General features: G+C 69.2%; 46 protein-coding genes and 3 pseudogenes (2 of these 49 running past the window's edge). 23 read left to right on the forward strand and 26 right to left on the reverse strand.

All coding sequences use genetic code 11. The features are described 5' to 3' along the window. Both pcaG and pcaH read right to left on the reverse strand, forming a co-directional pair. A protein-coding gene (gene pcaG, locus WT60_RS25545; RefSeq protein WP_059579035.1) for a protocatechuate 3,4-dioxygenase subunit alpha crosses the window boundary here: on the reverse strand, positions 1-13 show its 5' portion. 581 nt of this gene lie to the left of the window's left edge; 13 of the gene's 594 nt are visible here — the first part of the coding sequence; it begins with the start codon at positions 11-13; its stop codon lies off the left edge, out of view. Positions 14-15: 2 nt separating this feature from the next. Then, positions 16-720, reverse strand: coding sequence for a protocatechuate 3,4-dioxygenase subunit beta (gene pcaH / locus WT60_RS25550; RefSeq protein WP_038749493.1), 705 nt, complete (start codon positions 718-720; stop codon positions 16-18). Positions 721-828: 108 nt separating this feature from the next. Here pcaH and pcaQ point away from each other — a divergent pair, with 108 nt between their 5' ends. Beyond that, on the forward strand, positions 829-1,833 hold the full coding sequence (pcaQ, locus tag WT60_RS25555) for a pca operon transcription factor PcaQ (protein ID WP_038749490.1): 1,005 nt from the start codon (positions 829-831) through the stop codon (positions 1,831-1,833). Between the two features lie 18 nt (positions 1,834-1,851). On the opposite strand, the gene WT60_RS25560 is transcribed toward pcaQ, so the two are convergent. Then, positions 1,852-2,523, reverse strand: coding sequence for a hypothetical protein (locus tag WT60_RS25560; RefSeq protein ID WP_060356069.1), 672 nt, complete (start codon positions 2,521-2,523; stop codon positions 1,852-1,854). Positions 2,524-3,175: 652 nt separating this feature from the next. Here WT60_RS25560 and WT60_RS25565 point away from each other — a divergent pair. From WT60_RS25565 to WT60_RS25580, 3 genes are all read left to right on the forward strand, one after another. Then, positions 3,176-4,645 (forward strand): GGDEF domain-containing protein, encoded by a 1,470-nt coding sequence (locus WT60_RS25565; RefSeq protein WP_059670865.1) that lies wholly within the window; start codon positions 3,176-3,178, stop codon positions 4,643-4,645. Positions 4,646-4,759: 114 nt separating this feature from the next. Continuing rightward, a complete protein-coding gene (locus tag WT60_RS25570; protein WP_145986873.1) occupies positions 4,760-4,969 on the forward strand; it encodes a hypothetical protein in 210 nt (69 codons plus the stop codon). 243 nt (positions 4,970-5,212) lie between these two features. Next, entirely contained in the window at positions 5,213-5,881 is a 669-nt protein-coding gene (locus tag WT60_RS25580; RefSeq protein WP_060356309.1) for an O-methyltransferase, read from the forward strand. 65 nt (positions 5,882-5,946) lie between these two features. Here the strand turns inward: WT60_RS25580 and WT60_RS25585 are convergent, their stop codons facing one another. Then, positions 5,947-7,119: a hypothetical protein gene (locus WT60_RS25585; RefSeq protein WP_145986874.1), complete on the reverse strand. Its 1,173-nt coding sequence runs from the start codon at positions 7,117-7,119 to the stop codon at positions 5,947-5,949. A 222-nt stretch (positions 7,120-7,341) separates the two neighbouring features. After that, positions 7,342-8,460: a 3-deoxy-7-phosphoheptulonate synthase gene (locus WT60_RS25590; RefSeq protein WP_060356307.1), complete on the reverse strand. Its 1,119-nt coding sequence runs from the start codon at positions 8,458-8,460 to the stop codon at positions 7,342-7,344. 280 nt (positions 8,461-8,740) lie between these two features. Between WT60_RS25590 and WT60_RS25595 the strand changes: the two genes are divergently transcribed. After that, positions 8,741-9,178 (forward strand): YciI family protein, encoded by a 438-nt coding sequence (locus WT60_RS25595; RefSeq protein WP_059580381.1) that lies wholly within the window; start codon positions 8,741-8,743, stop codon positions 9,176-9,178. Between the two features lie 330 nt (positions 9,179-9,508). Here the strand turns inward: WT60_RS25595 and WT60_RS25600 are convergent. From WT60_RS25600 to WT60_RS25630, 7 genes and pseudogenes are all read right to left on the reverse strand, one after another. Next, positions 9,509-9,721, reverse strand: a pseudogene (locus WT60_RS25600) (dihydrofolate reductase family protein); the annotation flags it as partial. Between the two features lies 1 nt (position 9,722). Continuing rightward, positions 9,723-10,190, reverse strand: a pseudogene (locus WT60_RS25605) (amino acid permease); the annotation flags it as partial. A 398-nt stretch (positions 10,191-10,588) separates the two neighbouring features. Next, positions 10,589-10,882: a hypothetical protein gene (locus tag WT60_RS25610; protein ID WP_038749463.1), complete on the reverse strand. Its 294-nt coding sequence runs from the start codon at positions 10,880-10,882 to the stop codon at positions 10,589-10,591. A gap of 416 nt (positions 10,883-11,298) precedes the next feature. Continuing rightward, positions 11,299-16,233 (reverse strand): DEAD/DEAH box helicase, encoded by a 4,935-nt coding sequence (locus WT60_RS25615; protein ID WP_060356306.1) that lies wholly within the window; start codon positions 16,231-16,233, stop codon positions 11,299-11,301. Positions 16,234-16,787: 554 nt separating this feature from the next. After that, positions 16,788-17,312: a hypothetical protein gene (locus WT60_RS25625; RefSeq protein WP_038749457.1), complete on the reverse strand. Its 525-nt coding sequence runs from the start codon at positions 17,310-17,312 to the stop codon at positions 16,788-16,790. Then, positions 17,309-17,716 (reverse strand): hypothetical protein, encoded by a 408-nt coding sequence (locus tag WT60_RS33965; RefSeq protein WP_145986875.1) that lies wholly within the window; start codon positions 17,714-17,716, stop codon positions 17,309-17,311. Before WT60_RS33965 ends, WT60_RS25625 begins: the two co-directional genes overlap by 4 nt. A gap of 112 nt (positions 17,717-17,828) precedes the next feature. Further along, the gene (locus tag WT60_RS25630) at positions 17,829-18,347 is read right to left on the reverse strand and encodes a metal-dependent hydrolase (protein WP_059580397.1); all 519 of its coding nucleotides are present in this window, start codon (positions 18,345-18,347) and stop codon (positions 17,829-17,831) included. A gap of 653 nt (positions 18,348-19,000) precedes the next feature. Between WT60_RS25630 and ggt the strand changes: the two genes are divergently transcribed. Then, positions 19,001-20,719 (forward strand): gamma-glutamyltransferase, encoded by a 1,719-nt coding sequence (ggt, locus tag WT60_RS25640; RefSeq protein ID WP_059580400.1) that lies wholly within the window; start codon positions 19,001-19,003, stop codon positions 20,717-20,719. A 423-nt stretch (positions 20,720-21,142) separates the two neighbouring features. Here the strand turns inward: ggt and WT60_RS25645 are convergent, their stop codons facing one another. Beyond that, complete coding sequence (locus WT60_RS25645; RefSeq protein ID WP_059648091.1) at positions 21,143-22,483, reverse strand: TolC family protein; 1,341 nt, start codon at positions 22,481-22,483, stop codon at positions 21,143-21,145. A gap of 369 nt (positions 22,484-22,852) precedes the next feature. Here WT60_RS25645 and WT60_RS25650 point away from each other — a divergent pair, with 369 nt between their 5' ends. The 7 genes from WT60_RS25650 (at position 22,853) to ppk2 (ending at position 30,736) form a co-directional block, all read left to right on the forward strand. Next, positions 22,853-23,026, forward strand: coding sequence for a hypothetical protein (locus WT60_RS25650; RefSeq protein ID WP_038749444.1), 174 nt, complete (start codon positions 22,853-22,855; stop codon positions 23,024-23,026). Positions 23,027-23,266: 240 nt separating this feature from the next. Continuing rightward, positions 23,267-23,452 (forward strand): hypothetical protein, encoded by a 186-nt coding sequence (locus tag WT60_RS25655; protein ID WP_038749441.1) that lies wholly within the window; start codon positions 23,267-23,269, stop codon positions 23,450-23,452. A gap of 135 nt (positions 23,453-23,587) precedes the next feature. Continuing rightward, positions 23,588-25,711, forward strand: a complete 2,124-nt coding sequence (locus WT60_RS25660; RefSeq protein WP_059648093.1) for a peptidase domain-containing ABC transporter — start codon at positions 23,588-23,590, stop codon at positions 25,709-25,711. After that, positions 25,708-26,730, forward strand: coding sequence for a hypothetical protein (locus tag WT60_RS25665; protein WP_060356305.1), 1,023 nt, complete (start codon positions 25,708-25,710; stop codon positions 26,728-26,730). Before WT60_RS25660 ends, WT60_RS25665 begins: the two co-directional genes overlap by 4 nt. A 13-nt stretch (positions 26,731-26,743) precedes the next feature. Further along, positions 26,744-28,039 (forward strand): HlyD family efflux transporter periplasmic adaptor subunit, encoded by a 1,296-nt coding sequence (locus WT60_RS25670; RefSeq protein WP_059580415.1) that lies wholly within the window; start codon positions 26,744-26,746, stop codon positions 28,037-28,039. Between the two features lie 13 nt (positions 28,040-28,052). Continuing rightward, a complete protein-coding gene (locus WT60_RS25675; protein ID WP_060356304.1) occupies positions 28,053-29,582 on the forward strand; it encodes an OmpW family outer membrane protein in 1,530 nt (509 codons plus the stop codon). Positions 29,583-29,809: 227 nt separating this feature from the next. Next, entirely contained in the window at positions 29,810-30,736 is a 927-nt protein-coding gene (gene ppk2 / locus WT60_RS25685) for a polyphosphate kinase 2 (protein ID WP_038749428.1), read from the forward strand. 60 nt (positions 30,737-30,796) lie between these two features. On the opposite strand, the gene WT60_RS25690 is transcribed toward ppk2, so the two are convergent. Continuing rightward, on the reverse strand, positions 30,797-31,054 hold the full coding sequence (locus tag WT60_RS25690) for a hypothetical protein (protein ID WP_059580422.1): 258 nt from the start codon (positions 31,052-31,054) through the stop codon (positions 30,797-30,799). A 467-nt stretch (positions 31,055-31,521) separates the two neighbouring features. On the opposite strand from WT60_RS25690, the gene ilvA reads away from it, so the two are divergent. Further along, positions 31,522-33,057, forward strand: a complete 1,536-nt coding sequence (gene ilvA / locus WT60_RS25700) for a threonine ammonia-lyase, biosynthetic (protein ID WP_100185445.1) — start codon at positions 31,522-31,524, stop codon at positions 33,055-33,057. Here the strand turns inward: ilvA and WT60_RS25705 are convergent. After that, on the reverse strand, positions 33,036-33,740 hold the full coding sequence (locus WT60_RS25705) for a TetR/AcrR family transcriptional regulator (RefSeq protein ID WP_060356231.1): 705 nt from the start codon (positions 33,738-33,740) through the stop codon (positions 33,036-33,038). The two genes, ilvA and WT60_RS25705, sit on opposite strands and share 22 nt — an antisense overlap. A 78-nt stretch (positions 33,741-33,818) precedes the next feature. On the opposite strand from WT60_RS25705, the pseudogene WT60_RS25710 reads away from it, so the two are divergent. After that, a pseudogene (locus WT60_RS25710) lies at positions 33,819-35,115 on the forward strand (NAD(P)/FAD-dependent oxidoreductase). A gap of 458 nt (positions 35,116-35,573) precedes the next feature. On the opposite strand, the gene WT60_RS35585 reads toward WT60_RS25710, so the two are convergent. After that, positions 35,574-35,708: a hypothetical protein gene (locus tag WT60_RS35585; protein ID WP_257789113.1), complete on the reverse strand. Its 135-nt coding sequence runs from the start codon at positions 35,706-35,708 to the stop codon at positions 35,574-35,576. Between the two features lie 198 nt (positions 35,709-35,906). Between WT60_RS35585 and WT60_RS25720 the strand changes: the two genes are divergently transcribed. Next, positions 35,907-37,070: a divalent metal cation transporter gene (locus WT60_RS25720; protein ID WP_197419493.1), complete on the forward strand. Its 1,164-nt coding sequence runs from the start codon at positions 35,907-35,909 to the stop codon at positions 37,068-37,070. Between the two features lie 544 nt (positions 37,071-37,614). Here the strand turns inward: WT60_RS25720 and WT60_RS25730 are convergent. Both WT60_RS25730 and WT60_RS25735 read right to left on the reverse strand, forming a co-directional pair. Then, a complete protein-coding gene (locus tag WT60_RS25730; RefSeq protein WP_060356230.1) occupies positions 37,615-38,679 on the reverse strand; it encodes a DMT family transporter in 1,065 nt (354 codons plus the stop codon). A gap of 494 nt (positions 38,680-39,173) precedes the next feature. Continuing rightward, positions 39,174-39,764, reverse strand: a complete 591-nt coding sequence (locus WT60_RS25735) for a YigZ family protein (protein ID WP_038744488.1) — start codon at positions 39,762-39,764, stop codon at positions 39,174-39,176. A gap of 255 nt (positions 39,765-40,019) precedes the next feature. On the opposite strand from WT60_RS25735, the gene WT60_RS25740 reads away from it, so the two are divergent. Beyond that, positions 40,020-40,658, forward strand: a complete 639-nt coding sequence (locus tag WT60_RS25740) for a hypothetical protein (RefSeq protein WP_060356229.1) — start codon at positions 40,020-40,022, stop codon at positions 40,656-40,658. 95 nt (positions 40,659-40,753) lie between these two features. On the opposite strand, the gene WT60_RS25745 is transcribed toward WT60_RS25740, so the two are convergent. The 7 genes from WT60_RS25745 to WT60_RS25780 form a co-directional block, all read right to left on the reverse strand. After that, the gene (locus tag WT60_RS25745; protein ID WP_082759427.1) at positions 40,754-41,593 is read right to left on the reverse strand and encodes a DUF2894 domain-containing protein; all 840 of its coding nucleotides are present in this window, start codon (positions 41,591-41,593) and stop codon (positions 40,754-40,756) included. Next, the gene (locus WT60_RS25750; RefSeq protein ID WP_038744487.1) at positions 41,586-42,233 is read right to left on the reverse strand and encodes an OmpA family protein; all 648 of its coding nucleotides are present in this window, start codon (positions 42,231-42,233) and stop codon (positions 41,586-41,588) included. The genes WT60_RS25745 and WT60_RS25750 overlap by 8 nt, the downstream gene beginning before the upstream one ends. Continuing rightward, entirely contained in the window at positions 42,230-44,806 is a 2,577-nt protein-coding gene (locus WT60_RS25755) for a DUF802 domain-containing protein (protein WP_060356227.1), read from the reverse strand. The genes WT60_RS25750 and WT60_RS25755 overlap by 4 nt, the downstream gene beginning before the upstream one ends. Before the next feature lie 10 nt (positions 44,807-44,816). After that, entirely contained in the window at positions 44,817-45,575 is a 759-nt protein-coding gene (locus tag WT60_RS25760; RefSeq protein WP_060356226.1) for a DUF3348 domain-containing protein, read from the reverse strand. A gap of 632 nt (positions 45,576-46,207) precedes the next feature. Beyond that, positions 46,208-47,194, reverse strand: a complete 987-nt coding sequence (locus WT60_RS25770; RefSeq protein ID WP_038747911.1) for an aldo/keto reductase — start codon at positions 47,192-47,194, stop codon at positions 46,208-46,210. A gap of 52 nt (positions 47,195-47,246) precedes the next feature. Beyond that, a complete protein-coding gene (locus WT60_RS25775) occupies positions 47,247-48,521 on the reverse strand; it encodes an MFS transporter (protein WP_059582203.1) in 1,275 nt (424 codons plus the stop codon). Between the two features lie 108 nt (positions 48,522-48,629). Next, positions 48,630-49,514: an MBL fold metallo-hydrolase gene (locus tag WT60_RS25780; RefSeq protein WP_059648117.1), complete on the reverse strand. Its 885-nt coding sequence runs from the start codon at positions 49,512-49,514 to the stop codon at positions 48,630-48,632. A gap of 115 nt (positions 49,515-49,629) precedes the next feature. Between WT60_RS25780 and WT60_RS25785 the strand changes: the two genes are divergently transcribed. Together WT60_RS25785 and WT60_RS25790 are read left to right on the forward strand one after the other, a co-directional pair. After that, a complete protein-coding gene (locus WT60_RS25785) occupies positions 49,630-50,568 on the forward strand; it encodes a LysR substrate-binding domain-containing protein (protein ID WP_038747906.1) in 939 nt (312 codons plus the stop codon). 184 nt (positions 50,569-50,752) lie between these two features. Continuing rightward, the gene (locus tag WT60_RS25790) at positions 50,753-51,085 is read left to right on the forward strand and encodes a DUF2322 family protein (protein ID WP_038747902.1); all 333 of its coding nucleotides are present in this window, start codon (positions 50,753-50,755) and stop codon (positions 51,083-51,085) included. Between the two features lie 61 nt (positions 51,086-51,146). Here WT60_RS25790 and WT60_RS25795 read toward each other — a convergent pair whose 3' ends face one another. After that, the gene (locus tag WT60_RS25795; protein WP_231753798.1) at positions 51,147-53,084 is read right to left on the reverse strand and encodes a M66 family metalloprotease; all 1,938 of its coding nucleotides are present in this window, start codon (positions 53,082-53,084) and stop codon (positions 51,147-51,149) included. A 385-nt stretch (positions 53,085-53,469) separates the two neighbouring features. On the opposite strand from WT60_RS25795, the gene WT60_RS33970 reads away from it, so the two are divergent. The 4 genes from WT60_RS33970 to WT60_RS34735 all read left to right on the forward strand — a co-directional run. Beyond that, the gene (locus WT60_RS33970; RefSeq protein ID WP_145986877.1) at positions 53,470-53,733 is read left to right on the forward strand and encodes a hypothetical protein; all 264 of its coding nucleotides are present in this window, start codon (positions 53,470-53,472) and stop codon (positions 53,731-53,733) included. A 1,252-nt stretch (positions 53,734-54,985) separates the two neighbouring features. Continuing rightward, positions 54,986-56,143, forward strand: a complete 1,158-nt coding sequence (locus WT60_RS25800) for an iron-containing alcohol dehydrogenase (protein ID WP_059648121.1) — start codon at positions 54,986-54,988, stop codon at positions 56,141-56,143. Positions 56,144-56,225: 82 nt separating this feature from the next. Then, positions 56,226-57,263 carry an NADP-dependent oxidoreductase gene (locus WT60_RS25805; protein WP_038747897.1) on the forward strand — a complete coding sequence of 346 codons (1,038 nt, stop codon included), beginning with the start codon at positions 56,226-56,228 and terminating at the stop codon, positions 57,261-57,263. Positions 57,264-57,436: 173 nt separating this feature from the next. Further along, positions 57,437-57,671 carry the beginning of a hypothetical protein gene (locus WT60_RS34735; RefSeq protein ID WP_186448655.1) on the forward strand. Its footprint extends 452 nt past the window's final position, so 235 of the gene's 687 nt are visible here — the first part of the coding sequence; the start codon lies at positions 57,437-57,439; the stop codon falls past the right edge of the window.

Here is a 57,671-nt window from a genome sequence, read left to right on the forward strand (position 1 = left end):
TCGGCGTCGTCATGCTCAGCGCTCCGTCGGGGTGGCGTCGCGGCCGCGCAGCACGATGTCGAATTCGTAGCCGAGCGCGAAGCCTTCTTCGGTCGTGCCGATCGAGAAGCGCGAGATCAGGCGATCGCGCGCGTCCTCGGGCGTGCCCTGGAAGATCGGGTCGAGCGCGAGGAGCGGATCGCCCGGGAAATACATCTGCGTGACGAGCCGCGAGCCGAAATAGTCGCCGAACAGCGAGAAATGGATGTGGTTCGGCCGCCACGCGTTCGGATGATTGCCCCACGGATATGCGCCCGGCTTGATCGTGAGGAAGCGGTAGCGGCCGTTCTCGTCGGTGAGGCACCGGCCCGCGCCGAGGAAGTTCGGATCGAGCGGCGCGTCGTGCTGATCGACCTTGTGCACGTAGCGGCCCGCGGCGTTCGCCTGCCAGACCTCGACGAGCGTGTTGCGCACCGGCTTGCCGCCTTCGTCGAGCACGCGGCCCGTGACGATGATCCGCTCGCCGAGCGGCTCGCCGTTCTTCGCCGCGTTCTTCGTCAGGTCGTGGTCGAGCGGGCCGAGGTCGCCCGCGCCATAGACGGGCGCGTGCTGGTTGCGCAGCTTTTCCTTCAGCGGGATCAGCGGCTGCGTCGGGCCGCGCTTCACCGACGAGCGGTACGGCGGATGAATGTACGCGGGATGCGACGGCCAGTCGCGCGGCGCGAGCGTCGAGGAATCCATCGGGATCGTCTCCGGGTTGATGGTTGTCAAGGCGGGATGGAGGGACTTTAGCTAATCCGGAAAGTTATGCAAAATGATGTTTTATCGCTAATCGTATAACCAGACGTTATGCAACACCGGATTGCCGACGGCCGGGTCAAGTTCCGGCACCTGCAGTGCTTTCTCGCCGTCGCGCAGTTCGGCAGCGTGCAGAAGGCCGCGCAAAGCCTGTCGATCACGCAGCCGGCCGTGTCGAAGACGATCGCCGAGCTCGAGTCGATCCTCGGCGTGAAGCTGTTCGAGCGCGGCCGTCAGGGCGCGCGGCCGACGCGCGAGGGGCAACTGTTCATTCCGCACGCGAGCGCGTGCGTGCTCGCGCTGCGGCAGGGCGTCGGGCTCCTCGCGCGCGAGGGCGGCGGCGCGGCCGCGACGCTCGAGATCGGGATGTTGCCGACCGTCGCCGCGTCGCTCGCACCCGCCGTCTTGCAGGCGCTCGCGAGCGAATGGCCGCGCGCGGTCGTGCGGATCGCGACCGTCGCGAACGCCGAGCTGCTCGAACGGCTGAAGGCGGGCGCGATCGAGTGCGCGATCGGGCGGCTGTCGGAGCCGGAGCGGATGGTCGGGCTGTCGTTCGAGCACCTGTACAACGAGCCGCTCGTCGCGGTCGTGCGCGCGGGCCATCCGCTCGCGGCGAGCGCCGCGCCCGCCGCGCAGCTCGCGCGCCATCCGGTCGTGCTGCCGCCGTACGGCACGATGATTCGCCAGGCGGCCGAGCAACTGCTGAGCGCGTGCGGCGCGCCGCCGCTCGAATCGTTCGTCGAGGTGCTGTCGGTGTCGGTCGCGCGCGCGCTCGCGCTCGAGAACGACGCGGTGTGGTTCGTGCCGCGTTACGCGGCCGAATACGATCTCGCGGCGGGCACGCTCGTGCGGCTCGCGCTGCCCGTCGAGGGCGCGGACGAGCCGGTCGGGCTGATCCTGCGCACCGATGCGCAGCTTTCGCCCGTCGCGCGCTCGCTGATCGAGGCCGTGCGGGCGGTCGCGCGGCGGCGGCTCGGCGCGGCGGGCGGGCGAAGTCGCCGCGACGGGCAGGGTGCGCCGAAGCGGGCGCGCGGCACGCGAAAGCGCGGGGCGTGACGCGCGACGTCCATCCGCTCATTCCATGCCGAGCTTGCCGAAATCGAATCGCTCCGCCGACAGCAGGAAGCCGCTCGATTTCTTGCCCGGCGCCGCGCCCTTGATCTGGCATTGCTTGAAGAACGACACGTACGTGTTCTGATTGAACTCGCTGTCCGGCGCCGGCTCGACGTAGCGCACCCACAGCTCGAGCGTGTCCTTGTTCGGCATCGCGATGAAGTGCCCGGCATCGCACATCTTGCTGACGTAGGCGCTCGACATCCACCACGCGTACGCGGTCCGGCTGCGCATCAGCTCGCCGCGCGTATCGACGAACAGCACGCATGCGAGCGCCGAATTGGGCGTCGCGCAGATCAGCGCGAGATCGGCCGGCTTGATCGAGAAATAGCCTTCCCAGCTCGGCCGCTCGCCTTTTTGCTTCGGCGGTGCGATCGGCGCGGCCTGGCGGCTCTTGACCTGCACGTAGATCGGCGTTTCCGGCGCGTTGCGATCGACCGGCTTCGGCGCGTCGTCGAGCCGCGACAGATGCCGGTACGCGCGCGTCACGACGAGATCGAAGCCTTTGTCGATCGGCAGCTTGAACGCCTCCATGTTGTGGCGGAAGCACTCGGACATGATGTAGTGCTCGCCCGCCGCGCCGATGTAGAGCAGTTCGGTGGGAATGGACGACGATGATTTGGCGTGGGTCATGGCGAACAGGATGGGTGGGCCGCTAGGCCGGCAACGGCGTGTTGCGATTCGAATGCGTTCGGCGTCGACGTTTCTGTTTTTGAAACGATCGACGTGCCCGGCCGCGCGCGTCGTTCGGCCCGCGCTCGCGCGTGACGCAGAATTATGACGAACGGGACCGCGCGCGCAAGCGCGTCCGCATCGACGAAGCGTGACGAAGCGCGACGCAGCGCGGCGAAGGCGCCATGCCCGGCCGCGCGGGCATGGCGGAATCGATCGCGTGATCGCGCGTGACGTGGGCGTTATCGGCGTCGATCCGGCATTCTTGAGCGCTTTCCGGCGACGTGAATCGAATCGCCGCGCGCAAAGTCAACATCGCGCCGAACGTCCGATAAAATGGCCGCTCGTCGCGTTCCGCGACGTCGATTCGAAATGTCCCCGATCGATTGGCCCGTGTCGCCGATTCGGCGCGCCGAGGCGCTTCGCGGTCGGAATATTCCGATTCTTCCGGCACGGCGGCGCGCGATCGCGCGTCGTCCCGATGCGCGCCGCGCGGCGCGCTTCGGGGCAATGGCCGGCGATCTTTTCCGTGACGAAGCGCGTCGCGCTCATCTAGACAAGCATGAAATCGATACATGCCGGCTTGCGCGGACGGCGAGGACCGTCACACCGGATGCCGCTCGGCTACATGGTGATCGCCGGCGCGGTGGCGGTCGCGATCGTCATGATGTCCATCTGCGCGGCCATCCTGCGCGACAGCCGCGACGACGCGTTCGAGCACGCGCAAGGCGCCGCGCGCAACACGCTGCAGATGATCGCGCGCGACGTCACGCGCGGCTTTCACCTGTACGACGAGACTCTCGCGCGCATCGCCGCGCAGCTCGGCGACAGCAGGATCGCCGCGCTGCCCGCCGACTTGCGCCGCTCGGTCCTGTTCGATTCCGCGGCGGCCGCGAGGGAGGCCGGCACGCTGTACGTGCTCGACGCGCACGGGCGCGTGCAGCTCGCATCGGCGAACGGGCCGCTGCCCACGGCGAGCTTCGCGTCGTACGACTTCTTCGCCGCGCTGCGCGACGCGCCGAGGCCCGGAACGTATCTGAGCGGGCCGTACCGCCTGCCGTCGCGCGACGGCGAGCCGTGCGTCGCGCTGTCGCACCGCGTCGAGCGCGCGGACGGCTCGTTCGCGGGCGTCGTCTTGCTCGCGGTGCGCCTCGCGTACTTTCAGCAGTTGCTGGCGGCGGCCGATGCGGGCCCGCACGGCGCGATCTTGCTGATTCACGCGGACGGGCGCATCGTGATGCGGATTCCGTTCGACGAGAAATTCATCGGCCTCGACCTGAGCGGGACGAGCATCTACACGCGCGCGCAATTCGGCCGCTCGGGCGAGTTCTTCGACGCCGGGCCGATCGATCGCGTGAAGCGCTTCTACCTGTATCGGCGGCTCGACGAAATTCCGCTGATCGTGCAGGTGGCGATCGCCGAAGACGACATCTACGAGACGTGGCGCGCTCGTGCGTGGCGCTTCGGCGTGCTGACGGGCGTGTTCGCGCTGATCTTCGTCCTGATGAGCGCGTATCTCGCGCATTCGCTGTGGCGCAAGTCGACGGCCGAAGCGGCGCTCGCACGGCTCGCGGGCACCGACAGCCTCACGGGGCTGCACAACCGGCGCGCGCTCGACGAGACGCTCGAGCGCGAATGGCGGCGCGCGGTGTACGGCGAGCGTCCGCTCGCGATCCTGTTCGTCGACATCGATCGCTTCAAGCGCTACAACGACACGTACGGGCACCGCGTCGGCGATGAGGTGCTCGCGACCGTGTCGCGCTGCATCGCGCAGCAGGCGGCGCGGCTCGGCGACGTCGTCGCGCGATACGGGGGCGAGGAGTTCGTCGTCGTGCTGCCGGACACGCCGCGCGGCGGCGCGCTCGTCGTCGCCGAGCGTGTGCGGCTCGGCGTGCGGATGCTCGGGATCGAGCACGAAGGGTCGGAAGTCGGGTTCGTGACGGTCAGCGTCGGCGTCGCGGTGTGGCAGCCGGACGGCGCGCCCGCGCCGCGCGTCGCGGCGATCGTCGAGGCGGCCGATCGCGCGCTCTATCAGGCGAAGGCGAGCGGGCGCAATCGCGTCGTCGACGTCGGGCTCGGATGAGGCGGCCGGCAATGGGCGGCTTCGGGGCGCTCGGCGCGTGCGCCGGCGGTTTCGGGCGATTTCGGCGGCCTAAGGGGGTTGGGGGGATCGGATGGCTCGAACGACTCGGATGACGTGAGCGAAGCGCGCGACACGAACGACGCGAACAACGCGAACGACACGAACGACACGAACGACACGAACAACGCGAACAACGCGAACAACGCGAACAACGCGAACGTCTCGAATGATTCGAAGGACACGGCCGACATGAACGAAGCGAACGATGCGACCGTCGCGAGCAGCCCAAACGACTTGACCGGCGACAACGCGGTCGCCCCATAATTGCCGCCCGCCGCCCGCCGCCCGCCGCCCGCCGCCCGCCGCCCGCCGCCCGCCGCCCGCCGCCCGCCGCCCGCCGCCCGCCGCCCGCCGCCCGCCGCCCGCCGCCCGCCGCCCGCCGCCCGCCGCCTCCCCGAATTCGCCCGCCGCCTGACGGCCCGACACGCAAATCCCGCGCATCACCGCAACACGACGGCGCGCCCGCCGGACATAGAATGGCCTTTCCCGACACGCGAAAGGTGCGCGATGAGCGAACGACAATGGAGCGCGGTGGACGATTTCCTCTGCGATCAGCTCGCGCCGTCCGATCCGGCGCTGGACGCGGCGCTCGCGTCGAGCCGGGCGGCCGGCCTGCCCGCCATCAACGTCACCGCGAATCAGGGCAAGTTCCTGAACCTGCTCGCGACGATCCGCGGCGCACGCCGGATTCTCGAGCTCGGCACGCTCGGCGGCTACAGCACGATCTGGCTCGCGCGGGCGCTGCCGCCGGGCGGCGTGCTGCTCACGCTCGAGGCCAATCCGGACTACGCGGCGCTCGCACGCGAGAACATCGCGCGCGCGGGGCTGGCGAACGTCGTGACGGTCGTCGCCGGCCGCGCGAAGGACAGCCTCGAGCGGCTGATCGCCGAGCGGGCCGAGCCGTTCGATCTGATCTTCGTCGACGCCGACAAGGACAACTATCCGCAATACCTGCCGCTCGCGGTCGCGCTGTCCCGCGCGGGGACGGTGATCGTCGCCGACAACGTCGTGCGGCAGGGGCGCGTCGCGGATCGGCGCAACCACGATCCGGACGCGATCGGCGTGCGCGAATACTTCCGCCTGATCGCCGCGCATCCGCGCCTGTCGACGACCGCGCTGCAGACCGTCGGCTCGAAAGGCTGGGACGGTTTCGCGCTGACCGTCGTGACGGCATAGGCCAAAGCGCGTCGACGGCGTGCGAACGAGCGCCTCACGGAATTCGGCGCCCGCCGAATTCCGGCTCAATCGGGCCGGGTTCGATGGATGACGACGACCGGATATCGTCGTTTCCAGATGGCGCAGGCGAGCGAATGTCCGATCGCGCTGTTCGACATCGCGCTCGCCAAGCCGGGGATGTACGGAATCGACGCCAGCACGCCGTGGGAGCCGGACGTGACTTCATATTTCTTGGGGAGCTCGATCAGGGTGGTGCAGAGACGATCCCAATCCGTCGCGGTTCGCGACGAGTGGGAGCCGGCGTGATCGATGGCGGCGTACCTGCCGCTCGTCGGGTAGCACGGCGCGCCCACTTGGACGCCCTGGACGGCGCCTCCGTCGAACAGCGCGACGAGCATTTCGCCGAACGTGGTGTCGCAACGCGCATTTTGTATCGCGGGCGCGCACATCCAGCGCGACGGCCACAGGCCGTTCGTGTTCCAGCCCTTGCTCTTGCGGCTCGGCGCGGCCGCATACCAGCCGTAGGGAGGCGTATGCGAGGTGCCGGGCACGGCGAATTTGCCCAGCAGGCCGTTGCGCCCGTTCGCTCGATGCAAGTCGAACGGGGGCCACGCCGACAACAGGGCGAGTTCCTTGTTGGTCGACGCATCGGGATTGGACGCCGACAACGACGTGACGGGAACCTTCGGCTGTTGCGCGCTCGGCGCGGCCTTCGCCTGGACGATCAGGCCCCGGCCGCGGCGAAGCGTGATTTGGCCGTGCCTGGTGAATGCGTCGATCACGAAAATGGCGGCGTCGCCCAACTCGACCGGGCGGGTGATCGCGTGTCCGTGGCAATCGACGACGCCGTAAGGTTGCATGTCCGCATAGGGCTTCTTGTCGATCCAGCCCATCGAGATTTGAAGCGATTCAGCCGGGTGGGCCGTCGTCAGGAACGCGTCGCGGACGGCGATCAGAAAGGGCCGGTCGAAGAGCCGCGCCAACTGCTCAAGCTCTCCGAACCGCCCGAACCCGCTGTATTGTCCGGCGACTGCCGCATCGATATCCGCACTGGCGCTCATGGATTCCTCGTCGATGTGTTCTAGGGCCGGTTCACGCTGGTAACGGGCTTGCGCCGGCCGCCAGAAGGGCCGAGCGCGAGGATCGCGACGAAGCGAATACTCGACGTATTCGCGAGGAGCACCGCGCAGCGATCGGTCCTTCTGGCGGCCGGCCCCTCGAAGGATTTTTTCGATCACGGGGACGTGCCCGTGCGCCCGCATTGCGGCGTGGTTCGTCGTTGCAATGGCGACGGCTGTTGCGCCTCCTCTCTCTCCTTGCCCTGCGGGCGCAAAGGCACGTTCGCGAGTCCGCTGCCAGCGTGAACTGGCCCTAGGGGTTTGTGTGGCTCGCGAGGGCGAATTGTGCGCCGCCGCCCGCATCGGGCGGGCGGCAACTGCGAGATTTCGGAGCGTGCGCCGTCAGGCCGCGCGCCGCCGCCGCACCGCCTGCGCGAGCGTGTCGAGCACGGGCTCGGTCTGCGCCCAGCTCAGGCACGCGTCGGTGATCGACACGCCGTATTGCAGCGGCACGCCCGGCTTCAGTTCCTGCCGGCCGGCCTCCAGGTTGCTCTCGATCATCACGCCGGTAATGCGCCGCTCGCCGTGCGACAGTTGTCGCGCGAGGTCTTCGGCGACGTCGGCCTGCCGCAGGTGCGACTTGTTCGAGTTCGCATGCGAGCAGTCGACCATCACCTGTTCGCGCAGGCTCGCCGCGCGCAGCACCGCGCAGGCGTCCTCGATGCTCGCGCCGTCGTAGTTCGGGCCCTTCTTGCCGCCGCGCAGGATCACGTGCGCGTCGTCGTTGCCGCGCGTCTCGAAGATCGCGGCCATGCCCATCTTCGTCATCCCCATGAACGCATGGGTCGCGCGCGCCGCGACGATCGCGTCGGCCGCGATCTGCACGCCGCCGTCGGTGCCGTTCTTGAAGCCGATCGGGCAGCTCAGGCCCGACGCGAGCTGGCGGTGGCTCTGGCTCTCGGTCGTGCGCGCGCCGATCGCGCCCCATGCGATCAGGTCCGCGATGTACTGCGGGCTTAGCAGATCGAGGAATTCCGTGCCCGCGGGCAGGCCGAGCGCATTGATGTCGAGGAGCAGACGGCGCGCCGCGCGCAGCCCTTCGTTGATGCGGAAGCTGCCGTCCAGGCGCGGATCGTTGATGTAGCCCTTCCAGCCGACGGTTGTCCGCGGCTTCTCGAAATACACGCGCATCACGATCAGCAGGTCGTCCCGCAGTGCGTCGGCGGTGGCCTTGAGCCGGCGCGCGTAGTCGAGCGCCTGGTCGTGATCGTGGATCGAGCACGGGCCGACGACCGTCACGAGGCGGTCGTCGCGGCCGTGCAGCACGCCGCCGATCGCCTGGCGGCTCTGCTCGACGAGCGTCTGGACGGCGGGCGGCACGGGCAGCTCGTCCTGCAGCAGCGCCGGGGAGATGAGCGGGCGCACCGCGCCGATGCGGACGTCGTCGATGCGCGTCGTGTCCTGCGTCGCGTCGGCGAAGCCCGCTTCCCGGTCGTGCAGGGGATTGTCGAAGTTTTGCATGGTGGGGTTCCGATTCTGCGCAATGAATCGCGATTATGGCATTCGCGCCGCGGCCCGGGAGGCGGGCGGCCGCGTCCGCGCTGCGCTGCCGCAAACGGCGGTACGGCGCTGGCCGGAGCCGCTCGCGGCCGCGCGGGCTGGCGTGCGGTCGTTTTTCTGTGCGAAGGTGTCGAATTCGGCGAGGCTGGTTCGTCGCTGTGTCGTAGCCGCAGGACGAAGCCGCGCCGCGCAGTGCCCGGCGGCCGCGCGGCGCAACCCACTGACTCGAGGAGAAACGACGATGCGCGTGATGGTGATCGTGAAGGCGACGAACGAATCGGAAGCGGGCAAGATGCCCGGCACGGAACTGCTCGAGGCGATGGGCAAGTTCAACGAAGACCTCGTGAAGGCCGGCGTGATGCTCGCGGGCGAGGGCCTGCATCCGAGCGCGAAGGGCAAGCGGGTGCGCTTTTCGGGCAGCGCGCGGACCGTGATCGACGGGCCGTTCGCGGAAACCAAGGAACTCGTCGCGGGGTTCTGGCTGTGGAAGGTCGCGTCGATGGACGAGGCGCTCGAATGGGTGAAGCGCTGCCCGAATCCGATGGAAGGCGATTCGGAGATCGAGATCCGGCCGTTGTTCGACATGGACGACTTCGGCGCGGAGATGACGCCCGAGCTGCGGGAGCGGGAGGAACGGTTGCGCGACGAGATCGACGCACGGGGGAAGGGGGCGCGCTGACGCGGCGTCCGCGTTCGCGTTCGCGCCGCCGCTGTCGCCGCCATCGCCATCGCCATCGCCATCGGTCGCTCGCCGTTCGGGGCGCTTGGGCGCGGGCCGCCCCATGGGCTCGGCGTGTCTCGGCGCCGACGATGGGCGCGGCGCAATGGGCGCGGCGCGACTGAGCGCCCGGCGCGGCGCGCTCCGCGCGTCGCCCGACGCGCGCGGTCCGACGCGGCGAGGAGCGTATCAGGCCGGCCCGAGAAACGGGTTCGGCTTGAATGGCTCGTCAGGCCGCCATTCGTGCGTCGGCGGAGTCGGCCGGAATGCATGCTTTTGCAGCGCGGATCGTCATGCGACTTCTTCGAACGCGCCCGTGCGCACCTCGCCGTCGCGCAGGTAGCGGGCCATCAGCATGCCGCCGGGCGTGGCCGTCGAGTGCGCGAGAGTGAAGGCGCACGCGAGCGCATCGTCGCCGAACAAGCGCTTGCCGCGCCCAAGCATGACCGGATAGATCAGCAGCCGAAGCTCGTCCACCAGGCCGGCTGCGAGCAGCTGGCGCACCTCCCGACACGGTGACGCCGAACGCATTGGCGGCCGCGACGATCGCGATCAGCACGGCGGCCGACGCGATCACCGTCGCGTGCCCGCCGCCCGTGACGGCGGCGACGTACGCGCCGCCGAACATCGCGGCGGCGGGCGCGCCGGCCGGCACCGCGAAATAGAAGCACCAGCCGACGACGGCCGCCGCTTTCGGGCCGAACGCGTTGCGCACGTAGGTCGACACGCCGCCCGCGTCCGGATAGCGGGCGCCGAGCGCGGCGAAGGTCGCGGCGAGCGGAATCGACAGCACGACGAGCGCCGCCCACGCGACGAGCGACGCGGGGCCCGCGACTTCGGCCGCGAGCGCGGGCAGCGCGATCACGCCGGTGCCGAGCACGGCGCCGACGTAGAGCGCCGTGCCCTGGAGGATCGTCAGCGAGCCGGCATGGTGCGGCGCGGCCGTGGCGCCGCGCTCGACGGGGGCGTTCATCTATCGGGTCTCCTGGTGGGCGTGTGACTGTGCGTGCGTGCGTGCGCGCGCGGCGGCCGGGCGGCGCGCGACGCGCAACCGGAGCGGCGATGATGGTGGATGGCGGCGGCTTCGGCGTGCGGGCGTTTAGTGGTTTGTCGCGGCCGGCGTGGATTGTTTCGAAACGAGATGAGGAAGCGGGGCGCTTGCTTGAGGCGGCGGACCGCGTTCGGCGGAATGAAGCGGCCCGCGTCGCCGAGTCTCCGGTTCGCCGCGTCTACAATTCACCGACTTGCCGACTTGCCGACTTGCCGACTTGCCGACTTGCCGACTTGCCGACTTGCCGGTTCGGTTCGGTTCGATTCGGCGCGGAAAGACGGGCCGGGGCGCCTCTGATCCCGCCTGTCCGCCGCGAACGCTTATTGCGGAATCACGAACGCCTGATGGAACACGATGCCGTTCGGCGTGCTCGGCGCGGTGAAGGAGAACGGCCTCTCGATCTTGCCGACGACGACGGTTCCCTTGAACGTGGCCGGGCCGCCCCAGTTGACGCCGACGATCATCAGCGTGTTGAGGCCGTCGGCGAGATACGGCGTCAGGTCGACCTGGTCGGAGAAGGTGGGATTGCCCTCGGTCTTCCTGTCGTAGACGACCAGGCCGTTGACGGTCGCGAAAATCTCATTGTCCGCGTTGGTGACGTATAGCGTGGCCATGGCGAAACCTCCGGAGTGGATGCGCTTGGATGAGGGACGATCGGCGGTCGGCTGAAGCGGCGGACGAGCAGCCCGTCCGCCGGAGCGGCCGCACCGGCCGGATCGGCTCGGGCGGCGGACGCGCCCGTCGCGGGATGCGGCGAGTGTGCAGGCGTCACCCGTCATCGATTATTCGAGCGGGGCTTGAAAATAACTACCGACCAGTTCTGGTAGGCGGCTCGCCGGGCGTGAGTCCGGATCGAGCCGGTTGCGAGCCGGTTGCGAGTGGGTTGCGAGCCGATCGTGAGCTGATCGTGAGCCGATTTCGGCTTGATCGTGAGTCAATCGTGATTTGATCGCGAGCCGCGAGCCGCGAGCCGCGAGCCGCGAGCCACGAGCCACGAGCTGTCATTGCCTCCGCCGCGCGGCCGCCCGCGTCATCGATGCCGTGCGAGCCTCGCGCGGGCGTCGTCCCGCTCGACGGCGTCGAGCTCGGGCGCGAAGGCGAACTGCCCGCCGACGAGCGACGCGACCGGCACGCCGTCGCGGAACAGGACCCGGTTGCCCGCGAGCGCGGGCACGCGGTCGCCCGGCAGCAGCGTGCCCGTCAGGTTGAGCGGATCGGCGCCGCTCACGCACTGCATCAGGCCCTCGGCCGGGCGGCGGCGCAGGTCGCGCAGGATCGGGATCGCGTCGGGCAGCGCGAACTGCTCGCCCGCGAGCCCCGCGACGAAGCGGCCGCCGCGAATCTCGCCGCGCGCCTCGAGCCGCCGGTAGACGGGCAGCAGCTCGCGCCAGCTCGGCATCCATCCGGCTTCGCATGCGAGGATTCGCCAGAACACGACGCCGTAGCGGCGCAACAGCGTCCGCGCGACGTGCTCGAGCGCGGCGGGCGCGATCGCACGACGGCCGGACGGAGGCGGCGACGCGCGCATCGCGCGCTCGACGCGGGCGTCGGCAGGCGCGGCGGCGTGTTGCGCGTCGCCGGCGCGAGCGAGGCCGTTGCCGGCACGTCGTCCGTCTTCGCCGCGTTCGCCGCGTTCGCCGTCTGCGCCGGGTTCGCCGGACGGGTCGCCTTCGCCAAATGCGCGGCGTTCGCCGCCGTCGCCGATTTCGTCGAAATCGGCGCGCGTGAGCGGCAGCCGCTGCACGAGCGCCCAGCGCCCCGCGTCGTCCATGCCGCCGATCAGCGCGCCGCCGCGTCGCGCGCGCGACGGCCGGTGCGCGCCGCGTTGCGCGGCCGGCCTGATCAGCGCGCGCAGGCCCGCGAAGCTGTCCGCGTTGACGAGCCCCGCCGCGACGAGCTCGCCGAGCGCGCGCTCGAGCTCGACGGGCAACAGGCGCGCGTGCGCGGCGAGCTCGTCGAAGAACATCGCGCCGTACGCGGCGAGCGTCGCGCGCACGCGCTCGGCGCGCGCGGACAGCGCCGGCTGCGCGGCCGGATCGCGCAGCGCCTGCCAGAGCGCGAGCTCGCGGCGCGGCAGCAGCACGACGGGCGTCGTCTTCACGGGCGCGCTCGCGGCTTTCGCCGGCGCGCCGAGCCGCGCCCACGCGAGCTTGCCGGCGCGGCACGGCTCGTCGAGGCCGCCCGTCACGTAATCGGCGAGCCGCGCGGGCAGCAGCTCGTCTTCCCACGCGCTCGCGGCGGCCTCGAAGCCTTCGAGCTGATGGGCGACCGACGCGAGCGCGTCGTTGCCCATGCCGCGCGTGTCGGGCGCGACGCGCTGCCAGTGGAACAGGAAGCGCATGAAGTCCGCGAGCTCGACGGGCTCGATCTCGCGCCGCAGGCGCTTCACGGTGTACCGGTGGATGCGCGCGAGCAGGTGCCGCTCGCACCATTCGTCGTCGCGCGCGCCCGGCGTGAAGCGGCCGCGCAGCACGTAGCCTTCGCGCTCGAGCGCGGCGAGCGCGATCGCGACCGACGACGCGGGCAGCGCGAGCGGCGCCGCGTGCGCGTCGGCCGAGAGCGGCCCGAAGCCCGTGAGCCGCGCGCGAATCACGTCGACGAGCGCCGCGTCGGGCTCCCACGGCGCGTCGAAGCCGGCCGGCGGCTCGAGCGGCGGTTCGAGCGGGGCGTTCGCGCCGTACAGCGCCCGCATGCACGCGACGCGCTCGGCGGGAAGCCACAGTCCGCGGCCGTTCGCGAGCGCGAGCCGGGCCGCGCGCTTGCCGGCCGCGAGCCGCTCGACGCACGCGCGCCAGCCGTCGTGCGCGTCGATCTCGTCGTCGGACACGCACGCGAGGCCGACGAGCGCATCGTGCATTTCGTCGGGCTCGCGCACGAGCGGCCACGCTTCGCCGCGCACCGAGTCGATCGCGCCCGCGTCGAGCGCGCCGAGATCGTCGGCCGCTTCCGGATCGCTCCAGCGCCGCGCGAGCACCGCCTGCGTGCGGCGCTCCTCGAGCGGCGCGTCGTCGAGGAACGCGTACGGCTTCGCGTTCAGGATCTCGGCCGCGAGCGGCGACGGCGCGGGCAGATCGCGTGCGACGAGCGCGACGTCGCCCGACTCGATCCGCCGCAGCAGCGCGAGCCAGCCTTCGGTGTCCATCGCGTCGTGCAGGCAATCGTCGAGCGTCTGGTCGACGAGCGGATGCCGCGGCACCTCGCGCTCGCCGACGATGTTCTCCGCGCACGCGACCTGATCGGGGAACACGGTCGCGAGCAGATCGTCGCTCTTCATTCGCTGCAGTTGCGGGGCGACCTTGCGGCCGCCCGCGAAGCGCGGCAGCGCGAGCGACGTCGTCGCGTTCCAGCGCCAGCGCGCGTTGAAGAGCGGCGCGTCGAGGAGCGCCTGGATCAGCACGTGCTCGGCGCTCGCCGCGCGCAGATAGCGCCAGACTTCGTCGAGCGCGAAGCTGTGCGCGTGCGACAGCGACAGGATTAGCGCGTCGTCGGTCGCCGCCGCCTGCAGCTCGAAGTTGAACGTGCGGCAGAAGCGCTTGCGCAGCGCGAGGCCCCACGCGCGGTTGATCCGGCTGCCGTTCGGCGAATGGATCACGAGCTGCATGCCGCCCGATTCGTCGAAGAAGCGCTCCATCACGAGCGTGTCCTGCGTCGGCAGCGCGCCGAGCGCCGCGCGGGCGCGCGCGAGATAGTCGGCGATCTGCCGCGCGGCTTCGGCGTCGACGCGGAGCTCGCCGGTCAGCCACGCGAGCACGGGCGCGAGACGGCGCGGCTCGGCGGCGGCGTCGGATGCGGCGGTTTCGGTTGCGGCAGATGCGCTTGCGGCAGATTCGGCTGCGGCAGATTCGGTTGCGGTGACGGCGATCGCGACGGTTTCGGCGTGCGTCGCGGCGCGCGGCGATGCGGCGGCGGCAGCGGGGCGCGCCGCGACGCGACGGCCGCGCGGCGCGGCGATATTTCTCGTTGCATCTTTATCTGCCTCTGCCTCTGCTCCCGTTCCCGTTCCCGTTCCCGTTCCCGTTCCCGTTCCCGTTCCCGTTCCCGCTCCCGCTCCCGCTCCCGCTCCCGCTCCCGCTCCCGCTCCCGCTCCCGCATTCGCATTCGCATTCGCGTTCGCACCCGAGTTCGCCTCAGCTCCCGCCCGAGCGGCATCCGCATCGCGTCGCGCGAGCAGCGCGTCGACGTGCGCGCGCAGCCGCGCGACGCCCGCCGACAGCTCGTCGCTGCGCGCGGGCGCCTCGCCGATCCAGAACGGGATGTTCGGCGCCTGCCCGTGCGCATCCTCGACGCGCACGCGCCCCGTCTCGATCCGGATGATCCGGTACGACTGGTTGCCGAGCTGGAACACGTCGCCCGCGAGGCTTTCGACCGCGAAATCCTCGTTGACGGTGCCGATGTTCACGCCCTGCGGCTCGAGCAGCACCGCGTAGTCGGCGTTGTCGGGAATCGTGCCGCCCGAGGTGACCGCCGCGATGCGCGCATTGCGCCGCCCGCGCACCGTGTGCGAGACGACGTCGCGATGCAGATACGCGGCGCGCGCGCCGCGCCGGGTCGTGAAGCCTTCGGCTAGCATCTTCAGCACGTCGTCGAACTGCTCGCGCGCGAGCGTCGCGTACGGCGCGGCCCGCGTCACGCAGCGGTAGAGCGCGTCCTCGTCCCATTCGCGGCACGCGACTTCGGCGACGAGCTGCTGCGCGAGCACGTCGAGCGGCGCGTGCGGGATGCGCAGCACGTCGAGCTCGCCGCGCCGCACGCAATCGAGGAGCGCCGCGCATTCGACGAGCTCGTCGCGCGACAGCGGAAAGAGCCGCCCCTTCGGCACGCCGCCGACCCGGTGCCCGGAGCGGCCCACGCGCTGCAAGAACGGCGCGATGCCGCGCGGCGAGCCGAGCTGGCAGACGAGGTCGACGTCGCCGATGTCGATCCCGAGCTCGAGCGACGCCGTCGCGACGAGCAGCTTCAGCTTGCCGTGCTTCAGGCGCTGCTCGGCGTCGAAGCGGTGCTCCTTCGCGAGGCTGCCGTGGTGCGCGGCGATCGCGTCCGCGCCGAGGCGCTCGGCGAGATGGCGCGCGGCGCGCTCGGCCATCCGGCGCGTGTTGACGAACACGAGCGTCGTGCGGTGCGCGGCCGCGAGCTCGGCGATGCGGTCGTAAATGCGCTCCCAGACATCGTTCGCCATCACCGGGCCGAGCGGCACCGGCGGCAATTCGAGCGCGAGATCGCGCGTGCGCGTGTGGCCCGTGTCGACGATCGCGCAATCGGGCGGCGCGTCGTCGCGGCCGCCGACGAGAAAGCGCGCGACCGCCTCGACGGGCTTTTGCGTCGCGGACAGCCCGATGCGCGGCAGCTTGCGGCCGGCGAGCGCGTCGAGCCGCTCGAGCGACAGCGCGAGATGGCTGCCGCGCTTGTTGTTGGCGAGCGCGTGAATTTCGTCGACGATCACGGTGCGCGTGCTCGCGAGCATGCGCCGGCCCGATTCGGACGACAGCAGCACGTACAGCGATTCCGGGGTCGTGACGAGAATGTGCGGCGCGTGCTTGCGATGCGCGACGCGCTCGGCCTGCGACGTGTCGCCGGTGCGGACCGCGGTGCGGATCTGCGGCGCGGGCAGCCCGCGCCGCGCGATCTCGGCGGCGATGCCGGCGAGCGGCGCCTCGAGGTTCACGTGGATGTCGTTGGACAGCGCCTTCAGCGGCGACACGTAGACGACGAGCGTTTCGTCCGGCAGCGCGCCGCCGTGCGCGAGCGCGTCGCGCACGAGATCGTCGAGCGCGGACAGGAACGCGGTGAGGGTCTTGCCGGAGCCGGTCGGCGCGGCGACGAGCGTCGAGCGGCCGGCCTTGATGTGCGGCCACGCGAGCGCCTGCGCGCCGGTGGGCGCGGCGAACGTATCGGAGAACCACGCGGCGACGACGGGATGGAACGCGTCGAGCGCGCGGGCGGCGGGGCGGGTGGTGGTGACGTCCATCGGAACCGTAGGTGGGGGCGGGCGCGGGCGGCGCAAGGCGGGGCCCGGCCGGATAGTGTGCCAGACGCGCGGGCGGATTGCAGGCGATCGGCGGGCGGGGACGTGGTGCGTTGCGGCGGGCGGCGCGGGGCGTGAGCCGGCCGCGGGAAGCGTGGGCGGCTCATGAATGCGACTAACGGTGGGGTCGTGTTGCGCCGAGGGCGGGGCGATCGTGCCTACAGAACGCAGAACGCAGAACGCAGAACGCAGAACGCAGAACGCAGAACGCAGAACGCAGGGCGCAGGGCGCAGAACGCGGGCATGCGACATGCGACATGCGACATGCGACATGCGACATGCGACATGCGACATGCCCGCGGAGATCATGCGCCGAACGAAAATGGTTCCGAAGGCGTGGACGTTATTCGCCTCGCGTCGCCGATGGCTTGTCGGCATCAGGGCTGGCGACGCGCTCGTTGGCCGAACTCGGTGATGCTTCGGGCAACGACTTCAGCTGCACTTTCGGTGGCGACTCCAGCGACAACTCCAGCGACAACTCCAGCGGCGCGCGATCGTCAGAACAGCCAGTTCTTCAGCGTGCCGACCGGGTCCGTGAGCAGTCTCCCCGGATCGATGACGAGGAGCTGGAGCGTCTCGATCGAGTGCGGAATGACCACGATCGAATAGGCGATGCGCGCCGCGACGAGCGCCGCCGTCACCTGTGCCGCGCGCGCCCAGAATCGGCGGCCGGTGCGGGCGATGTGCCGCCTGGCCGCGCGCCAGACGCCGACGACCCACCAGACGTTGAGGAGCGACAGCGCGACGTCGGCGAGCACCACCGGCGGGACGGCCGCCAGCGCGCTTGCGATCGCGTCGTTGTCTCCCGGTCCCTGTCCTTCGCCGAGCCGTTCGAACACTCGGGTCATCAGCACCTGGCTGCAGATCGTCCGCAGCGCGTAGATCGGCGATTGATTCAGCCAGAAGGCGATGCCGAGCGAGTAGTCGCCGCGCCAGTGCCGGACGATCCAGCGAAGCGGGCCGAAGCTCGGCAGCGGGCGTGCGGCGGATGAAGGCGGAGGCGTCGTGATGTCGTCGGTCATGTTCTTGTGCGTTGTGTCCAGGAACGATCCGGCCTGATCGTCGAAGGGCGCGGCGAGGCCGCGTTCGCCATTCTACCCGCGGCCGCGGCGCGGCCCGGACGCATGCCGGGAGCAGTGTCGATCGGCGGCCGGTTTGCCGATCGTCGGTGGAACGGCTGCCGGCCGAGCCGGCGCCGGTCGGCCGCGCGGGCGTCGATCGAGCGATCGCTTGCCGGCCAATCGTCGGGCGGGCGATTGCTGGCCGAACGATCGTCGGCCAGGCGGTCAGGATCGAACGGATGCCGGCCGGGCGATTGCCGGGCGAGCAATTGCTGGTCGAGCGATCGGCGATCGAGCGATTGCCTTCGAGCGCACGCGTCGGTCATGCGATTGACGTTCGAGTCATCATCGCCGTCATCCGTCATCCGTCATCCGTTATCTGTCATCCGGCGTCCGGTGTCCGGCGTCTGGCGTCTGGCGTCCGGCATTGGCATTGGCATTCGGCGTCTGGCATTCGGTATCCGTCGACGGGCGGCGTCATACCGTGCGCAGCCAGCCGAGCCAGTGCGCGAGCGGCGCCGCGTGCCCCCATGCGGCCTGCGCGAGCCACAGCGCGCCCGCCCACGCGGCCGCGACGACGAGCAGGTCGCAATGCCCGCTGTTCCACCAGTTCAGCGAATGGCGTTTCCACAGCCACGGCACGCCGAGCGGGTTCGGCCAGTCGGCGATCAGATGGACGAGGCCGCCGCACGCGAAGCCGAAGAGCGGCGCGGCCCAAGGGTGGAGATGGCCGAGCGACCGATACGCGAAGACGAGCATTGCCACCCACGCGACGCCCCAGTGCGTGACGGTGCGGTGCGTGACCCAGAGCCGCCGCGAGCGGCGCCACCACGCGAGCTCGAGCCAGTCGGGCGCGGTGCCGCCCGCGACGCCCGCCGCGAATGCGGCGAGGCTGTAGACGTGCCACGGTCCCGCGGCGCCCGCCTGCGCGACGAGCGCCGCGGCGACGAGGCCCGCGGCCCAGCCGCTTGCGTGATGTGCTGCGTGTGATGCCATGCCGGTGTTGCGTCGGCGCGCGGCCGAAATCGAAAAGGGGCGCTATCTTCGCAGATTTGGCGTGCGGCGCGCAGGAGCGGCGAAGAAAAGTTTTCGGCGCGCGCCGAGCGATGCGAACGTGAAGTTGCGCGCGGCGTGGCGGGCGCTTGGCACGGCCGACGCAGCAATCCTTTCGATCATCGCGGTGCGGCAAGGCTGATCGGCATGCAACCGTTGCCAATTGGCGGATGCCGTCTGATTTTTCAGCGCAACTTGGCGCAACTAACTACATTATCGGCAGTGCCTCGGCGCAACGAACGCGTGACGAGCTTCCGACGAGCGCGCGGACGCAGCGGCCGCGCGCTTGCACGAACGGCGACCGGGCAACGCCGGCGTTTCGCGATTCGTCCGCCGTGGGCAACGGATGCGGCGCGGCCGGCTCGCGCGCCGGGGGCACGCACGCGGCATGCCGCGTATCGATTGCCGCTGCTTGTCATCCGGTGCGAGCCTGTCGCCATGCAATGCAACGCCGCATCCACGAGCCGCGCTCCGGGCCCCGCCGGCCGGCGCGACTACGAAGCCCCATTTTTGTTTACGCGTGCAGCCGTGCTATAAGCCTATTCGTCAGCTTTTCGCGCCCCAATTTGCAAGGAGATCAACATGGGAGACATGCAATGAACGCAACGAACCGCTTCAAGTCGACGGCGCTCGCCGCGCTCGTGAGCGCGGCCTTCGTCGGCTTCCTGCCGAGCGCGCCCGCTCATGCGAAAGGTCCGCAGCGCGTCGTGCTCGACGGCTCGGCCGTCGCCGTCGCCGACAAATACAGCGCCGACGCCGCCGAGCAGATCTTCAAGGAAGGCGGCAACGCGGTCGACGCCGCGGTCGCGATCGCATTCACGCTCGCCGTCACGTATCCGGAGGCGGGCAACATCGGCGGCGGCGGCTTCATGACCATCTACAAGGACGGCAAGCCGTACTTCCTCGACTATCGCGAGCGCGCGCCGCTCGCCGCGACGAGGGACATGTACCTCGACAAGGACGGCAACGTCGTCAAGGGCATGAGCCTGTACGGCGACCGCGCGGTCGGCGTGCCGGGCACGGTCGCCGGGATGTGGGAGGCGCAGAAGCGCTTCGGCAAGCTGAAGTGGAAGCAGGTGCTCGCGCCCGCGATCCGCTACGCGCGCGACGGCTTCATCGTCGACGAGCAGCTCGCGCAGCGCGGCGTCGACGCGTCGAAGGAATTCGGCGGCAAGACGAACTTCGACCAATACTTCGCCGGCCTGAAGGCGGGCGCGAACTTCAAGCAGCCGGAGCTCGCGGCGGTGCTGGCGCGCATCGCGAACGACGGCGCGAAGGATTTCTACGACGGCAAGACGGCCGACCTGATCGCCGTGTCGATGAAAAAGGGCGGCGGCCTCATCACGAAGCAGGACCTCGTCCAGTACAAGGCGGTGTGGCGGCAGCCGGTCCAGGCGAGCTGGAACGGCTATCGCGTGATCACCGCGCCGCCGCCGAGCTCGGGCGGCATCGGCCTTGTCCAGTTGCTGAAGATGAAGGCGGACCGCAAGGCCGACTTCGACGGCGTCACGCTGAACTCGCCGCAATACGTGCACCTGATCGCCGAGATCGAGAAGCGCGTGTTCGCCGATCGCGCGCAGTACCTGGGCGATCCGGATTTCTACAAGGTGCCTGTCGCGCAACTGACCGACGACGCCTACATCGCGAAGCGCGCGGCCGAAGTGAATCCGGAGAAGCCGTCCGACACGAAGAGCGTGCAGCCGGGCCTCGGCACGTCGATGCCCGAGAAGGCGGAGACGACGCATTTCTCGGTCGTCGACAAGTGGGGCAACGCGGTGTCGAACACGTACACGATCAACGGCTACTTCGGCTCGGGCGTCGTCGCCGAAGGCACGGGCATCGTGCTCAACGACGAGATGGACGACTTCTCCGCGAAGCCGGGCGTGGCGAACATGTTCGGCGTCGTCGGCAGCGACGCGAACGCGATCGAGCCGAAGAAGCGGCCGCTTTCGTCGATGTCGCCGACGATCCTGACGAAGGACGGCAAGGTCGCGCTCGTGATCGGCACGCCGGGCGGCTCGCGGATCTTCACGTCGATCTTCCAGGTGATCACGAACCTGTACGACTTCAAGATGCCGCTGAAGGACGCGGTGGGCGCGATGCGTTTCCACCATCAGCTGCTGCCGCCGAACACGATCTTCTGGGAGCCGTACCACCCGATCGACGGGGATCTGGCGAAGGGCATCGAGGCGAAGGGCTACACGCTGAAGGGCCAGGACTTCAGCGGCGACATCCAGGCGATCCAGATCGACGGCAAGACGCCCGAGGCGGTGTCCGACCCGCGCGGGCGCGGCGTGTCGCGCGTGATTCAGTGAGCGTGTAGCGTCGTTTGCCGCTCGCTGCTCGCCGCCGGAAGCGCCGGGCGGCGAAAGCGGTAAAGTACCGAAGTACCGAAGTACCGAAGTACCGAAGTACCGAAGTACCGAAGTGGCGAAGTGGCGAAGTGGCGAAGTGGCGAAGTGGCGAAGCGGCGCATCGGCCGGCGGCGCGTTTCGTTTTCGCCGCGCGCTTCCGCCGCTTCCGCCGCATTCCCGCCGTTCCTGCGTCTTTGCCGCGCCGCTGTTCCGGCGCGCGCTTCGTCGCGAGGCTTTCGGCGAAAACGAAAACGTCCCGCTTGCGTCACACGATCGTCACGATTGTCACGATCGTCGTGCCGCGCAAGCGGGACGTTTCATTTCGGTGCGCGAGACGTCCGCGGCCCGAGCGCGCCGAACGCGCGCACCGGATCGCGCGGCCGCTCACTCGCTCGTTTGATCCGGCGAAGCCGCGTTGCTCGCGAGGAAGCTGTCCACCGCCACGAGCGACTGCTCGTCCAGCGTGCCGAGAATGCCCTTCAGCTTCAGTTGCAGCTTCAGCGCGTCGAGATAGCTCTCGAACAGCTTCTGGCGGATGTTCGAGATGTCGGTGCGCAGGTTCAGCGTCTCGTACGTCGTGCTGTAGCCGACCTGGTGCGCCTTCATCGACGAATCGTACGCGAGCCGCGCCGCCTGCAGCGACTGCTGCAGCGCGCGGATGCGCGTGCCGATCGACTGCAGCGCCGCGAGCGTCTCGCGATGGTCGGTGCTCAACTGCTGCTCGACTTCGCGCAGCCGGTTCTGGTACTGCGTCGCGACGTGCTCGGCCTCGACCTGCCGGTAGTGCACGCTGCCGCCCGAGAAGATCGGAATCGTCACCTGCACGCCGACCGCGCTCTGATGGAAGTCGGATTTGTCGGTGAGGCCGCGCAGGTTCGGATTGAGCCCGCGCGAATACGACGCGAACAGGTCGACGGTCGGCAGATGCTCGGCGCCGATGCGCTTCGCGGCGAGCCGCGCGACGCGCAGGTCGCGATACGCCTGCTGATACGACGGGTTGTCCTGCGGCTGGTAATCGCCCGACGGAATGCGCGGCGACGTGCCGTGCATCGCGAGCCGCGGCCAGCGCGTGAAATCGATCGCGGAGCCGAGCAGCGTCTCGTAGCGCGCGCGGCGCGCCTCGACGTCGATGCGTGCGAGCGCCTCGTCCGATTGCGCGAGGCTCCTGCGCGCCTCGATCTCGGCGGTGTCGCCGATCGTCTTCATCCCGAGCTGCGCCATGCGGCGCGTGTCGCTCTCGAGCCGCGTGAGCGCGTCGACCTCGTCGTCGGCGAGCTGCAGCTTCTCGCGCGCGGACAGCAGATCGAAGCACGCGTTCGCCACGCGCATGATGAGCTCCTGCTTCGCGACTTCGAGCTGCTGCCGCGCCGATTCCTCGAATTCCTTTGCGCGGCTCATGTCGTACAGGTACGGCATGTTGAAGAGCGCCTGCGTGACCTGCGCGGCGCCGTATGCGGCGGTGCTGTTGCCGCTCACGTCGATGCCGAACAGGTTCGCGTGCGTGCCGTAGCGCCCCCATTCGAGCTGCGCGCTCGCCTGCGGCAGCATTTGCGCGCGCGCCTGCGGGAATTTCTGCCGCGCGGCGTCGTATTCGGCCCGCGCCTGCAGGAATTTCGGATCGTTCGAAACCGCGTGCTGGTAAACCTCGTCTAGACAGAATGCGCTTGCCGTTTCGGAACCGGTACCGAGTGCGACGAATGCCGCGCAAACGGTGGCGTAAGCCACATTGGCTCGAAAGCGAAAGGATTTACTCGTTAAGTGAAAACCCGCATGCCAAAATTTAGACGAGGCACCCAAATTCGCTGTTTCAAACATCTCCGTCTCCATCTCCTGCCATGTGTCAAGCGGTCGACGCTACAAATTAAACGTTTTAAATAATGAGTTGAAACGCATGCATCTTTTTGGTGAATTTCGGATCGTCAAAAACCCATATATGACGAGGCCGGCCATCTTGTTTCCATCTTGAGCGCATGATAGCCTGATTCCGGCTTGTAATCGCAGCGATAAAAAATAAACGTCGTTCGGTTATTTACGGCCATTGGCATTATTAGAGAAGTCTTGACGTCGTCTTTTTTTCTTTACGAGGAGATAGTTATGAAGGTCATGACGATGGAGCAGACCAAGGTGGTTCACGGCGGCGGCCCGATCAGCTCGCTGGGCACGCTGGCAGCGGCATCCGGCCCGCTGTTCACGGCGCTCGGCCAGTTCATGCCGACGCTCGGCGGCTACCTGCAGAATCCCAAGAACTACAATAGCAACGGCAAGTAAGCACTAGCCGTTGCATTTGCGCGGGGAGGCGCCCCCCGCGTAAAATAGTCTGAAGTTCAAGTTGCAAAAACGGTAATCCGTCGCCAATCGAGATATATAAACACTATTCATTCTTCTTTGTTGGCAATCGGAGGAAATGATCAGGAGACAGTGATGTCGAGGCATCTCCGAATGGGGTCGTCCGCGCTGGCGGATGCGGATTCGGGCCACGACGTTGCTTCAAGAGTAAAGGCCACCCCGATGCAAGCCATATCTGAGCAACAAGCCCGTGCGATCCGCGGCGGAGGCTCCGCCTACGCCAACTCGGCCGCCTACACGGTTTCCCTCGCGAATCAATCGATCGGCCCCGTCGTCAACGGGCTCTTGACCCAATACCAGGCCCAGGCCGTCAACCAATTCAAGATGGCGCTCGGGTCCGGCAGCTAAGCCGGGCTCGAAGCAGCGTCCAGGCCGCGTTCCGCTGAAGCCGGGGCGCGGCGTTCACGCCGTGCCCGCGCGACGGCTTCGAGCCGCAGCGCGCCGGGCGCGGGCCGGCATTGTCGTGTCCAGCATTCGCAAGCTATGTGGTTCAACACAAATAAAGTCAGGCCCATTCTTCAGGACGAGGTGACCGAATGCGGTCTCGCGTGCCTTGCGATGATCGCGACCTGGCACGGCCGGGACACGACGTTGCGCACGCTGCGCAACCGGTATCCCGTGAAGATCGATTCCGGCCTGTCGTTCTTCGATCTGATGGAGATCGCGAACGACCTCGGGATGCGCGCGCGCGGGCTCCAGTTCGAGGCGAACGAGATCGACGCGCTGAAGCTGCCGTGCATCCTGCACTGGGGGATGAACCACTACGTCGTGCTGACGAAAGTCTGCTACGGCAGCGTGCACATCGTCGATCCGGCGCTCGGCGAGACGAAACTGCCGCTCGCGCAGGCGCTCACGCAGATCACGGGCTACGCGCTCGAGCTCAATCCGGACATCGGCTTCAAGCACGTCGGCACGTCCGACAAGATTCATCTGCGCGACTACCTGGTGGGCCTCACGGGCATTCGCAAGAGCATCCTGCTCGGCGTCGGGGGCGGCATCGCCGCGCAGTTGCTGCTGCTGCTCGGGCCGTCGTACGTGCAGCTCACGATCGACGAGGCGCTGAAGAAGACCGACGTCGACATCCTGTATCTGCTGACGATCCTGTTCGGTATCGTGTTCCTGTTCGACACGCTGTACGCGAACCTCGTCGGCAACATCAAGAGCTACTTGCGCAACATCGTGTCGCAGCAGCTGTCGTCGAACATGGTCGGGCATCTCGCGCGGCTGCCGATCGGCTATTACCTGTTCCACAACACGGGCGATTCGATTTCGCGCGTCGCGTCGGTGTCGGAGATCGGCCGCTTTCTCGTCGACGGGCTGATCGGCGGGCTGCTCAACGTGTTCACGTGCGTCGTCACGCTCGTGCTGATGCTGTATTACAGCCCGGTGCTCGCCGGCATCAGCCTCGCGGGGATGGTGCTGTTCGCGCTGTCGCGGCTCGCGATCCAGCCGCAGCTGCAGGACGCGATGTCGCAGATCCTCACGCGCGGCGCCGAGGCCGACGCGCTGCTCATCGAGAACATTCGCTCCGCGCATTCGATCAAGCTGCTGTCGTCGGAAACCTCGCGCAGCAGCCTGTGGGTGAACGCGTTCACGCAGAAGCTGCAGGCGGTTCGCCAGCAGGAGCGGCTGCAATTGCTGTTCGACGCGATCTCGAAGGGGATCGTCCATGTCGAGCAGCTGATCATCGTCACGTACGGCGCGTGGCTCGTGATGCACGGGCAGAGCACGATCGGGATCATCTACGCGTTCATCCAGTACAAGAACCTGTTCGCGGACAAGTTCATCGATTCGATCCAGCTCTACGTGCGGCGCAAGGTCTTGCAGGTGCACATGGACCGCGTCGCCGACGTGCTGCAGACCGAGACCGAGGAGCCCGCGCCCGACGCGCCGGTGCGCTCGGTCGAGCATTTCGACGGCTCGCTGTCGATTCGTGCGCTGACGTACACACCGAAGGGCGGCCGCCGTGCGATTCTCGAAGACATCGATCTCGACGTGCCGGCCGGCGCGAAGATCGCGATCGTCGGCCGGACCGGCAGCGGCAAGACGACGCTTCTGAACCTGATCTGCGGGCTGTATCAGTCGAGCCCGGGCACGCTGTTCGTGGGCGGCGTCGATCTGTCCGAGGTGAACCTGAGGCTCTACCGAAAGCACGTCGCGGCCGTCACGCAGTCGGATCAGCTGTTCCGCGGCACGATTCGCGACAACATCACGAACTTCGCGCCCGCGCCACGCGTCGGCGCGATGCACGAGGCCGCGCGCCTCGCGTGCATCGACCGCGAAATCGATCAGCTCGACAACCGCTACGACACGCCGCTCGGCGACACGCAGAAGTTCCTGTCGGCCGGGCAGATGCAGCGCCTGCTGATCGCCCGTGCGCTGTATTGCGAGCCGCGGCTCCTGATTCTCGACGAATTCTCGTCGAACCTCGATCAGGCGACGACGCACGAAATCTGCCGCAACGTGCTGACGCTGCCGTGCACGATCGTGCTCGTCACGCACGACGCGTCGATCCTGTCGATGGTCGATCGCATCTACGAGATGCGCGACGGCCGCCTCGCCGAAGTGACGCCCGAGCGGCAGCCGGAGCTGGAGGTGCAGCGATGACGTTGATGCGGCTCTTTCTGTTCAATGCGTTCTCGTATTGCTTTTTCGTGCGGCGGATCGTCAAGCGGATCGCGCTCGGCCGCTCGCCCGAGCGCGGGCTCGGCATGATGCGCTGGTGCGCGGGCGTCTGCCTGCGCCTCTTTCCGTCGATCCGCTCGTCGATCGAAATGTCGGTGAGGCACATGCTGAGCGCGCACCTGAACGACGATCCGGTGCGCATCCGCGGCGTCGCGGACGGCATCGTCCACGAGCTGTTCGAGGCCGAGGTGGCGGGGCTGATGCTGCGCTCGCACAGCATCGCGTCGATGAAGGCGCTGCTCGACCGGATGGAATGCGAAGGCGAGAGCGCGCTGCGCGCGGCGCTCGCGCGAGGCGGCCCGCTGATGCTCGCGGGCCTGCACTTCGGCAACCTGATGCTGTTCGTCACGAAGCTGCGGCTGATGATTCCCGAAGACCGCAAGATGATGATCGTGATGCACAAGGACGCGCCGGGCGCGTTCTTCGACGACGCGCTGCGCCTCGTCGAAGAATACGGCGCGGGCAAGATCGAGCTGATCGACATCGAGCAGCGCGTGCATCTGCGCCGGCTCGTCGCGGGCTTGCGCAAGGAAGCGCCCGTGTTCCTGCTGTTCTCCGATCTGCACGGCCGCTTCGGCAAGACCAACGCATGCCGGCTCGGCGGCCGCTGGGTGCGGCTCGCGGGCGGCGGCGTGAAGCTCGCGGTCGAGCACGACATCCCGATGCTCGTGTCGTATGCGACGGGCGTGCCGTTTCGCGACACGTGCAAGATGCACTTCGTCGAGCTCGACGCGCGGCCCGCGTCGCGGATGCTCGGCGTCGCGGACGAATCGTCGCGCGTCGCGGCGACCCATCAGCGGATCGCCGACAAGCTCGAGGAAGCGCTCGTGAAGCAGCCCGAACAGTGGCACTTCTGGGAGCACTTCACGCCGTACCTGATGCCATCCCCGTTGCTCGAGCCGAACGCGCGCGCCGCCGCGCAGACGCTGCGCAGCGCCTGACGAGTTTTCGCCCATGCCTACCTGGATGACCGCTCTGAGAGAGCAGAAGACGCCGCGCAAGCTCACGCGCGGCACGACGTTCGGCACGGTGATCAACGGCGTCGTCGACGTGCCGGTGTCGATGCGGTTCTTCTGCTATCTGTCGATCGCGATGTTCGTGATGTTCGTCGTCGCGCTCGTGCGCCTCACGTATGCGAACACCGAGAACGTGATGGGCATGCTCACGCCGCGCACGGGGCTGATCGGCGTCGGCGCGCCGCCCGGATGGGCGGTGCGCGAGGTGTTCGTCGCGAAGGATCAGCACGTGAAGGCCGGCCAGAAGCTCCTGAGCGTCACGCGCGACACGAGCTTCGTCGCGCAGGCGAACAACGCGCAGGGGATGCGCGAATCGATCAAGCGCCAGCGCGTCGAGGTCGATCAGCAGATGGATGCGGTGAAGCTCGAATACCAGTCGACGATCCAGCAGATCAACCAGCAGATCGGCGCGCTCGCGGAGAGCCGCGGCCTCATGGACAAGCAGATCCAGGACCAGAAGCGGATCGTGTCCGAGTACCAGGAGCGGCGCGACCGCGTGAAGCAGCTCTTGAACGAGCAGGTGGTCACGCTCGAGCAGTACAACCAGGTGAACACGCAGTATCTGCAGGCGAGCCAGGCGTATCAGGATCTGATGCTGCGCCGCGCCGATCTCGTGAAGAACGCGATGAAGCTGCGCGGCGATCTGGAAACCGTGCAGAGCAAGTACGACGGCTCGAACGCCGAGCTGAAGATCAAGCGGGAAGAGCTGAACTCGAAGGAATTCAACATCGACGAGAACGTGAACCAGGTGCTGTACGCGCCCGCCGACGGGCAGATCGTGCGGTTCGACGTCGTGCAGGGCAGCGTGATCGATCCGCCCGGCACGCGCGTCGTCGAGATCCTGCCGGCGAAGGCGGACGGGCTCATCGCCGAGCTGTACATTCCGTCGTCGAAGGCGGGGTTCGTGAAGCCCGGCCAGGAAGTGAAGCTCGCGTACGGCAGCTATCCGGTCGAGAAGTTCGGCACCTATCGCGGCAAGCTGCTGTCGGTGTCGCCCGTCGCGTTCACCGCGAAGGAGCTGAATCTGCCGGCCGACGCCGGCGCGCCGCAGACCTACTTCAAGTGCTGGGTCGAGCTCGCCGACCGCAATCCGGCGTTTGAAGGCAGGCCGCTCACGCTGAAGGCCGGGATGACGCTGAAGGCGGACATCGTGCTCGAGAAGCGCAGCCTGCTCGAATGGCTGTTCGAACCGTTGTATCGGATCCGGCAGCGGATGTTCGGTACGCCCGCGTGACGGCCGATGCGTAATGGGTGACAAGCATCGTCGACGACGCGCGCGCCGCGGCTGGCGCGCTCCGGTGTCCTGTTGGCTCGGCGCGACGCTGCTCGCGTGCGCATGGTCCGCGCACGCGCAGGACGGCGGCTCGGCGAAATGGCGCGACGGCGCGGACGGCATCGGCTTCTTTCCGGGCGGCGACGCGCCCGGCTTCGACGCGAACGCGTGGGGGCCGGTGCCGGGCGACGCGCGGCGGGCGTCGGCGGGCGCGGGGCGCGGCGCGGCGTCGAGCGGCGGCGCATCGAGCGGGACGGCGGACATGGCGGGCGCAGCGGCTGGAGCGGGCGCATCGGACGCATCGGGCGCCCTCGCCGCGAGCCCGAACGCGCCGCGTCCGCGCAGGCTCACCGAAGAGACGATCACGCTCGGCCAACGCGTCGCGATGCCGGCCGCCGCGACGCGCGTGCGCGCCGGCGGCGGCGGCGACGGCATCGGCTTCGCCGACGCGCCGGGCGGCGCGCCCGCGGACGACGCGCCCTCCGCCGACGCATGCGGCGGCAGCGCGTGCGCGCCGGACGATGGCGCGGCGCGGCACCCGCCCGCGGACGCGGCGCCGCGCTTCATCGCCGGCGTGCGCTACGACCGGATGCCGTACGAGCTGCATCCGATCGATCCGGAAATGCTGCCCGATCTGCCGGAGGCGCAGGGCCCGACGCTCCTCGAGCAATTGCGGGGCGACGACAGCAACATGATCGGGATCGGCTGGCACTACGTGTTGTCGACGGGCCGCTCGACGCCCGTGACGACGACGACGGGGGCGCTCGGGATCGGCAGCTTCGTGAATCCGGGCTCCGCGGTGTCGATCAGCAACGCGAACACGCCCGCGTTCACGTTCACGCATTTCTTCGGCGAGCACGTCGCGGCCGAGATCGTCGGCGGGATTCCGCCCGAGCTGACGATGCGCGGCCACGGCAGCGTCGGGTTGCCGTTCGACAAGATCTTCCCGGGCGTGCAGGGCCGGCTGCCGCTCGTCGACCTCGGCAACACGCAGAGCAATCCGCTCGGCACGACGCGCGCGTGGCTTGCGTCGACCGTGTTCAAGTATTACCTCGGTAAGCGCGAGGACCGGCTCCGGCCATACGTCGGCCTCGGCATCAGCTACACGCGCTTCACGAACTCGAACCTGAGCCCGGTGTTCGCGAACAAGCTCACGTCGCTCGGCGGCCTGCTGTCGGCGGGCATCTCGCTCGGCGATCTGCAATCGCTGCTCGCCGATCCGAGCGCGCTCGATCGTCTGCTGCAGGCGGGCGCGAATCTCGTGCTGTCGAACGGCGTCCATGCGACGGCGAGCGTGAAGAGCACGTGGACGCCCGTGTTCGTCGTCGGCGCGAACTATCAGCTCACGCGCCAGTTGTCGCTGTCGACGGCGCTCTCGTACATTCCGCTGAAGGCGGCGATCACGCTCAACATCAACGACGCGAAGCGCATCCTCGCGTCGAACACGACGACGCTTTCCGCGAACGTCCTGCTCTGCACGATGCTGCTCAACTACCGGTTCTGAGCGGCGTCGCGCGGCTCCGTGCGTTCGAGGCAATCCATGCGCTCCGGCCGGTGCCGGCGTGGAGGTGGGCGTCGCCGGTGGGCGGCCCGTCTCGTCTCATCGTCCGGCGGCTTGCCGGCCGCCGGCCACGCCGCCGCCCGATCCTTTCCGCGCGGTCATTCCCCCGACATCCGGGCCTGCGATAATGTGCGCGGAACGCGTCTGCAACGCGCAGCAAGGAGGCCGGCATGAGCGAAAAGGACACGCGGCGCGACATGGCGCCGCTGCACGAGCGGCAGCGCCGCTTCGAGGAGGATCTCGTCGACGCGTACGACGAAGAGCTCGAGATGGAGCTCGACGACCGTCGCTTCGAGGATGAGACGCTCTTTTCCGCCGAGCGCCGCGAAGCGCGCAAGCGCTACTTCCGCGAGCTGTTCCGCCTGCAGGGCGAGCTCGTGAAGCTGCAGGACTGGGTCGTGAACACCGGGCACCGGCTCGTCGTGATCTTCGAGGGGCGCGACGCGGCGGGCAAGGGCGGCGCGATCAAGCGCATCACGCAGCGGCTGAATCCGCGCGTGTGCCGGGTCGCCGCGCTGCCCGCGCCGAGCAACCGCGAGCGCACGCAATGGTATTTCCAGCGCTACGTCGCGCATCTGCCCGCGGGCGGCGAGATCGTGCTGTTCGACCGCAGCTGGTACAACCGCGCGGGCGTCGAACGCGTGATGAATTTCTGCACCGACGACGAGTACGAGGAGTTCTTCCGCTCGGTGCCGGAGTTCGAGAAAATGCTCGCGCGCAGCGGAATCCAGATCGTCAAGTACTGGTTCTCGATCACCGACGAAGAGCAGGAAGTCCGCTTCCAGAACCGCATCGACGATCCGCTCAAGCAATGGAAGCTGAGCCCGATGGATCTCGAGAGCCGCCGCCGCTGGGAGGCGTACACGGCGGCGAAGGAGGAGATGCTGATGCGCACGCACATTCCCGAGGCGCCGTGGTGGGTCGTGCAGGCGGTCGACAAGAAGAGCGCGCGGCTCAATTGCATGAGCCATCTGCTGAGCCTCGTGCCGTACTACGAGATCGAGCGCGATCCCGTGCATCTGCCGCAGCGCGAGCATCACGACGACTACATCCGGCGTCCGGTGCCGGCCGACATGATCGTGCCGGAGATTTACTGAGGTCTTCCCGCGGCGCGCGCGGACGAACGCCCGCGCGCGCCGGGACGCCGACGCCGCGCGTCAATAATGCTTGGCCGGGATGCCGAACAGGTTGAGGAGCGAGTTGCCGAGGTTCACGGCCGCCGTCGTCAGCACTTCGCCGATGCCGTATGCCGCGCTGCTGATCGGCGACAGAAGGCCGAGCGTGAGCGTGTTGCCGATCGTTTCCGCGCCTTTGCCTGCGACCTCGATCAGATTGCCGAGCGTGTCGAAGATGCTGCCGCCGTCATAGTGGCCGCCCGAGACGTGGGCGATTTCCTGCTGGCTGAGTTCCTGCATCTTGGTTCTCCTGAGAAGTTTGGACCCAAAGAGTCCGGATTGACGAGTGGCCCGACGGGCGTCATGCCCGGCGGGAATTCGACGGCACCGAACCGGGGCCGGTGCCGCAACAGACATTAGAGACATGTTCGATTGAAAGATGTACGTTAGGCTACGAATGCAATATGTCAGGATGTGCCGCGCGTCACGAACGCGGCGCCGGCGTGCGCCGGGCGGGATTGACAAACCGTGCGCGCTACCGCAAGCTTGCGCACATGAATTCCTATGGCTTTCGCATCGCGCACATTATTCGCACCATTCATCGAATGGTGGGTTAGCGCGCGTACGAAAGCATTTACAGCAACCCGCCCCGTGAGGCGGGTTTTTTGTTTCCGTCTCCCGGGCGTCCACTCCCAGGAGAGCCTGCCATGCAGTCAGACGACGCCGTCACGGAAACCCCCGAAGCCCGCACGCGAGCCGCGCCCGCGATGCGCGCGGCGAGCGCGCTCGACGAATACCTGAAGCTGATTCTGAACGCGCGCGTCTATGACGTCGCGCGCGAGACGGCGCTCGAGCTTGCGCCGAACCTGTCGGCGCGCGTGCGCAACACGGTCTGGCTGAAGCGCGAGGATACGCAGCCGGTGTTCTCGTTCAAGATCCGCGGCGCGTACAACAAGATGGCGCATCTGTCCGCCGACGCGCTCGCGCGCGGCGTGATCACCGCGTCTGCGGGCAATCATGCGCAGGGCGTCGCGCTCGCGGCCGCGCGGCTTCGCGTGAAGGCGACGATCGTCGTGCCGGAGACGGCGCCGCGCGTGAAGGTCGATGCGGTGCGCGCGCACGGCGGCGCGTTCGTCGAAGTCGTGCAGGCGGGCGAATCGTACAGCGATGCGTATGCGTACGCGCTGCGCGTGCAGCAGCGCGACGGGCTCGCGTTCATCCCGGCGTTCGACGATCCGCACGTGATCGCGGGCCAGGGCACGGTCGCGATGGAAATCCTGCGCCAGCATCAGGGGCCGATCCACGCGATCTTCGTGCCGATCGGCGGCGGCAGCCTGGCCGCGGGCGTGGCCGCGTACGTGAAGGCGGTGCGGCCCGAGATCAAGGTGATCGGCGTGCAGACCGACGATTCGTGCGCGATGAAGCGCTCGCTCGACGCGGGCGAGCGCGTCGAGCTCGCCGAGGTCGGCCTCTTCTCCGACGGCACCGCGGTGAAGCGCGTCGGCGAGGAGACGTTCCGGCTCTGCACCGCGTATCTCGACGACGTCTTGACCGTCGACACCGACGCGCTCTGCGCGGCGATCAAGGACGTGTTCCAGGACACGCGCAGCGTGCTCGAGCCCGCCGGCTCGCTCGCGGTCGCGGGTGCGAAGCGGTATGCGGAGCGCGAAGGCATCGAAGGCGAGACGCTCGTCGCGATCACGTCCGGCGCGAACATGAATTTCGACCGGATGCGCTTCGTCGCCGAGCGCGCCGAAGTGGGCGAGGCGCGCGAAGCGGTGTTCGCGGTGACGATCCCCGAGGAGCGCGGCAGCTTCAAGCGCTTCTGCTCGCTCGTCGGCGAGCGCAACGTGACCGAGTTCAACTACCGGATCGCCGACGCGCAATCGGCGCACATCTTCGTCGGCGTGCAGATCAAGCGGCGCGACGAATCGGATGAGATCGCGCGCAACTTCGCCGTGCACGGCTTCGACACTGTCGATCTGAGCGGCGACGAACTCGCGAAGCAGCATGTGAGGCACATGGTCGGCGGCCGCTCGCCGCTCGCGCGCGACGAGCGGCTGTTCCGCTTCGAATTCCCCGAGCGGCCGGGCGCGCTGATGAAATTCCTCGCCGCGATGGCGCCCGACTGGAACATCAGCCTGTTCCACTACCGCAATCAGGGCGGCGATGCGAGCTCGATCCTCGTCGGCCTGCAAGTGCCGCAGGCCGACCACGCGGCGTTCGACCGCTTCCTCGCGACGCTCGGCTATCCGCAGCGCGAGGAAACCGGCCATCCCGCTTATCGGCTGTTTCTCGGCTGACGATCGCCGCGCGAACGGCGCGCGGCCGGCTTGCTCGCCCGCCGCGCCGGAGCGGCGGGCGGGGCCGGAGCCGGAGCAACATCGGTATCGGCATCGGTATCGGCATCGCGATCGGCGTGGCCGTCGGCTTCGACGTCGCCCGCCGGCGGCAGCCGCTTGCCGAGCGCGAGCAGCGAGCGGAACAGCGCCGCGAAATCGTCCGGGCCCATCGGCAGCGCGCTTTGCTGCGCGCCGACGAAGCACAGGTAGGACACCTGCGCGAACAGCGCCGCGTCTGACTCGCTGCGCAGCGTCTGCCTGCAGAACGCATGCGCGGCCGCGAGCCGCGCGCGATCGGCGCGGCGCTGGAATTCGGCGACGAGCGGCTCGTGCAGCGACCACGTCCGGATCGCCGCCTCGCGGCGCGGGTTCATCCGCGACGCCGCGGCGAGATAGCGGTCGAGCGCGGTCTCGGGCGGCTCGTCGCCTTGCAGCAGCGCGATCGCCTGCGTCGTGTAGGCCGCTTCCCATTCGGCGAGCAGCGCGAGAACGAACGCCTTCCGGCTGCCGAAGTGATGGTAGAACGCGCCGCGCGTGACGCCCAGGCGGCGCGCGAGCCGGTCGGCCGACACGCCTTGCGCGCCTTCGTCGTCGAGCGCGGCGAGGCCCGCCGCGATCCAGTCCGCTCTTGTCGTTCTTGCCATGAAAACGTACAGGCTTTGTATGGTCCGATCGTGGCGGCTATTGTACGGCCTCGTTCAACCCTCGAGGTCGTCCTCGCCATGCACGTACTCGTCGTCGGAGCAGGAATCGCCGGGCTGGCCGCCGGCTGGCAATTGAAGCGGGGCGGGTGCGACGTCACCGTCGTCGAGGCCGCCGAGCGCCCGGGCGGGCGGATTCGCAGCGTGCCGTTCCACGGTCACGTGATCGAATGCGGCGCGCAGTTTCCGTCGTCCGGCTATCGGCATCTGATGCCGCTCTTCGGCGAGGCGGGGCTCGCGGCGCGGCTCGTGAAGACGTCGCCGTGGGCGGCGTTCGAGCGCGGCGAGCGGCTCTTTGGCGTGCATGCGCGCCGTCCGTGGACGATTCCCGCGAGCGGCCTGCTCGGCTGGCGCGACAGCCTGCGCGTCGGCCGCGCGCGCCGCGCTGCTCGCGCGGATTCGCGCGCTCGATCCGAACCGCTATGCGGCGTTCGCCGAATTCGACGATGCCGACGCCGCGCAATGGGCTGAGCAGACGTTCGGGCGCGCGGCCGTCGACGCGATCTTCGCGCCGATGATTCATGGGCTCTATTTCCAGTCGCTGCGCGGTTCGTCGCGCGCGCTGCTCGCCGCCGTCACCGGCTTCGACGGCGCGCACACGCTGGCGGTGACGGGCGGCTGGCAGACGTTGCCCGGCGCGCTCGCGGCCCGGCTCGACGTGCGCTACGGCGCGCCCGTCGATGCGCTGTCGGCGGACTCGGGCGGCGTGACGGCGCGCGTCGGCGATCGCGCGCTGCGCTTCGACGCCGCGATCGTCGCGACGCCCGCGACCGTCGCGCGCCGCATCTGGCGCGCGCAAACCGACGCGGAGCGCGTGCTGCTCGCGACCGGCTACGCGCGTGCCGTGCACGTCGCGTTCGGTCTCGCGCCGGGCTGGCGTGCGCCGGCGCGGCTGCGGCGCGTGTACGGCGCGCTGCTGTCGCCGGATGCGCGCCGCATCGCCGCATTGACGTTCGAGCGCGGGCGCGGGATCGGCGACGGGGGCGGCGAAGTCGTGTCGGCGATGCTCGGGCATGCATGCGCGAGCGCGTTGCGCTACGCGTCGGACGACGAGATCGCGCGCGTCGCGCTCGACGACGCGCACACGTTGCTGCCGGGGCTTGCCGACGCGGTCGTGGCGACGCACGTGCAGCGCTGGGACGCGGCGGAGCCGTTGTCGCCCGTCGGCCGTGCGCGCGCGATCGCCGCGTACCGCGCGAGCGCGGACGCGCGCCGGCGCGTGCTGTTCGCGGGCGACTACATGGGCTCGCCGTGGACCGACGGCGCGGCGGAGACGGGGCGGTGGGCCGCGCGCCGGCTGCTCGAAGCGCGTGCGTGACGCGATCTGCCGCAGCCGGCGCGCGTGAGCGCCGCGGCGTTCGAGGCGCGTGCGCGTCGGCCGCCGGCGGCGGGCAGCGCGCGGGAGGGGGCGCTTACGGCGCGGCGGCGGCGCCCGTTGCAAACGAACGGGCGCGCGCGGCCGCGAGCGCACGATGATCGAGCCGGACGAACGAAGGCGACGACGAAGACGCGACGGCGCGGCCGTTCCGGCCCGCCGCGGGCGATCGGCGCATGTCCGACGCGTGCGTGCGTTCCCGGAATGGCGTGCGCGACGGGCTGGCGCATCGGAAGGCGTCGCTTCCGGTCTTGTCGATGCCCGGCGCGCGAGCGCGCACGTCTCGCTGCGAGCGCGGCGAATCTTCCGCCGCGCTCGCTGCCGCGGTCACGCGCGCGCGGCGGCGCGCTGTTTTGCCGCGCGGCCGCTACGGCGGCTACGGTCGTTCGGCATGCGGCCGCTCACTTGAGCTGGCTGATGCCCCAGATCGCGATCAGCAAGCCCGCGCCGAAGCCGATGCCAAGCAGAATATAGGTTTCCATATCGAATCCACGGATGAAGTGATCGTCGCGGCAGGAAGCGGCGCGGCGGCGCAATCGCGGTCGGCATGCGCCGTGCCGCCGTGCGCCGGTTCGCCGCGGCTCGCGCCGGCCGCGCCCGGCGCGCTACAATCGGCCGCCGCATACTACCGACGCAACCTTTCAGTAACCATGCCGGGCTCTTCCGTTCCGCCGAAATCGACTCCGCCCGCGCGCCTGCGATGGGCGGCGCTATGGGGGCCGGGGCTTCTCGTCATGCTCGCCGACTGCGACGCCGGGAACGTCGTCACCGCCGCGCAAGCCGGCGTGCAGTGGGGCGTCGGTCCGCTGATGCTGCTGCTCGGCCTCGTGCCGCTGCTGTACATGATTCAGGAGCTGACCGTGCGGCTCGGCATCTTCACGGGACGCGGCCACGGCGAACTGATCCGCGAGCATTTCGGCGCGGGATGGGCGTGGCTGTCGGCGGCCGGCCTCGTCGTCGCGGTGCTCGGTTCGCTCGTGACCGAATTCACGGGCGTCGCCGGCATCGGCGAGATGTTCGGCGTGCCGCGCTCGGTCAGCCTGCCGGCCGCCGTCGCGCTGCTGATCGCGATCGTGATGACGGGCTCGCACAAGCGCGTCGACAAGGCGGCGATCGTGATCGGCGCGTTCGAGCTGACGTTCTTCGTCGTCGCGTGGAAGGCACATCCGCAATGGCGGGGGCTGCTGTCGGCGGCCGCGCGGCCGGCCGCCGGCGCGCCGTTCGGCTATCTCGCGGCCGCGCTGATCGGCGCGACCTTCAACCCGTGGATGGTCTTCTATCAGCAGGCGGCCGTCGCCGACAAACGGCTCGGGCCGGACGACCATCGCGCGGCGCGCGCCGAGACGGCCGTGGGCGCGGTGCTCACGCAGTTGCTGACGGGCGCGGTGCTCGTCGCGGCCGCGGCGACGCTCGCCGGCGACGGTGCGTCGCGCACGCTCGGCAGCGTCGGCGAGATCAGCGCGGCGCTCGAAACGGTGGTCGGTCCGCACGCGGCGCGCGTGCTGTTCGGCGCGGGCGTGCTGGGCGCGTCGATGGTCGCGGCGATCGTCTGCTCGCTGTCGCTCGCGTGGGGGCTCGGCGAGGTGGCCGGCTACGAGCGCTCGCTCGACGACCGGCCGACGCGCGCGCCCTGGTTCTACGGAATCTATGTCGCGGCGGTCGCGGGCTGCGCGGCGATCGTGTGGGTCGCGCCCGATCTGGTGTCGCTGAACGTCGCGGCGCAGGTGGTCAACGCGGTGATGCTGCCGCTCGTCGCGGGGTTGCTCGTCGCGCTCGCGGCAATCGCGCTGCCGCCGGCGCAGCGGCCGCGCGGCGCCTATCTGTGGATCGTGTCGGCGGTGGCGGCGGCGGTGAGCGTCGCGGGAATCGTCGGGGCGGCTTCGGGGGTGTGGTCTTGATGGCGTGACGGCGGCGTGCGAGCGTCGATTCGATTCGACGGTGGACGCACCGTTTGCCGAAGTCGACGCCGACGCCGCAGCCAAGTCGAGCGAGACCGGCGCAATCTGGGCTGACGCCAAGCGGAAGTCACGAGCCGCGAGTCTGAAGCTCGTGTTTCACGCGTCGTACTTCGCGGCTTGCAGGTCGAAGCTCAAAGCTCGCCTCGCCGCTCACGCCTCGAAGCTCACGCCTCGAAGCTCACGCCTCGAAGCTCACGCCTCGAAGCTCACGACTCGAAGCTCACGCCTCGAAGCTCACGACTCGAAGCTCACGACTCGAAGCTCACGACTCGAAGCTCACGACTCGAAGCTCACGACTCGAAGCTCACGACTCGAAGCTCACGACTCGAAGCTCACGACTCGAAGCTCACGACTCGAAGCTCACGACTCGAAGCTCACGACTCGAAGTTTGACGCCGACGGCCCAAAGTTCCCCAAGCCCCAACCGCAAGGCTTCGAGTTCAACTCGCCGAGTTGCAATGCCGGCTGCGTTCCGACGCTCGCCGTCAGTGCGAATGCCGGTGATGAATGTCCGGAAAGTGCGCGTGCGTATGCGTGATCGGCGCATGCCGATGCGGATGCGTGTGCGGCTCCGCGCCGTCCCAGTCGAAATCGTGCGTGTGCTGATGATGCTCGTCGTGGCGATGCCGGTGGCTGTGCTCGAGCGCGTCGTGCGTGTGCGCGTGCTCGTGCCGCTCGCGCAGATGCAGCCAGATGCCGATCGCCATCAGCGCCGCGGCCGCCCAGAACGACAGCGGCGGCCACTCGGGCCACAGCGCTAGCGACAGTCCGACGCCGAACAGCGGCGCGACCGAAAAATACGCGCCGGTCCGCGCGGTGCCAAGGTTGCGCAGCGCGACGACGAACAGCACGAGGCTCACGCCGTAGCCGGCGAAGCCCGTGAGCATCGCGGCGGCCGTTGACGCGGCGGCGGGCAGTTTCGCGCCGAGCGCGAGCGCAATGCCGAGATTGACCGGGCCCGCGACGAGGCCCTTGATGCACGCGATCGTCGCGGCGTCGTTGGTCGAAACCTTGCGCGTCAGGTTGTTGTCGATCGCCCAGCACGCGCAGGCGGCCGCGACGAGCAGTGCGCCGAGCGGCACGCCCGCCGCGCCCGGATGCCACGACAGCAGCGCGCCGCCCGAGACGATCGCGACCATGCCGGCGAAGATCGGTGCGTCGACGTTCTCGCGGAACACGACCCACGCAATGACCGCGGTGAACACGCCTTCGAGATTCAGCAGCAGCGCGCTTGTCGCGGCGGGCGTCGTCGCGAGGCCGAGCATCAGCAGCGCGGGGCCCGCGACGCCGCCTGCCGCGACCGCGCCCGCGAGCCACGGAAGCTCGGCGGGCGTCACTCGCGACTGCTCGGCCTGCGACGCGTCGGCGCCGCGCGCGAGCCGGCGAATCAATATGAACGTCGCGAGGCCGATGCCGCTGCCGAGATAGAAGAGGCCTGCGACCATGAACGGCGTGAGCGAGCCGAGCAGCGTCTTCGCGAGCGGCGTGGTGGCGCCGAACAGCGCGGCGGCGAGGAGTGCGGTGAAAGCCGCGTTCATGCGTGCGGACATGGGCGTGGCGCGGGCGGCGCGGATCGACGTGAAAAAGTGACGCCACGATAGCGCAAACCGGGGGCGGCGGCCATCCGTTTCGTGGCGGGCGGGAACGTCGGCGGGGGCGTTGGCCGGATCGATCCCGCCGTCGTGCGATCGATTCTGACGGGACGACGGACTGAGGAGCGGATGGGGCGGCGAATCGGCCGAGCGGTGATTCGGCAAATCGTTGGGCTGGCAGGCTGGTGGATCGGTGAATCGGCGAGTTGGCGGGGGCGCAGGGCGACGAGGCGACGAGGCGACAACAGCGGCAACAGCGGCAACAGCCGTCGCCGAATGTCCGCTTCGAATCGTCGACTGCGCGTTCCGTGCTCGCCGACGCCCCTGGCTGACCGCTGCGGCGCAAAAATGCCGCGTGGCGCGGCACGGGATGCGCCGCGCATCCATCCGGCGCAAGCCCATCGCCGGCACCCGTCGCATCGCCCGGCGTTCCGTGCGCGGCCTCGCGCTCGTCAGTCGACTGAAGGAAACCCGGCGCGCCCTTGCGTCAGATCGAACAACGTGTCGCGCGCCGCGCCGAGCGCATTCGCGGGCAGCCGGATCACGAGCTTCACCGTCATGCCGTACGCGCTGTCGACGAGGTCGTGGCCTTCCTGCTCGATCCAGCGGCGCACGCGCGCTTCGTCCGGATAGCCGGTCTCGATCGCGAGCCGCGCGTACGCGATGCGCTCGATGCGCTCGGCGTCGAGGAGCGCGGCGGCGATCGCGTCGGTGTACGCGCGCACGAGGCCGCCCGCGCCGAGCTTCACGCCGCCGAAGTAGCGGACGACCGCGCCGAGCACGCCGTCGAGATCGTGATGGCGCAGCACCTCGAGAATCGGCCGGCCGGCGGTGCCGGACGGCTCGCCGTCGTCCGACATCCCGGACTGGCCGCCCGCGAGCAGCGCCCAGCAGACGTGCGTCGCGCCCGGATGCTCGGCGCGCAGCCGCTGCAACTCGGCCATCGCCGCGTCGCGGCCCTCGACCGGGATCGCGTATGCGATGAAACGGCTTTTGCGGATCTCGAGTTCCCGAATGTAAGTGGTGGCGAGTGAGTAAGTCATGTTCGGGATGCCGTTGAATCCAGAAAAATCGATGAAGCCGGGAACGTTGCGCCCCGATCGGCGTTGACCGAGACGAATGCGTTCGGGGCCGATTCGCCTGCATGGCGTCTGCCCGCGCCGCGCATGACGAAACGGAAGAACGGGAGAATTTTACAGTGGCGAGCATCGAGGCATTTCGCGGCCGCGAACGCAACGCGGACTACTTGCCGTATCGCCCGCGCCTTCGGCGCGAGCGAGTCGAGATGGCGTCGCTCGATGTCGAGTCCGGACAAGCCGGCGAACCAGGTGCCCCGGCTCGGCGGCGCATTTCTCTGGCGGCAGGTGTATAACGCGGTGTCGAGCGGCACGTCGGCGATCAAGATCGCGATGTTCGACGAAGTCAACGAGGGGACGGCGATCTTCAAGGCGGCCGGCAAGCGAGGCGATGCGCCCGACCAGGGATATTGGCTGACGCTCGATGCCGACGGGCGCGCGCTCCCGAGCGACTGGTATTTGCGATTCGCTTACGAGGCGGGGCGCGTGGTGCGCGGCGAATCGCCCGCGACCGACGTGGTGCCGGCCAATCCCGGGCCGCAGGCGGCCGGCGTGCCCGCGTGCGGCGCGCTCGGGCCGAACCAGGGGCTTGCCGTGGGGCAGGCGCTCGTGTCGTGCGACGGCCGGTTCAAGCTCGTGCTCCAGAGCGACGGAAATCTCGTCACCTACCAAGGCGGCGCGCCGGTGTGGAGCAACGGCGTGTCGTCGCAGATCGCCGCGCGGGTCGTGATGCAGGCGGACGGCAATCTCGTCGAATACGACACCGCGGGGCGGCCGCTCTGGAACAGCGGCACCGCCGGCCGTGCCGGCGCATACGCGCAGTTGCAGAGCGACGGCCGGTTCGTGGTGACGGGCGGGTAGCGTTCCGGGGGGGCGCGCGGCCGGCGCCGCGCTGCGGCGCGGTTTGCGCGGCTCGTGCGGCTCGTGCGGCTTGCGCGGCGCGCCGAAACGCGGCGTTACCGCGATTTCCTTCGCGCGCCCTTCTTCGTGGCGGCGCTTCCGGCGCGCGCCGCGTCGCCGCTCGCGGCGTCGTCGTCGCCGTTCATCTGCTCGAGCCACGACAACGCATCGACATACGAGAGGAACTGCCGCAGATACTCGGGCGACAGCTCGCGCATCAGCGACAGCGACCGGTGCACGAGGCTGCTCGAATTGAGCGGTCCGGCGTTCTTCGGCACTTGTTCGAGCGAGGCGAGCAACTGGCTGTCCGCGCTGACCTTCGACCAGGTTTGCCGGAAGTAGTCGAGCATGTCCGGTTCCGCGCGAAGGGCGCGGCGGTTGCGGTTCGCGGCGTCATTGGCGTCATTGGCGCCGGCGGACGGGCCGCCCGCGTTCGGGCGCGCCTGGCCGCCGATATAGTCGAGCAGTGCGGCGAGCGGCCCGCGTGCGGGTGCGGGCGGCGCAGGCGTCGGCGTCGATGCGGGCATCGACGCCGATTCCAATGCCGGCGTCAACGCTGGAGCCGAAGCCGGAGCCGAAGCCGGAGCCGGAGCCGGAGCCGGAGCCGGAGCCGGAGCCGGAGCCGGAGCCGGAGCCGAAGCCGATGCCGATTCCAATGCCGACGCCGCGTCTTCGGCCGCATCGGCGGCCGAAGACGCGCGCCGAAGATCGTCCGCGTACGCATCGATCAGCGCCGACAGCCGCGCATTCAGAATCCGGCGCGCGTCGCCGGTGTGGTCGGCCGCGCGCCGCCGCAGCGCATCGATGAAGCGAAAGCGCATGGGGTCGAGCCGATCCGCGCCGCGCGTGCGCCATGCGTCGAGCGTTTCTTGCGCGCGGGCCGCAGCGTCATTCACGGCGTTCACCGTCGCCGGCCGTCGGCCGCGGAACCGGTGCGATCTCGACGCGCCGGTTCTTCGCGCGCCCCGTATCGTCCGAGTTCGGGCTCACGGGCTGCTCGGAGCCGAACGCCGCCGCGAACACCGACGCCGCCGGCACGCCTTCGTCGATGAACGCGCGCGTCACCGTCAGCGCGCGCTTGGCCGACAGCTCCCAGTTGTCCGCGAAGCGGCGATTGCCCGCGCGCACCTGGAGGTCGTCCGCGAAGCCGCTCACCATCAGGATCTCGTGATTCGCGCTGAGGTAAGCCGCGAGCGGCCCGGCGAGGCTCTTCAGCAGATCGCGGCCGGCCGGCTGCAGCTCGTCGGAGTTCAGCGCGAACAGCACGCTGCCGCTGATGCCGATGCGTCCGTTGACGAGCGTCACGCGTCCCGCCGCGAGCGGGCCCGCCAGCGCCTGTTCGAGCGTCTTGCGGCGCTGCGTTTCCATCTGCCGTTGCCTGACCTCGGCGTCGAGCTTCGACGACAGCTCGAGCTGCACGCCGATCACGCCGACGAGAATCAGCACGAACGCGCCGAGCAGCACTGACATCAGGTCGCCGAACGCGGCCCAGATCGGCGCGGTCTGTTCGAGGCCGCCGTCGATTTCGTCGCTCATGCCGCTTCGGCTCCGACGGATGCCTGCCGGCCGGCGACGCGCTGCAGGTCTTCGATGATCTGCTTCTGCGACAGCATGCTCAGGTCGATGATTTCACGCGCCTGCGCGACGTAATAGGCGAGTTGCTCGTCACTGCGCGCGAGCGACTTGTCGAGCGCGGCTTCGATGCGCTGCAGATGCGCGACGAGCGTGTCGTTCGATTCGCCGAACGACTGGACGGCCGCGCCGAACGCTTCGCCGAGGCTCGCGACTTCGACCGCGCTGCCCGTCACCTGCGCGGCGACGGCGCCGAGCCTGCCGGTTTCGGCGTCGATCCGCTCGGTGAATTGTGCGCCGACGCGTTGCAACAGGTCGGCGCTCGTCGCGACGAGTGCGTCGACGGCCGTGCGCTGCTCGGTCGACGCGTGGTTGACCGCATCGAGAAGGGTTTCGAGCGTGGCGAGCAGCCGGCTTCGCTCCTCGAGCATCGCGGTGTCGCGGACCATGCTGTCGGAGAGCTTCTGACGCAGCTCGGCGACGACTTCGGCCGCGGCCTTCGGCGCTTCCGACGCGGCCTGCACGAGCCGGGAGATCTCGGCGATCGTGTCGCGCGCATGCGCTTGCGTTTGGGCGGAGATGTCGCGTGCGGTTTGCGTGAGCGCGTCGCAGATTTCCTGTTGCCGGTTCGCGGCGTGCGCGCTCGTTTGTTCCCATTCGGTGCCGAGCTTCGCGGCCATCGTTGCGAGCGAATCGGTCCACGTCGTCAGGCGTTGTTGATCGCGCGATTCGAGCGTCGTCTGCAAGTTCGAATGCGATTCGCTCATCGTGCGCAGCAGCGCAGCGGTATGTTGCTCGAACGCGGCGGCTTGAGCGGAGATGTCGCGTGCGGTTTGCGTGAGCGCGTCGCAGATTTCCTGTTGCCGGTTCGCGGCGTGCGCGCTCGTTTGTTCCCATTCGGTGCCGAGCTTCGCGGCCATCGTTGCGAGCGAATCGGTCCACGTCGTCAGGCGTTGTTGATCGCGCGATTCGAGCGTCGTCTGCAAGTTCGAATGCGATTCGCTCATCGTGCGCAGCAGCGCAGCGGTGTGTTGCTCGAATGCGGCGGCTTGAGCGGAGATGTCGCGCGAGGTTTGCGTGAGCGCGTCGCTGATCGCCTGTTGCCGGTCCGCGGCGTGCGCGCTCGTTTGCTCCCATTCGGTGCCGAGCTTCGCGGCCATCGTTGCGAGCGAATCGGTCCACGCGGCCAGGCGCAGCTCGTCGCGCGACGCCAGATCCTTCTGCAGATCCGCATGCGATTGGCCCACCGTGCGCAGCAGCGCGGCCGAGTGCTGCTCGAACGTCGCGGCGGCCGCGTCGAGCGCCTGCCGGTTGCGCTCGGCCAGCGTCTCGTTGGCCCGCTCCTGACGCGACAGCGCGTCGTTCCACGCCGCGGACACGCTGCCCGCCGTCGCGTCGAGGCGCGCCGAGACGCCGTCGAGCAGGCCCGCCGAGCGTTGCTCGAACGATTCGACGAAGCGGTTCGCCGAGCCGTGCAGGCGCTGCGCGAGCGCGTCGCTCGAGCGCTGATGTTCGTCGAGCGCGTTGCGCCAGACGTTCGCGACGTTCGTCGCCGTCGCGTCGAAGCCGGCCGACAGCCCGTCGAGCTGCCGCTGCACAGCCTGCGCGACGGCGTCGTGCAGCGCGGTCGTCTCGCGTGCGAGCGCCGCCATCGTGGTTTCCATGACGGGCTGCAACGCCGAGCCGGCCACGCGCGCGCTCTCGGCGGCGCTGTCCTTCAGCGACTGCCCGACCGACGACGCGAGGCGCGCATACGTCTCTTCCGCCTTGCCGAGAAACGCTTGCTGGCCGGCGATCTGCCGCTCGGCTGACGCAATGCCTTGCTGCTCGAGCGTCGTCATCATCGTCTGCAGCCGATCGACCAGCGTGGGCATCATGTCGGCCTGCCGCTGCAGCAGCCTGAAGGTCTCGTCGCGCTGATGGGCGTGCGAGTGCACGCGCAGCGTCGTCGCGATCTTCGCGTCGAGCGCCTGCGCGGCCTGGAGCCGCTCGCGCCGGCAAAGCGCGGACAGGAGGCCCAGCATCGCGGACGCGGACACGCCGGCGATCGAGGTGCCGAACGCGAATCCGAGCCCCTTGACGGGCGCGGCGAGCGACGCGCGGATCGCATGCAGGTCCGTCGCGCTCTCGAGCGCGGCGCCGGTGCCCCGGAGCGTCATGACCATGCCGAGGAGCGTGCCCAGCATGCCGAGCAGCACGAGCAGGCCGACCAGATACGGCGTCAGTGCGGGGCCCGGCAGCGCGACGCGCTCGCCTTCGACGCGCAGGCGCACCGCGTGGCGCAGGCTCGGATGCAGCCGTTCGAGCCACGCCCGCAATTCGGACGGCGGCTCGGACAGGTCCGCGACCGCGTGCGCGAGCGTGGACGTGGCCTGCTGATAGCGGCGCAGTTCGAGCGCGCCGGCAAGATAGCAGGCGGCGATCACGACGGTCACGGCGAGCGCGAGCGGATTCGACGCGGCATAGCCCGCGCCGATCCAGCAGACCGCGGCGAGACCGGCGAAAAAGAAAACGAGATGAACGTGATGTCTGGACATGGGGGCCCGGTTAGCTGGCGCGAAGGGCGGCGAGCAGCCCTTCGACCGGTTGAAAACGAACTTCCAGCTCGGTGAGCAGCACGCTTTGCATATCCTTGCGGAACGCGTCGAGCCACGCGCCCGGCGTGGCCGCGGCGGCGTTCACGGCGGCGTTGGCTTCGGCGTCGGCAAGGCGTTGCTGCTCGGCCCGGCGCAGGCGCTCGAAATACGCGCCGAGCAGCTTCGGCACGTACGCGAGCAGGCTCCGCTCGCGCACGGCGAGCGCGCGCTCCATCGTCGCGTCGAGCACCGCGAGCCGGGCGAGGGCGGGCGTGCGGGCGGCCATCGTCTGCCGCAGGCGGCCGCGCAGGTCGCCGATGTCGATCTCCATCGCCTGCTGCATCGACAGGTAGTCGTGGCGAAAAAGCGTGAAATCGGCGGGCGCGTCCGCCGCCGCGTCGCGGGCGGCGGACGGCGCGACGCTGTCGCGTCCGGCGGCGAGCGCGCCCGTGCGGGCGATCGCTTTCGCGAGCGACGCGCGCACGCGCGCGCATTGGCCGCTTGCGTTGTCGCGGTCGCCGTCGCCGTCGGCGCGCGCGCCGGCCGCCGCGGCGGGCGGACTCATGCCGAGCGCCGACGACAGCGCGATCGCGTCGGTCCACGCGAGCCATTGGCTCAGCCGGTCCGACAGCGACTGCCTGGATTCCGGCACGTCGGCGTCCGCCAGGCGAGCAAGCAAGCGGATCAGCGCCGGTCCGCCGAGCGCTCTATGTTGCGGGGCTTGCACCATGCCACGAGTGTCAGTTTCGAAAAAAGGCAGCAGTTTACACGTTGGCGAGGGGCGGGCCGCCACTTCTTGGCGATCGGCGAGGCCGACGGGCGTCGATGCCTGATGCCGCGGGCGGGCGGATCATCGTGTCGGGCCGCGCGCAAACGCGCGCGATCGCGCGTGGGGAAGCCGGTTCTCAGCCGGGCGCGCGAGCGAAGGTGGGTGTGGCCCGCCTGCCGGCGCGCCCGTTGTCGACGGTATTTCGGCTGCATTTCGGCTGCATTTTCGCGGCATTCGGCTGCAACTCGCCGAAGACGCGGCTTGCGCGCGGCGGTCGGGATGCGGTCGGCGTTCTCGATGCGCGCGCGGTGTTCGCGCGCACGACGCCCGTCGACCGCTTCGGCGCGACGCGGATCTCGACGCGGGCGACTGCGCGCCAACCGTTGGGCGTCAGCGCCGTTCGTGTCCGGCGGACGTTCGCCGGGCGGGCCGGCAGCAACCGCTCGCGCGCATGCACGCCCGGGGATTGCGCGCTTGCGCGCCCGAGCGATCACGGATCGCGGCGCATGCGTCATCGAACGCGATCGCTCGGCGGCGGCGCGGCAAGCGCGGACGCACCGCGTGTTCGCGCGGACGTTGCGCGCCGCGCACGCTCAATGCCGATCGATCAGCGTCGCCCGTTCGTTCGAGTACCGGTTGCCGTGCACCGTGACGCCCGCGAGCGCGCGCTCGATCTCGCGAAGATCCTCCGGCGTCAGTTCGATGGCGGCCGCGTCGACGTTCTCATCCAGACGATGCAGCTTGCTCGTGCCGGGAATCGGAACGATCCACGGCCTTTGAGCCAGAAGCCACGCGAGCGCGATCTGGGCGGGCGTCGCGTGCTTGCGCCGCGCGATCTGGTCGAGCCGGGCGACGACGCCGAGGTTCGACTCGCGCACGCCGGGCGCGAAGCGGGGAGACGCGCGGCGGGGATCGTCGCGCCCGAACGTCGTGCTTGCGGTGATCGCGCCGGTCAGAAAGCCCTTGCCGAGCGGGCTGAAGGAAACGAAGCCGATGCCGAGCGCGTCGAGCGTCGGCAGGATCGCCGTCTCGGGCTCGCGCCACCACAGCGAGAACTCGCTTTGCAGCGCGGCGACGGGCTGCACCGCGTGCGCGCGCCGGATCGTCTGCGCGCCGGCTTCCGACAACCCGAAATGCCGGACCTTGCCTTGCCGGATGAGATCCTGCACGGTTCCCGCGACGTCCTCGATCGGCACGTCCGGGTCGACGCGATGCTGGTAGAAGAGATCGATGTAGTCGGTCCGCAGGCGCGTCAGGGCGGCGTCGGCGACCGCCCGGATGCGCGCCGGACGGCTGTCCGGGCGCGCGCGAAGCTCGCCGTCGCGAAATCCGAACTTCGTCGCGATCACGACCTCGCGGCGAAACGGCGCGAGCGCCTCGCCGACGAGCGTCTCGTTGGTGTGCGGGCCGTAGGCCTCGGCGGTGTCGAAGAACGTCACACCGCGCTCGAACGCCGCCCGCACGATTCCGATCGCGTCCTGCCTGCCGGGCGCCGGCCCGTAGGCCGCGCTCAACCCCATGCAGCCGAAGCCTATCGCCGACACTTCCAGGCCGCCAGCGCCGAGTTTGCGTTTTTCCATTTCCGTCTCCTTGGGCCCGCCGGGCGGGCCCGGCCGCTGATCGGCCGCTTCGTCATGCGCAACGCGCGGCCGCGGCGCGAGCGTGCTTCGTCACGCGCGTGATGCAGATGAGGCTGATGACCGCGGCGCCGCACACGTAGAAGCCGGGCGCGATCTTCGAGCCGGTCGACGCGATCAGGTACGTGATGAGAAACGGCGTGAAGCCGCCGAACGTCGCCGCGGTGAAGTCGTGCGCGATCGACACGCCCACCGTGCGGATCGACGGCGGAAACAGGTCGCACAGCAGCGCGGGCATCGGCGCCTGATACGACGTCATCAGCAGGCCGAGAACGAACTGGCTGATCAGAAGCGACGCGATCCCCGGATGCGACACGACGAACTCGAACGCCGGGATCACGATCAGCGCGATCAGGATCGCGCCGGTGCGCATCACGCGCAGCCGCCCGAATCGGTCCGACAGGCGGCCGAACACCGGCGAGAACGCGGCTTGAACCACGCCCGTCAGGATGGTCGCGGCGAACGCGCTCGTCTGCGGCAGGCCGAGCGTGCGCACCGCATAGGTCGGAAGATAGTAGGCGAGCGCATATGACGACACCGACACGAGCACGAACGTGCCGATCGATAGCACGCAGAGCGCCGGATGCTCGCGGATCGCTTCGCGCACCGGCGTCGCGTGTCGCGGCGCGATCGTCTTGTCGTTGACCTCGGGGACGTTGCGCCGCATGTACACGGCGACCGGAATGATCGCGAGCCCGATGAAGAACGGGATGCGCCAGCCCCAGTGCAGGATCTGCTCCGAGGTCAGCGACGCCGAGATGACGACGCCCGTCAGCCCCGCGAACACCGACGTCAAGCCTTGCGCCGCGATCTGGAAGCTCGAGTAGAATCCCCGATCCGCGGCGGGCGCGCGCTGCACGATGAACGTGATGCCCGAGCCGTATTCGCCGCCCGAGGAAAAACCCTGAACGAGCCGGGCGATCACCATCACGGCCGTCGCGGCGCCGCCGATCGACGAATAGGTCGGCGTCAGCGCGATCATCGCCGTGCCGAGTCCCATCAGCGTCACCGTGAGCGTGAGCGCGGCCTTCGCGCTCACCCGGTCCGCGTACGAACTGAGCACGAGCGCGCCGAGCGGCTTCACGAGATACGAGCCGCCGAACGTGCCGACGGTCGCGAGCAGCGAGACGAGCGGATCGGAATGCGGAAAGAAGAGCTTCGAGATCGTGACCGAGAAGTACAGGTACGCGAACAGGTCATACCATTCGAGCGTCGTGCCGATGACGGCGGCGGCGATCGCCTTTTTTTCGACGGGCCGGATGGACGCCATGTCTGCCTCGCAGGCGGAGGGCCGAACGTATTGCTCTAGCATATTCACGAAATGCCCCGAAGGTGGATGGCGGCGATGCGGGCGGCCCGCGCCGCCGCCGGTCGGCGGTTAGTCGAGCTTGCTCGCCTGAGGTCCGGATACCGGAATCTCCATGCGATCCGAGCCGAAGAAGATGTTGCCGCTGTAGATCCGGCTCATCTCGACGATGACGCGCTCGCGCACGCCCGGCTTGTCGAACTGCTCCGTCACGTGCGAGATGACGAGATTCTTCGCGTTCGCCTGCCGGGCCGCCTGCGCCACCTCGAGATGGCCGGCCGTGAAAGCGGCGAACGTTCTGCTGGGCGCGGTGCCGCTCAGGTAGTGGCACATGTGCACGAGCACGTCGCAATCCTTCGCGAGCCGATCGAGCGCCGGGCACGGGCCGGTGTCGCCCGAATACACGATCGACTGGCCGTCGTGATCGATTCGATAGCCGTACGAAACGAGATGGGGCGCGAAGTGATTCACGGCAACGGCCTGCACGGTCCATTCGTTTTCAGTAACCGTCGCGAGCGGCGACAGCTCCGTGACGACCGGCCGCGGCCGCGCGCGCGCGCCTTCGCCGCCGCGCGCGCGATACACGTCGATGCTCGCCTGGTTCTCCGTGCGCGAAACGAGATCCGGGCCGAAAGCGCCGTCGTCGCCGAACAGGCGATCGGTGATTTTCCGCAGCGGCGGCGGCCCGTACACCTTCAGCTCCGGGATTCTGCCCGCGCCCTGATCCCACCGCGTGAGCAGAAGCCGCGGGTAGTCGCCCATGTGATCGTAGTGGTGATGGCTGAAGAACGCATGCGAGATGCGCGTCGCGGAAACGCCGAGTTCGAGCAGGCGATGGTGCGAGCCGAATCCGTGATCGAACACGATGTAGTCGCCGCCCGCTTCGACGAGATAGCCCGAGCACATCCGGCTGGTTGAGGGCGTGGGCGTGCCGGTGCCCAAGAGCCACAGTTTCATCTGACCTCCAAGTCACGAGTCATGGTGCGTGCCGCACCTGTGAGCCCGATACTAGTTCGGCCATATAACTCGGCATTGAAATATACTGAACGCGCGATAACCAAATGGAAACGCCATGCGAAGCCGGGACGAGCAGCTGTTGGCCGCGTTGACGCAGCGGCTGAAAGCGCGGCACTTCGTGCTGCTGTCGTCGATTCATCGCCATCGCACGCTGCGCAAGGTGGCCGACGAGATGAACCTCAGCCAGCCGGCGATCACGAAGGCGTTGCAGGAACTGGAGGAGATCGTCGGCGCGGCGCTCTTCGAGCGGACCGCGCGAGGGCTCGTGCCGACGCCGGCCGCCGACATGCTCGTGTCGCGAAGCGCCGCCTTCCTGGCGGATCTGCGCAATCTCGCGGGCGATCTCACGGCGATCGAGGACGGCTTTCACGGCGTCGTGAGGATCGGCGTCATCCATTTCATTGCGTACGGCATCCTGACGAAAGCGATGGATGCGCTGCGGGAGCGCGGATTCAACTATCGCTTCGCGGTGCGCGACGGCGACACCGATACGGTGGTCGGCATGCTGCGGCGTCACGAGATCGACTGCGCGATCGCGCGGCTCACGCACGAAAGCGCCGGCGAGATCGAGCAGGAGGTCCTCTACGTTCAGCAGCCCGTACTGCTTTCGAGCCGCGGCTACCGCGCTCCGAAGGGCCGGGGCGCGACGATCGACGCGGTCGCCGGCGCGCAATGGGTCCTGCCGCCGAAGGCCACGCCGACGCGGCGCGCGTTCGACGAGATGCTCGTCAGGCGCGGCGTCGTGATCGGCGAGCCGCTCGTCGAAACGACGTCGGTGACGGTCATCGAGGCCGTGCTGGCCGCGAACGACGAAGCCGTCACGATGCTGCCGCGCGACCTGGCGGAGGAAGTCGCGCACGGCGGCGCGTGCCGCATCCTGCCGATCGATCTCGATTTCGCGCTGCCGGCCGTGTGCCTCGTCACGCGGCAGGACATGGCGGGCGACCGGACGCTCGACGCGCTCAAGCGCGCGATCCGGGCGGCCGCGGCGTAGCGGCGCGGCGGCGCGAACGACGTGTTCCGGATGCTTTGCGGATGGGGGCGACGCGCATCGGGGCGACGTCGGCGAGCTGCCCGCCGATGAGCCGCTCCGGCGCCGCGTATGCGTCATGCATGCGCACGCGATCGGCTAAGATACGCCCCGCCGAACTTTTCCCCGACCATACGGAGCGACAGCAGTGATTCAGCCGACCCGCGCATTCAAGGACAACCTCGCCCAATTGCCCGCCATCGACGGCATCGAGCGCATCGATCTCGTCGACGCGAAGGGCGCGGTGGTGGCGAGCATCGAGAACAAGCCGGGCAAGCAGGGCTCGCTGGCCGTGTATCACTATCTGCGCGAGACGTTCGGCGCGCTCGACGCCGACGCCGCCGAGCACGGCCTCGCGGTGTTCGCCGAGCACACCGCCGATGCGCGCGACCGTCCGGGCGCGCATCCGAACGTCGACCGGCTGCTCGCGATCGCGGCGGGCGGCGAGGCGCTGCGCATCGACGTCGTCGCGCGAGCCTGAACGGTGCGCCGCGCGCCCGGGCTTCGCGTCGGGCCGCGCCGCGCGCCCGAGCGCCGCGACGTCACCGGCTGAGCAGCACGGTCGGATTCGCGGGCATGCCGTTCCACACCGTCGGTGTGTCGAGCAGCTCGATCTTGCCGATGGGCTGGTCGCCCGGCACGTTGATCGCCCACACGCGCAAGCTGCTGCCGCTGAGCGGATTGGCCGCGTTGGCGTTGTCGACGGTGGGCGTCCACCACGCACGGAATCCGCCCTGCAGCACGCGATACGCGCGGCTGCCGTCCGCATACGTGACGCGCAGCGTGTAGTCGCAGCCGCTGCCTTTGCAGTACCACGGATACGTGCCCTTATCGACGGTGATCGCCTGGCGGTCCGCCGCGGAGGTCGGATCGAACGTCGCGATCAGGTTCCCCGTGTACGTGAACGGCGGATAGATGTACGACGCGCCCGCCGAACCGGCCTTGCTGAAGCTCACGATGATCGTGTGCACCGGCACGCCGGTTCGCACGGGCAGATTCTGGTTGACGCCGTAGAGCCCCTTGCCGTCGGTCGTCGGCGTGTACGGCGCGCGCGCCTGCGCGGCCGCGTCCCACTTGCTGTAGCCGCTGGGCGAAGCGGGATCGATCAGCACGCGCGATTCGATCCATGCCTGCATCCGGCCCGTGTTGTAGTCCGAGAACGTCGCGAACTTGTAGCCGCTCGATTGATCGCCGGCGCCGCTTTGCATGGGGTCCTGCTTGTAGCAGCGGCCCTGCGCGTCGACCTGATGCGAGCTCGCGCACTTCGCATGGCTCGACGCGGTGGCGGGCACGAGCACGTCGAGGAACTCGCGGCGGTTCGGGTCGTAGCCCCACGCCGATCCGTTCAGGCTGCCGCCCGCGTACGGATAGGCGCCCTTCGCATATTCGTCTCCCGCGTGGCCGAGGCCGAACGCGTGCCCCTGTTCGTGAATGAAGATGCCGGTGTAACGATGATCGCCGACCGACGCGCCCGAGCCGACGCCGCCCAGTCCGCCGCCGAGGTTCGCGAACTTCCCGCTCGAATTCAGCGCGAGCAGCGGCGCGTAGTACTGATCGTTGAGTGCGCCGTCGCCGTTCGCGGTGCGCATGCTCGAAATCAGCGTGAGCATCGCGCTCATCACGCCGTAGCCGTCCTTCTGCTGATCGAGCGCGGTGACCGCATAGGCGGGCTGAGCCGCGCCGGCGCGGTCGGCGCGCGGACCGACGACGACCGTCGCGAGGCTGAAGCGCCCGGCCGGGTGCGTGCGGACCTTCACGTCCGACGTCGGCCATTTCGCGGAGATCTCCTGCTGCGTGGCGGCGTCGGGCGCCTGCGTCGCGGACAGCGGCGGCGAATTGGCGTCGTCGGCGCCGAACAGATAGAACGGCAGGATCGTCAGTTGCACGTCGGCGTCGGTGCCGAACACCGGGGCCTGCGCGACGCTCGGCGTGTAGTTGGCCGCCGACACGCTGAACGAGACGCCCGGCACCATCCACGCGGCGGGCACGACGGCGCTCCAGCGGTCGCCCGCATACGCGCGGCCGTTGGACTCGGTCGGCGGCAGCGCGGACGGCGGGTTCAGCGCCAGCGCGCCGAGCTTCGCGCCGTTGCGCCACGCTTGCAGGACGGGCTGCGCGGCGTCCGCCTGGCCGATGGCGACCAATGCGAGCGCGTCGCGCCCGCCGATCAGGCGAAGCCTCGTGCTGGCATTCGGGAGCGCCCAGCTCAAGCCGCCGCTCGGCACCACGTGAGTCTGCGCGAATTCCAGCTTGTCGATCGAGATCTGCCCGATCGACGTGCTGCTGGAAGGCGGCGTGGGCGTGACGCCCGGCGTATTGCCGGCCGTTTCGGGGGCGTTCGTCGTCGCGGGCGCGGCGGGTGCGGCGGCGCCGTTCGCATTCGACGCATCGGAGGAGCCGTCGCCTCCGCACGCGGCGAGCAGCAGGGCGGAAAGCGAAGCGGCGAGGGCGGCTCGCGACGTGATGCGAGTGGTCGTCATGTGCGTTGTGTCGTTGTTGGAAAAGGGGTGGTGGAGCGTGTGCGGCAGATCGGCCGTCGGTCGGGCCGGGGCCGGGACGGCGGTCTTCTCGCGCGTGTCGTTTCTCGTTTCTCGAATCGATTCGATTCGATTCGATTCGGCCCGGCTCGGCTCGGCTCGTTTCGAAGCGCCGCCGTCACCGCGGCATCGGCACCGGATGCGCGGACGCGGCGTCGATCGGGAAGGCTGAAGCGTGCCGTGACGTCGGCGCGGGCGTGTTCTTCATTTGCTCTGTACTCCGGATGACATGCGGAACGTGAAATCCTGCGCATGATAAACGCAACGCATCGTGAAGATATTGACGCGTCGTGCATGTCGTCGCTCGGTGCTCCTCGCTCGGTGTCCGATGGTCGTCGCGGATGTCGAAAACGGGGCGCGCCGTTCAGACATGTTCGGCATGTCCAAGCATGGCCTGCGGCGAGCGTGCGATGCGCGCATTCGACGAAGCCCGCGTCGCAGCGCATGGCGCATGAGCGATTGCGCGTCGGTCGGCACGGTTTCGTCGCGCGCCGTGGCGATCATCGTGGGCGATCGGATTCGAACGAGATCGCGCAGGCGCCTGGTCATGGCGCGCCGGCTAATCGGCGGCGATCTGTGCGATGGCGAATGATCGATTGCCGGGCGCGGTGTGCGCCGTGAATCTCGAGCGCGTCGTTTCCGCGAGCAAGCGGCGGCGGCCGCATCGAGCGTGATTGCCGATTCTTGGATCGATGCGCGGGATCGTTCGGACGACTTGTCGGCGTGGGCGTCGAATGCGGGAGACGGCGGGCGGTTCGGCTCGAATGGTCGGTGCGCGAGCGCCGCTTTTCACGCGGGCGGCGCGCACCCGAGCGACGCGCGTGGTCCGCCGCAGCAGCGGCGAGATGGGCCGCTCATTGGCCGCTCATGGGCGCGACTCGGCCGCGGCCGCGCGGGCTTCCGCGACATCCGATGCTGCTCTAGACGACCGGTCTAATTGTGCTATGATGCGCGCCATGATCTTTCGCTCGACTGCGCACGTGCGCCGCGCGTCCTGAACGCCGCGACGCGAGGCCGATCGCGCTTCCGCACTGGGTTTTGGCGGGCTGGCTCGAGCGAAATGCTCGCGGCGGAGGACATCCCGAAAGAGGTGCTCCGCCGCTGCCTCGATTTGACGGAGGCTTTGTAGGAAGCGTTCGGCGGAGCGCGGCCCGGCGCCTGTTCGGGCGGCTGCCTCGCGCGTCTCGCGCGCGGCTGGCCGGCCGGGGCGGGCGCGGTGCACTCGAGGCGCGCGCAGGCGCAACGGGCCGAACACTCGGCACGGCGACGATCCGGAGCGCAAACGTGCGTGGCGGCGAAGTTCGGCGCGAAGATGGCGGGTATCCCGGCGACGATGCGGAGTGTGTTGACGCGCGGCTTCGACGCTGGCCGCGAATCGTCGCGCGTTACGCGGCCAGCGTCGAAGCCTCGCGCGCCGATGGTTCGCTCGGGCGGATCGCACGCCGGTGCACGGCGGCCTGCGCGCGCTGCGTTGGCAGGCTGTTGAAAAGCCGGCTTGCGAGGTGCTCGCACGTGGTTTTCGGGGATGGTCTCACACCCCTTGCCCGAGTCGCACGAGCGGTTTGTCGTGCGTTCCGAGAGGTCGACAAGTTGTGTTTTGCCGCCCCCTCGCGGAAAGAATTTCAACGGCGCGCCAGGCACGGCGGCCCGGCGGTGGCGACGCGGCATCGAAACGATGCCGCGCAGCTGGAGGCCGCTTGAAGCCGTGGCGGCGGCGACGTCGCCGCGCATGGATGTGCCGCAGCCGAGTCGTCGATCGGCTGGGCATCGAAGCAAGGCGCGCATGAGCGTGCCTCCTTTTGAGTCCGCTTATAGACGACTGGTCTACTTTTGATGGGGCAAACATGCAGAATTTCGATTTCTACAATCCGACCCGGATCGTCTTCGGCGAGAACACCGTTGCGCGGCTGAACGACCTGCTGCCGGCCGCGGCCCGCGTGCTCGTGCTGTACGGCGGCGAGAGCGCGCGCAGCAACGGCACGCTCGACGAGGTCCGCGCCGCGCTCGGCGCGCGCGACGTGCGCGAGTTCGGCGGGATCGAGCCGAATCCGACCTACGAGACGCTGATGAAGGCGGTCGAGCTGGTGCGGCGCGAGCGCGTCGATTTTCTGCTCGCGGTCGGCGGCGGATCGGTGATCGACGGCACGAAGTTCGTCGCGGCCGCCGTGCCGTTCGCGGGCGATCCGTGGAGCATCCTCGAGACGCACGGCGCGAACGTCGCGGCCGCGCTGCCGTTCGGCAGCGTGCTGACGTTGCCCGCCACCGGCTCGGAGATGAACAGCGGCGCGGTCGTCACGCGCCGCGCGACGCACGCGAAGCTCGCGTTCCGCCACCCGCTCGTGTTCCCGAAATTCTCGATCCTCGATCCGACGAAGACGTACACGCTGCCGCCGCGGCAAGTCGCGAACGGCGTCGTCGACGCGTTCACGCACATCGTCGAGCAGTATCTGACGTATCCGGCCGATGGCCTCGCGCAGGACCGCTTCGCCGAGGGCCTCTTGCAGACGCTGATCGAGATCGGCCCGAAGGCGATTGCCGAGCCGCACGACTACGCGATCCGCGCGAACCTGATGTGGGTCGCGACGCTCGCGCTGAACGGTCTGATCGGCGCGGGCGTGCCGCAGGACTGGGCGACGCACATGGTCGGCCACGAACTCACCGCGCGCTACGACATCGATCACGCGCGCACGCTCGCCGTCGTGCTGCCGTCGATGCTCCAGGTGCGGCGCGACGCGAAGCGTGCGAAGCTGTTGCAGTACGCGGCGCGCGTATGGAACATCGTCGACGGCGCCGAGGACGAGCGCATCGACGCGGCGATCGAGCGCACGCGCGCGTTCTTCGAGAGCCTCGACGTGAAGACTCGCCTTGCCGACTACGGCGTGGGCGCCGACGCGATCGACGGTCTCGTCGCGCAGCTCGATGCGCACGGCATGACGCAGCTCGGCGAGCGCAGGGACGTCACGCTCGACGTGAGCCGCCGCGTGCTCGAGGCAAGCCTGTGATTCCAAGCCGCTTCGAATCGTCGAAGCTCGGCGGCGTGCGCCGCACGCCAATGCCCCTCGTTTCATTTCAATGGAGATTCCTATGCCGCAAAGCCAGACGACGAACCGCAGGATCGTTCTGAATTCGCGCCCGAAAGGCGCGCCCACGCCCGAGAATTTCCGCGTCGAGACGACGGCGGTGCCGACGCCCGCTCAGGGCGAGGTGCTGCTGCGCACGGTGTGGCTGTCGCTCGATCCGTACATGCGCGGCCGCATGAGCGACGCGCCATCGTATGCGCCGCCCGTCGAGATCGGCGGCGTGATGGTGGGCGGGACGGTGAGCCGCGTCGTCTCGTCGACCGTGCCCGCGTTTCGCGAAGGCGACCTCGTGCTGTCGAGCGCCGGCTGGCAGGATTACGCGCTGTCCGACGGCGCTGACCTGATGCCGCTCGCCGGCATCGCGCATCCGTCGCAGGCGCTCGGCGTGCTCGGGATGCCCGGCTTCACCGCTTACTTCGGATTGCTGGAGATCGGCCGGCCGAAGGCGGGCGAGACGGTCGTCGTCGCGGCGGCGAGCGGCGCGGTCGGCTCGGTCGTCGGGCAGATCGCGAAGCTGAAGGGCTGCCGGGTCGTCGGCATCGCGGGCGGCGCCGACAAGTGCCGCTACGTGACGCAGACGCTCGGCTTCGATGCGTGCGTCGACCATCGCGCTCCGGATGTGGCCGAGCAGCTCGCGGCCGCGTGCCCGAACGGCATCGACGTGTATTTCGAGAACGTCGGCGGCGCGGTGTTCGACGCGGTGCTGCCGCTGCTGAACGATCGCGCGCGCGTGCCCGTCTGCGGGCTGATCGCCCACTACAACGACAGCGCGCTGCCGCCGGGGCCGAATCGTTTGCCGCTGCTGATGTCGAGCGTGCTGCGCAAGCGGATCAGCATGCAGGGCTTCATCATCCTCGATCACTACGCGGACGTTTATCCGGCATTCCTGAAGGAAATGGGCGAGTGGGTCGCGCAGGGCAAGGTGCAGCTTCGCGAGGACGTCGTCGACGGGCTCGAGGCGGCGCCGCAGACGCTGATCGGACTGCTCGGCGGGAAGAACTTCGGCAAGGTCGTCGTGCGCGTGGGGCCCGACGCGCCGTGAGTTCGGCCGCGCGAGCGCCGGGATGAAGGTTCGGCGCTCGCGTTCGAGCCGCCGCCTCGGATGTCGTGCGGATTCATGCGATGCCGAGGCGTGCGGAGGCGCGCAGAGGCGTGCATAGGCGTGCGGGGAGGCGAATCGCCGGACCGCGGTCCGGATTGGCATCGAGAACGATCATGGCGCGTGGTGTCCTTGCAAGCCTGATCCCGACGCCCCAGCGCATCGGCGCGGCGGCGGGATTGCGCCGGACCGCGGCCGCGACGCGCGCCGAACCGGGCAATCGCCGCTGCGATCTGTTTCGTCAGGCCGACGGCGTGCCGGGTCTTCATATGCTCGGGATCGACGGCGACGAGGCCGCGCCTGAAGCGCGCCGCGCGAGCGCGCATTCCGTCGCGTATCGGAAGAGGGCGG

The organism is Burkholderia sp. MSMB617WGS (assembly GCF_001532025.2).
Classification (GTDB): domain Bacteria; phylum Pseudomonadota; class Gammaproteobacteria; order Burkholderiales; family Burkholderiaceae; genus Burkholderia; species Burkholderia savannae.

Excerpts from the sequence above, each read along its gene's own strand:
- pcaH (WP_038749493.1), bottom strand. The coding sequence starts at position 720 with ATGGATTCCTCGACGCTCGCGCCGCGCGACTGGCCGTCGCATCCCGCG.
- pcaQ (WP_038749490.1), top strand. The coding sequence starts at position 829 with ATGCAACACCGGATTGCCGACGGCCGGGTCAAGTTCCGGCACCTGCAG.
- WT60_RS25560 (WP_060356069.1), bottom strand. The coding sequence starts at position 2,523 with ATGACCCACGCCAAATCATCGTCGTCCATTCCCACCGAACTGCTCTAC.
- WT60_RS25565 (WP_059670865.1), top strand. The coding sequence starts at position 3,176 with ATGCCGCTCGGCTACATGGTGATCGCCGGCGCGGTGGCGGTCGCGATC.
- WT60_RS25580 (WP_060356309.1), top strand. The coding sequence starts at position 5,213 with ATGAGCGAACGACAATGGAGCGCGGTGGACGATTTCCTCTGCGATCAG.
- WT60_RS25590 (WP_060356307.1), bottom strand. The coding sequence starts at position 8,460 with ATGCAAAACTTCGACAATCCCCTGCACGACCGGGAAGCGGGCTTCGCC.
- WT60_RS25595 (WP_059580381.1), top strand. The coding sequence starts at position 8,741 with ATGCGCGTGATGGTGATCGTGAAGGCGACGAACGAATCGGAAGCGGGC.
- WT60_RS25610 (WP_038749463.1), bottom strand. The coding sequence starts at position 10,882 with ATGGCCACGCTATACGTCACCAACGCGGACAATGAGATTTTCGCGACC.
- WT60_RS25615 (WP_060356306.1), bottom strand. The coding sequence starts at position 16,233 with ATGGACGTCACCACCACCCGCCCCGCCGCCCGCGCGCTCGACGCGTTC.
- WT60_RS25625 (WP_038749457.1), bottom strand. The coding sequence starts at position 17,312 with ATGACCGACGACATCACGACGCCTCCGCCTTCATCCGCCGCACGCCCG.
- WT60_RS33965 (WP_145986875.1), bottom strand. The coding sequence starts at position 17,716 with ATGACGGATGACGGCGATGATGACTCGAACGTCAATCGCATGACCGAC.
- WT60_RS25630 (WP_059580397.1), bottom strand. The coding sequence starts at position 18,347 with ATGGCATCACACGCAGCACATCACGCAAGCGGCTGGGCCGCGGGCCTC.
- ggt (WP_059580400.1), top strand. The coding sequence starts at position 19,001 with ATGAACGCAACGAACCGCTTCAAGTCGACGGCGCTCGCCGCGCTCGTG.
- WT60_RS25650 (WP_038749444.1), top strand. The coding sequence starts at position 22,853 with ATGAAGGTCATGACGATGGAGCAGACCAAGGTGGTTCACGGCGGCGGC.
- WT60_RS25655 (WP_038749441.1), top strand. The coding sequence starts at position 23,267 with ATGCAAGCCATATCTGAGCAACAAGCCCGTGCGATCCGCGGCGGAGGC.
- WT60_RS25660 (WP_059648093.1), top strand. The coding sequence starts at position 23,588 with ATGTGGTTCAACACAAATAAAGTCAGGCCCATTCTTCAGGACGAGGTG.
- WT60_RS25665 (WP_060356305.1), top strand. The coding sequence starts at position 25,708 with ATGACGTTGATGCGGCTCTTTCTGTTCAATGCGTTCTCGTATTGCTTT.
- WT60_RS25670 (WP_059580415.1), top strand. The coding sequence starts at position 26,744 with ATGCCTACCTGGATGACCGCTCTGAGAGAGCAGAAGACGCCGCGCAAG.
- WT60_RS25675 (WP_060356304.1), top strand. The coding sequence starts at position 28,053 with ATGGGTGACAAGCATCGTCGACGACGCGCGCGCCGCGGCTGGCGCGCT.
- ppk2 (WP_038749428.1), top strand. The coding sequence starts at position 29,810 with ATGAGCGAAAAGGACACGCGGCGCGACATGGCGCCGCTGCACGAGCGG.
- WT60_RS25690 (WP_059580422.1), bottom strand. The coding sequence starts at position 31,054 with ATGCAGGAACTCAGCCAGCAGGAAATCGCCCACGTCTCGGGCGGCCAC.
- ilvA (WP_100185445.1), top strand. The coding sequence starts at position 31,522 with ATGCGCGCGGCGAGCGCGCTCGACGAATACCTGAAGCTGATTCTGAAC.
- WT60_RS25705 (WP_060356231.1), bottom strand. The coding sequence starts at position 33,740 with ATGGCAAGAACGACAAGAGCGGACTGGATCGCGGCGGGCCTCGCCGCG.
- WT60_RS25720 (WP_197419493.1), top strand. The coding sequence starts at position 35,907 with ATGCTCGCCGACTGCGACGCCGGGAACGTCGTCACCGCCGCGCAAGCC.
- WT60_RS25730 (WP_060356230.1), bottom strand. The coding sequence starts at position 38,679 with ATGTCCGCACGCATGAACGCGGCTTTCACCGCACTCCTCGCCGCCGCG.
- WT60_RS25735 (WP_038744488.1), bottom strand. The coding sequence starts at position 39,764 with ATGACTTACTCACTCGCCACCACTTACATTCGGGAACTCGAGATCCGC.
- WT60_RS25740 (WP_060356229.1), top strand. The coding sequence starts at position 40,020 with ATGTCGAGTCCGGACAAGCCGGCGAACCAGGTGCCCCGGCTCGGCGGC.
- WT60_RS25750 (WP_038744487.1), bottom strand. The coding sequence starts at position 42,233 with ATGAGCGACGAAATCGACGGCGGCCTCGAACAGACCGCGCCGATCTGG.
- WT60_RS25755 (WP_060356227.1), bottom strand. The coding sequence starts at position 44,806 with ATGTCCAGACATCACGTTCATCTCGTTTTCTTTTTCGCCGGTCTCGCC.
- WT60_RS25760 (WP_060356226.1), bottom strand. The coding sequence starts at position 45,575 with ATGGTGCAAGCCCCGCAACATAGAGCGCTCGGCGGACCGGCGCTGATC.
- WT60_RS25770 (WP_038747911.1), bottom strand. The coding sequence starts at position 47,194 with ATGGAAAAACGCAAACTCGGCGCTGGCGGCCTGGAAGTGTCGGCGATA.
- WT60_RS25775 (WP_059582203.1), bottom strand. The coding sequence starts at position 48,521 with ATGGCGTCCATCCGGCCCGTCGAAAAAAAGGCGATCGCCGCCGCCGTC.
- WT60_RS25780 (WP_059648117.1), bottom strand. The coding sequence starts at position 49,514 with ATGAAACTGTGGCTCTTGGGCACCGGCACGCCCACGCCCTCAACCAGC.
- WT60_RS25785 (WP_038747906.1), top strand. The coding sequence starts at position 49,630 with ATGCGAAGCCGGGACGAGCAGCTGTTGGCCGCGTTGACGCAGCGGCTG.
- WT60_RS25795 (WP_231753798.1), bottom strand. The coding sequence starts at position 53,084 with ATGACGACCACTCGCATCACGTCGCGAGCCGCCCTCGCCGCTTCGCTT.
- WT60_RS33970 (WP_145986877.1), top strand. The coding sequence starts at position 53,470 with ATGGTCGTCGCGGATGTCGAAAACGGGGCGCGCCGTTCAGACATGTTC.
- WT60_RS25800 (WP_059648121.1), top strand. The coding sequence starts at position 54,986 with ATGCAGAATTTCGATTTCTACAATCCGACCCGGATCGTCTTCGGCGAG.
- WT60_RS25805 (WP_038747897.1), top strand. The coding sequence starts at position 56,226 with ATGCCGCAAAGCCAGACGACGAACCGCAGGATCGTTCTGAATTCGCGC.